General features: G+C 71.6%; 43 protein-coding genes, 1 tRNA gene and 3 pseudogenes. 24 read left to right on the plus strand and 23 right to left on the minus strand.

Features of this window, described 5'->3' with window-relative positions; translation table 11 throughout:
- Positions 1-15 precede the first annotated feature (15 nt).
- Positions 16-92: transfer RNA gene (locus BM430_RS29365), tRNA-Met, on the plus strand.
- Between the two features lie 49 nt (positions 93-141).
- Here the strand turns inward: BM430_RS29365 and BM430_RS29370 are convergent.
- From BM430_RS29370 to BM430_RS29380, 3 genes are all read right to left on the minus strand, one after another.
- Positions 142-372, minus strand: coding sequence for a tautomerase family protein (locus BM430_RS29370; protein ID WP_093570764.1), 231 nt, complete (start codon positions 370-372; stop codon positions 142-144).
- 14 nt (positions 373-386) lie between these two features.
- Complete coding sequence (locus BM430_RS29375) at positions 387-785, minus strand: (R)-mandelonitrile lyase (RefSeq protein WP_093570765.1); 399 nt, start codon at positions 783-785, stop codon at positions 387-389.
- Between the two features lie 87 nt (positions 786-872).
- Entirely contained in the window at positions 873-2,315 is a 1,443-nt protein-coding gene (locus tag BM430_RS29380; RefSeq protein WP_244539708.1) for an amino acid permease, read from the minus strand.
- Positions 2,316-2,533: 218 nt separating this feature from the next.
- On the opposite strand from BM430_RS29380, the gene BM430_RS29385 reads away from it, so the two are divergent.
- Positions 2,534-2,824: a ribbon-helix-helix domain-containing protein gene (locus BM430_RS29385; RefSeq protein ID WP_093570767.1), complete on the plus strand. Its 291-nt coding sequence runs from the start codon at positions 2,534-2,536 to the stop codon at positions 2,822-2,824.
- Between the two features lie 15 nt (positions 2,825-2,839).
- On the opposite strand, the gene BM430_RS29390 is transcribed toward BM430_RS29385, so the two are convergent.
- On the minus strand, positions 2,840-4,477 hold the full coding sequence (locus BM430_RS29390) for a GMC family oxidoreductase (RefSeq protein WP_093570768.1): 1,638 nt from the start codon (positions 4,475-4,477) through the stop codon (positions 2,840-2,842).
- A gap of 104 nt (positions 4,478-4,581) precedes the next feature.
- Between BM430_RS29390 and BM430_RS29395 the strand changes: the two genes are divergently transcribed.
- From BM430_RS29395 to BM430_RS29405, 3 genes are all read left to right on the plus strand, one after another.
- The gene (locus BM430_RS29395; protein ID WP_093570769.1) at positions 4,582-6,147 is read left to right on the plus strand and encodes a tannase/feruloyl esterase family alpha/beta hydrolase; all 1,566 of its coding nucleotides are present in this window, start codon (positions 4,582-4,584) and stop codon (positions 6,145-6,147) included.
- Positions 6,148-6,296: 149 nt separating this feature from the next.
- Positions 6,297-6,536 (plus strand): hypothetical protein, encoded by a 240-nt coding sequence (locus BM430_RS29400; RefSeq protein WP_093570770.1) that lies wholly within the window; start codon positions 6,297-6,299, stop codon positions 6,534-6,536.
- A 163-nt stretch (positions 6,537-6,699) separates the two neighbouring features.
- Entirely contained in the window at positions 6,700-8,418 is a 1,719-nt protein-coding gene (locus BM430_RS29405) for a sensor domain-containing diguanylate cyclase (RefSeq protein ID WP_143132160.1), read from the plus strand.
- A 7-nt stretch (positions 8,419-8,425) separates the two neighbouring features.
- Here the strand turns inward: BM430_RS29405 and BM430_RS29410 are convergent, their stop codons facing one another.
- The 5 genes from BM430_RS29410 to BM430_RS29430 all read right to left on the minus strand — a co-directional run bounded on the left by BM430_RS29410 (position 8,426) and on the right by BM430_RS29430 (position 15,405).
- On the minus strand, positions 8,426-9,106 hold the full coding sequence (locus BM430_RS29410; protein ID WP_143132161.1) for a hypothetical protein: 681 nt from the start codon (positions 9,104-9,106) through the stop codon (positions 8,426-8,428).
- A 317-nt stretch (positions 9,107-9,423) separates the two neighbouring features.
- Complete coding sequence (locus BM430_RS29415) at positions 9,424-9,681, minus strand: hypothetical protein (RefSeq protein ID WP_093570773.1); 258 nt, start codon at positions 9,679-9,681, stop codon at positions 9,424-9,426.
- A gap of 359 nt (positions 9,682-10,040) precedes the next feature.
- Complete coding sequence (locus BM430_RS29420) at positions 10,041-10,814, minus strand: Crp/Fnr family transcriptional regulator (RefSeq protein ID WP_093570774.1); 774 nt, start codon at positions 10,812-10,814, stop codon at positions 10,041-10,043.
- Positions 10,804-14,391: a CheR family methyltransferase gene (locus BM430_RS29425; protein WP_244539709.1), complete on the minus strand. Its 3,588-nt coding sequence runs from the start codon at positions 14,389-14,391 to the stop codon at positions 10,804-10,806. Before BM430_RS29425 ends, BM430_RS29420 begins: the two co-directional genes overlap by 11 nt.
- 204 nt (positions 14,392-14,595) lie before the next feature.
- Positions 14,596-15,405, minus strand: coding sequence for a glycosyltransferase family 2 protein (locus tag BM430_RS29430; RefSeq protein WP_093570776.1), 810 nt, complete (start codon positions 15,403-15,405; stop codon positions 14,596-14,598).
- Positions 15,406-15,725: 320 nt separating this feature from the next.
- On the opposite strand from BM430_RS29430, the gene BM430_RS29435 reads away from it, so the two are divergent.
- Entirely contained in the window at positions 15,726-16,976 is a 1,251-nt protein-coding gene (locus tag BM430_RS29435) for an alpha/beta hydrolase (RefSeq protein WP_348273099.1), read from the plus strand.
- Positions 16,977-17,097: 121 nt separating this feature from the next.
- Positions 17,098-18,108, plus strand: a complete 1,011-nt coding sequence (locus BM430_RS29440) for a TRAP transporter substrate-binding protein (protein ID WP_093570778.1) — start codon at positions 17,098-17,100, stop codon at positions 18,106-18,108.
- Positions 18,109-18,370: 262 nt separating this feature from the next.
- Here the strand turns inward: BM430_RS29440 and BM430_RS29445 are convergent, their stop codons facing one another.
- Both BM430_RS29445 and BM430_RS29450 read right to left on the minus strand, forming a co-directional pair.
- Entirely contained in the window at positions 18,371-19,540 is a 1,170-nt protein-coding gene (locus tag BM430_RS29445) for a mandelate racemase/muconate lactonizing enzyme family protein (RefSeq protein WP_093570779.1), read from the minus strand.
- Positions 19,541-19,655: 115 nt separating this feature from the next.
- Positions 19,656-19,967 (minus strand): hypothetical protein, encoded by a 312-nt coding sequence (locus BM430_RS29450; protein WP_244539710.1) that lies wholly within the window; start codon positions 19,965-19,967, stop codon positions 19,656-19,658.
- 512 nt (positions 19,968-20,479) lie between these two features.
- Between BM430_RS29450 and BM430_RS29455 the strand changes: the two genes are divergently transcribed.
- On the plus strand, positions 20,480-20,755 hold the full coding sequence (locus tag BM430_RS29455) for a hypothetical protein (RefSeq protein WP_244539711.1): 276 nt from the start codon (positions 20,480-20,482) through the stop codon (positions 20,753-20,755).
- 21 nt (positions 20,756-20,776) lie between these two features.
- Here the strand turns inward: BM430_RS29455 and BM430_RS29460 are convergent, their stop codons facing one another.
- Both BM430_RS29460 and BM430_RS29465 read right to left on the minus strand, forming a co-directional pair.
- A complete protein-coding gene (locus BM430_RS29460) occupies positions 20,777-21,442 on the minus strand; it encodes a sigma-70 family RNA polymerase sigma factor (RefSeq protein ID WP_093570780.1) in 666 nt (221 codons plus the stop codon).
- A 113-nt stretch (positions 21,443-21,555) separates the two neighbouring features.
- On the minus strand, positions 21,556-22,731 hold the full coding sequence (locus tag BM430_RS29465) for an MFS transporter (protein ID WP_177303204.1): 1,176 nt from the start codon (positions 22,729-22,731) through the stop codon (positions 21,556-21,558).
- 430 nt (positions 22,732-23,161) lie between these two features.
- Between BM430_RS29465 and BM430_RS29470 the strand changes: the two genes are divergently transcribed.
- From BM430_RS29470 to BM430_RS29485, 4 genes are all read left to right on the plus strand, one after another.
- Positions 23,162-24,187 carry an aldo/keto reductase gene (locus BM430_RS29470; RefSeq protein WP_093570781.1) on the plus strand — a complete coding sequence of 342 codons (1,026 nt, stop codon included), beginning with the start codon at positions 23,162-23,164 and terminating at the stop codon, positions 24,185-24,187.
- 209 nt (positions 24,188-24,396) lie between these two features.
- Positions 24,397-24,810, plus strand: a complete 414-nt coding sequence (locus tag BM430_RS29475) for an SWIB/MDM2 domain-containing protein (protein WP_093570782.1) — start codon at positions 24,397-24,399, stop codon at positions 24,808-24,810.
- A gap of 163 nt (positions 24,811-24,973) precedes the next feature.
- Positions 24,974-25,168: a hypothetical protein gene (locus BM430_RS29480; RefSeq protein WP_093570783.1), complete on the plus strand. Its 195-nt coding sequence runs from the start codon at positions 24,974-24,976 to the stop codon at positions 25,166-25,168.
- 160 nt (positions 25,169-25,328) lie between these two features.
- Positions 25,329-26,306, plus strand: coding sequence for an ABC transporter substrate-binding protein (locus BM430_RS29485; protein WP_093570784.1), 978 nt, complete (start codon positions 25,329-25,331; stop codon positions 26,304-26,306).
- Between the two features lie 72 nt (positions 26,307-26,378).
- Here the strand turns inward: BM430_RS29485 and BM430_RS29490 are convergent.
- The 3 genes and pseudogenes from BM430_RS29490 to BM430_RS29500 form a co-directional block, all read right to left on the minus strand.
- A pseudogene (locus tag BM430_RS29490) lies at positions 26,379-28,082 on the minus strand (adenylate/guanylate cyclase domain-containing protein); the annotation flags it as partial.
- A gap of 201 nt (positions 28,083-28,283) precedes the next feature.
- Positions 28,284-28,790, minus strand: a complete 507-nt coding sequence (locus tag BM430_RS29495; RefSeq protein ID WP_244539712.1) for an SCO family protein — start codon at positions 28,788-28,790, stop codon at positions 28,284-28,286.
- A gap of 5 nt (positions 28,791-28,795) precedes the next feature.
- On the minus strand, positions 28,796-30,115 hold the full coding sequence (locus BM430_RS29500; RefSeq protein ID WP_093570785.1) for a methanethiol oxidase: 1,320 nt from the start codon (positions 30,113-30,115) through the stop codon (positions 28,796-28,798).
- Between the two features lie 332 nt (positions 30,116-30,447).
- On the opposite strand from BM430_RS29500, the pseudogene BM430_RS29505 reads away from it, so the two are divergent.
- A pseudogene (locus tag BM430_RS29505) lies at positions 30,448-30,878 on the plus strand (group III truncated hemoglobin).
- A gap of 207 nt (positions 30,879-31,085) precedes the next feature.
- Here BM430_RS29505 and BM430_RS29510 read toward each other — a convergent pair.
- On the minus strand, positions 31,086-31,787 hold the full coding sequence (locus tag BM430_RS29510) for a response regulator transcription factor CtrA (RefSeq protein ID WP_093570786.1): 702 nt from the start codon (positions 31,785-31,787) through the stop codon (positions 31,086-31,088).
- A gap of 444 nt (positions 31,788-32,231) precedes the next feature.
- Between BM430_RS29510 and fliI the strand changes: the two genes are divergently transcribed.
- Complete coding sequence (gene fliI, locus BM430_RS29515) at positions 32,232-33,584, plus strand: flagellar protein export ATPase FliI (protein ID WP_093570787.1); 1,353 nt, start codon at positions 32,232-32,234, stop codon at positions 33,582-33,584.
- 92 nt (positions 33,585-33,676) lie between these two features.
- Positions 33,677-34,084, plus strand: coding sequence for a flagellar export protein FliJ (gene fliJ, locus BM430_RS29520; protein ID WP_093570788.1), 408 nt, complete (start codon positions 33,677-33,679; stop codon positions 34,082-34,084).
- Positions 34,085-34,088: 4 nt separating this feature from the next.
- On the opposite strand, the gene BM430_RS29525 is transcribed toward fliJ, so the two are convergent.
- A complete protein-coding gene (locus BM430_RS29525; RefSeq protein WP_244539714.1) occupies positions 34,089-34,703 on the minus strand; it encodes a GNAT family N-acetyltransferase in 615 nt (204 codons plus the stop codon).
- Positions 34,704-34,886: 183 nt separating this feature from the next.
- Between BM430_RS29525 and BM430_RS29530 the strand changes: the two genes are divergently transcribed.
- The 4 genes from BM430_RS29530 (at position 34,887) to BM430_RS29545 (ending at position 38,315) form a co-directional block, all read left to right on the plus strand.
- On the plus strand, positions 34,887-35,774 hold the full coding sequence (locus BM430_RS29530) for an alpha/beta fold hydrolase (protein WP_093570789.1): 888 nt from the start codon (positions 34,887-34,889) through the stop codon (positions 35,772-35,774).
- A gap of 194 nt (positions 35,775-35,968) precedes the next feature.
- On the plus strand, positions 35,969-37,018 hold the full coding sequence (locus tag BM430_RS29535) for a lysylphosphatidylglycerol synthase domain-containing protein (RefSeq protein ID WP_093570790.1): 1,050 nt from the start codon (positions 35,969-35,971) through the stop codon (positions 37,016-37,018).
- Positions 37,015-37,860, plus strand: coding sequence for a class I SAM-dependent methyltransferase (locus tag BM430_RS29540; RefSeq protein WP_093570791.1), 846 nt, complete (start codon positions 37,015-37,017; stop codon positions 37,858-37,860). The genes BM430_RS29535 and BM430_RS29540 overlap by 4 nt, the downstream gene beginning before the upstream one ends.
- Before the next feature lie 119 nt (positions 37,861-37,979).
- The gene (locus BM430_RS29545; RefSeq protein WP_093570792.1) at positions 37,980-38,315 is read left to right on the plus strand and encodes a hypothetical protein; all 336 of its coding nucleotides are present in this window, start codon (positions 37,980-37,982) and stop codon (positions 38,313-38,315) included.
- A gap of 40 nt (positions 38,316-38,355) precedes the next feature.
- On the opposite strand, the gene BM430_RS29550 is transcribed toward BM430_RS29545, so the two are convergent.
- The 3 genes from BM430_RS29550 to BM430_RS29560 all read right to left on the minus strand — a co-directional run bounded on the left by BM430_RS29550 (position 38,356) and on the right by BM430_RS29560 (position 40,341).
- Entirely contained in the window at positions 38,356-38,622 is a 267-nt protein-coding gene (locus tag BM430_RS29550; RefSeq protein ID WP_093570793.1) for a hypothetical protein, read from the minus strand.
- 74 nt (positions 38,623-38,696) lie between these two features.
- Complete coding sequence (locus BM430_RS29555; RefSeq protein ID WP_093570794.1) at positions 38,697-39,533, minus strand: phasin family protein; 837 nt, start codon at positions 39,531-39,533, stop codon at positions 38,697-38,699.
- Positions 39,534-39,954: 421 nt separating this feature from the next.
- A complete protein-coding gene (locus BM430_RS29560; RefSeq protein ID WP_093570795.1) occupies positions 39,955-40,341 on the minus strand; it encodes a phasin in 387 nt (128 codons plus the stop codon).
- A 472-nt stretch (positions 40,342-40,813) separates the two neighbouring features.
- Here BM430_RS29560 and BM430_RS29565 point away from each other — a divergent pair, with 472 nt between their 5' ends.
- Positions 40,814-41,221 carry a hypothetical protein gene (locus tag BM430_RS29565; protein WP_093570796.1) on the plus strand — a complete coding sequence of 136 codons (408 nt, stop codon included), beginning with the start codon at positions 40,814-40,816 and terminating at the stop codon, positions 41,219-41,221.
- Here the strand turns inward: BM430_RS29565 and BM430_RS29570 are convergent.
- Together BM430_RS29570 and BM430_RS35610 are read right to left on the minus strand one after the other, a co-directional pair.
- On the minus strand, positions 41,178-41,720 hold the full coding sequence (locus BM430_RS29570) for a hypothetical protein (RefSeq protein WP_143132162.1): 543 nt from the start codon (positions 41,718-41,720) through the stop codon (positions 41,178-41,180). The two genes, BM430_RS29565 and BM430_RS29570, sit on opposite strands and share 44 nt — an antisense overlap.
- A 401-nt stretch (positions 41,721-42,121) precedes the next feature.
- Positions 42,122-42,256, minus strand: coding sequence for a hypothetical protein (locus tag BM430_RS35610; protein ID WP_280142293.1), 135 nt, complete (start codon positions 42,254-42,256; stop codon positions 42,122-42,124).
- A gap of 219 nt (positions 42,257-42,475) precedes the next feature.
- Between BM430_RS35610 and BM430_RS29575 the strand changes: the two genes are divergently transcribed.
- The 4 genes and pseudogenes from BM430_RS29575 to BM430_RS29590 all read left to right on the plus strand — a co-directional run.
- Positions 42,476-43,051, plus strand: a complete 576-nt coding sequence (locus BM430_RS29575) for a hypothetical protein (protein ID WP_143132163.1) — start codon at positions 42,476-42,478, stop codon at positions 43,049-43,051.
- 197 nt (positions 43,052-43,248) lie between these two features.
- Positions 43,249-44,445 (plus strand): MFS transporter, encoded by a 1,197-nt coding sequence (locus BM430_RS29580; protein WP_093570799.1) that lies wholly within the window; start codon positions 43,249-43,251, stop codon positions 44,443-44,445.
- A 143-nt stretch (positions 44,446-44,588) separates the two neighbouring features.
- Positions 44,589-45,548 (plus strand): MBL fold metallo-hydrolase, encoded by a 960-nt coding sequence (locus BM430_RS29585; RefSeq protein ID WP_093570800.1) that lies wholly within the window; start codon positions 44,589-44,591, stop codon positions 45,546-45,548.
- A gap of 167 nt (positions 45,549-45,715) precedes the next feature.
- Positions 45,716-45,943 (plus strand): annotated as a pseudogene (locus BM430_RS29590) (IS110 family transposase); the annotation flags it as partial.

The raw sequence follows: 45,943 nt of genomic DNA on the forward strand, positions 1-45,943 counted from the left end.
GCGAACACACCCTGGCGCGGGGTGGAGCAGCCCGGTAGCTCGTCAGGCTCATAACCTGAAGGTCACAGGTTCAAATCCTGTCCCCGCAACCAAACAAACAAAGACCCCCGCGAGGCGCGAGCCTCGCGGGGGTCTTTGCGTTCAGGCCGGCGCGTAGCCCGGCTTCTTGAAGATCGTCTCGGCCTTGGCGGTGATGTCGGGCTCGTAGACCGTGGCGGTCCAGGCACTCGGCTCGACATCCTCGATGCCGACCGAGACCGAGCCCTCGGAGCAGCCCGCGGCGGCGATCAGGGCCTTGGTGACCTCGTCGGCGATGCGCTGCTTCTGCGCGTCGCTGCGGCCGGCATAGAGTTTCACGATGACGTGCGGCATGGGACGTCCTCTCCTCAGCGGGCGCCGTACTCGGCGTCGCTGACTTGTTCGAGCCAGGTCACGGCGCTGCCGTCCTGCTTCTCCTGGATGGCGATGTGGCTCATGCCGGTGGTCGCGGTCGCCCCGTGCCAGTGCCGCAGGCCGGGCGGAAACCACACCACGTCGCCGGGCCGGATCTCCTCGATCGGTCCGCCCTCACGTTGCGCCCAGCCGAGGCCCGCGGTGACGATCAGGGTCTGGCCGAGGGGATGGGTGTGCCAGGCCGTCCGCGCCCCCGGCTCGAAGGTGACGAGGGCGCCGGCGACCCGGGCCGGGTCCGGCGGGCTGAGGAGCGGGTCGATCCGCACCCGGCCGGTAAAGTACTCCGCGGAGCCCGTCTGCGACGGACGGGACCCGCTCCTGTGGATCTCCATGGCGCTTGCCTCCTGGCGCGCATCCGCGCGCGACCGGGCTGCCATAGCCCAGTCGCCGACGGTCCCGCCAGGGGAGGGGCCTGTCCCTCAGCGCGCCGCGTCGCGGCCGACCCGGCTGTGGCGCCGGCCGTAGCCGAAATAGATCGCCAGCCCGATCCCGAGCCAGACCACCAGCCGGAGCCAGGTCTCGCCGTCGAGCGACAGCATCATCGCGAGGCAGACGAGAATCCCGGCCGCCGGTACGAGTGGGACCAGCGGCACGCGATAGCCTCGCGCCTCGTTCGGGTGGGTGCGCCGCATGATGACGACGCCGGCGCAGACGATGATGAAGGCAAGCAAGGTGCCGATGCTGGTCATGTGGCCGAGCGTGCTGATCGGGGTGAGACCGCCGAGCAGGGCCGCGAACACCATGAAGAACAGGTTGGAGCGGTACGGCGTGCGCCAGGTCGGGTGAATCGCGGCGAAGAATTTTGGCAGCAGCCGGTCGTTCGCCATGGCGAAGAAGACCCGCGACTGGCCGTAGAGCAGCACCAGCATCACGGTGGTGAAACCCGCGATGACGCCGAGCGTCACCAGGGTCTGGAGCCAGGGAAACGGCGTCTGCTTGATGGCGGTGGCGACGGGTGCGGCGTCGCCCTTCATCGAGGCGTAGGGCACGAGGCCGGTCAGCACCGCCGCGAAGGCGATGTAGAGCACGGTGCAGACCGCGAGCGAGCCGAGGATGCCGATCATCATCGTGCGCTGCGGGTTCTTCACCTCCTGCGCCGCCGTCGAGACCGCGTCGAAGCCGATATAGGCGAAGAACACCACGCCGGCCGCCCGCATGATGCCGCTCCAGCCGTACTCGCCGAAGGTGCCGGTGTTGTCCGGAATGAACGGGACGTAGTTCTGCGCCTTGACGTAGAACAGGCCGACCCCGACCACGATCAGCACCACCGCGACCTTGACCACCACGATCACGCTGTTGACCCGGGTCGATTCGCGCACGCCGCGCATCAAGAGCAGCGAGATCAGGCATAGGATCAGCACGGCCGGCAGGTTGACGATCCCGTGCACGGTCGAGCCGTCGGCGAGCTGCACCGTCTCGAACGGCGAGTGCAGCAGGCGTGGCGGCAAGATGATACCCCAGTCCTGGAGCAGGGTGGCGACGTATTTCGACCAGCTCACCGAGACGGTGGCGGCGCCGACCGCGTATTCGAGCACCAAATCCCAGCCGATGATCCAGGCGACGAACTCGCCCATCGTGGCGTAGGCGTAGGTGTAGGCGCTGCCCGAGACCGGGATCATGCTGGCGAGTTCGCTGTAGCACATGCCGGCCAGCGCGCAGCCGATCGCCGCGATGGCGAACGAGATCACCACCGCCGGCCCGGCATGCTCCGCGGCGGCGATGCCGGTGAGCGAGAACAGCCCGGCGCCGATGATCGCCCCGATACCGAGCCCGACGAGGCTCACGGGGCCGAGGGTGCGCTCGAGGCCGTGGCCGCCGCCCTCCGCGTCCTGGCGCAGGCGGTCGATTGGCTTCGTCCGCATCAGCCCCTCCGCTACGCTCTCCTGTGCCATCGCGCGTCCTCCAAGGATTGTTGGAGACATCAACGCAGCGTCACCGCCAAAGCTGCACCGTGATCATCCCGAGATATCGCGCGGAAAAATTGCTGCACCGCAATCGTCTTGCCCGCGACGCATCGGCCGCTTGCCGATCCATGCTCCGTTTCAATATGATTTCCGCAACAATGACAGGAGGAGCCCCCATGTGCCGGATCTTCGCCGAGCAGACGCCGGAGCGCTACGCCTACGAGACGCGCTCGCTGCGGATCGGCGGGCACTGCACCTCCCTGCGCCTCGAGACCGCGTTCTGGACCATCCTGGAGGACATCGCCCGCCAGGAGGGCCTCAGCGTCGCGAAATTCGCCACCAAGCTCCACGACGAGGTGCTGGAGCGGCACGGCGAGGTGCGCAACTTCGCCTCGCTCCTGCGCTGCTCCTGCCTGATCTACCTCTCCGCGGGAAACCGCGCGCCGGTGCTGATGGCGGCGGAGTAGCCCGCAGCCGCACCCTCAGCGCGAATCCTCCAGGATCATCGCCGCGCCCTTCTCGGCCAGCATGATCGTCGGCGAGTTGGTGTTGCCCGAGGTGATGCGCGGCATCGCCGAGGCGTCGGCGACGCGCAGGCCCCGCACGCCGCGCACCCGCAGGCGCGCGTCGAGCACTGCTCCGGCATCGTGGTCGGCGCCCATGCGGGCGGTGCCGACGGGGTGGAAGATCGTGGTGCCGAGGTCGCCCGCGGCCTTGAGCAGGTCGGCGTCGCTGGCGATGCCGGGCCCCGGCAGGTACTCCTCCGGCCGGTAGCGGGCGAGCGGCGCCTGGGCGACGATGCGGCGGGTGAGCTTGAGCGAATCCACCGCCACCCGGCGGTCCTCTTCGGTCGAGAGGTAGTTCGGCCGGATCTCCGGGGGCGCCAGGGGATCGGGGCTCCCCGCATGCACGCTGCCGCGGCTCGACGGGCGCAGGTTGCAGACGCTGGCCGTGAAGGCGCCGAACCGGTGCAGGCCGTCGCCCCACTTGTCGAGGGAGAGCGGCTGGAAGTGGTATTCGAGGTTGGCGGTGGCGTACTCGGGCGAGGAGCGGGTGAACACCCCGACCTGGCTCGGCGCCATGGTGAGCGGCCCGGTGCGGAACAGCGCGTATTCCACCCCCATCCAGCCGCGCTTGATCAGGTTGGCGTAGGAGAGGTTGAGGGTCGGCACGCCGGTGACTTTGTAGACCGGCCGGATCTGCAGGTGGTCCTGCAGGTTCTCGCCGACGCCGGGCGCGTGATGCGCGACCGCGACCCCGAGGGACTGGAGCCGCGCCCCGTCGCCGATGCCGGAGAGTTCGAGGAGCTTCGGGGTCGCGACGGCCCCGGCCGAGAGCACCACCTCGCCGTTCGCGCGCGCGATGTAGCGCTGCCCGCCGCGGCCGAACACCACCCCGGCGGCGCGGCCGTCCTCGATCAGCACCCGCTCGACGTGGATCCCGGTCTCGAGACGGAGGTTGGGGCGGCTCAGCGCCGGCTTGAGGAAGCCGCGGGCCGCGCTCCAGCGCCGGCCCCGGCGCTGGTTGACCTGGAAGTAGGACGAGCCCTCGTTGTCGCCGGTGTTGAAATCCGGGATCTTCGGGATCCCTGCGGCCTCCGCGGCATCGCGGATCGCGTCGAGGATCGCCCAGCGGATCCGCGGCGGCTCGACCCGCCACTCGCCGCCCGAGCGGTGGAACGCGTTCGGCGGCGCGATGTGGTCCTCGTGCTTGAGGAAATAGGGCAGCACGTCGTCCCAGCCCCAGCCTTCGAGGCCGAGCTGGCGCCAGCCGTCGTAATCGGCGGCCTGGCCGCGCATGTAGATCATCGCGTTGATGGCCGAGGAGCCGCCGATGACCTTGCCGCGCGGATAGGCGAGCTGGCGCCCGTTCAGGCCGGCCTCGGCTTGCGTGGTGAACAGCCAGTCCGCCCGCTTGTTGCCGATGGCGAAGAGGTAGCCGGCCGGGATGTGGAACCAGATCCAGTTGTCGCGCCCGCCCGCCTCCAGCACCAGCACCTGCCTTCGGGAATCGGCCGAGAGGCGGTTGGCGAGCACGCAGCCCGCCGAGCCCGCCCCGACCACGATGTCGTCGTAGGTGCCGAATTCCTCGAGAGCCCCGCCGGCTTCGCTGCCTGCCATCGCGTTTCCCAACCCTGATCTGTCGTTCCGGCGGGTTTAGCGCATTCCGCTGGCGACGGCGCAAGGGGTTGCGGCTAAGCTCCCCCGAAACAGGGGGGAGAGGCATGGGGCGGACAATCGGACTCGCGGCGGGCCTCGCGGCCGGCCTCTTGGCAGGCCTCTCGGCTGGCCCGGCGCTCGCCGGGGAATGCGGGGCGCTCGCCAACCTCAGGATCGAGGCGGTGAACCTCCATTCCGCCGCCGAGGTGCCGGCCGCCGGCGACCTGCCGGCCTATTGCCGGGTGCTCGGCACGGTGCGGCCGGCGACCAGCTTCGAGGTGCGGCTGCCGCTGCAGAACTGGAACGGCAAGTATTACGGCACCGGCTGCGGCGGCTTCTGCGGCAACGTCCTGTCGGATGCGCCCGGCTTCACGAACGCGATGAATTACGGCCTGCGCCGGGGCTACGCCGCCTCGACGATGGATGGCGGCCACTGGGGCACCGGCTCGGCCGACGGGCGCTGGGCCGTCGGCGACCTCGTCGCTCGGATGGATTGGGGCCAGCGCGCGGTGACCGAGACCGCCCGGGTCAGCAAGGTGCTGGTGCGGGCCTTCTACGACCGGCCGCAACAGAAATCCTACTTCGCCGGCTGCTCCACCGGCGGCCGCATGGCGGCGATGGAGGCGCTGAAATACCCGAAGGACTTCGACGGGATCATCAGCGGCGCGCCCGCCCTCGACTATACCGGCCTCGTCGCCACGACCTTCGCCTGGGTGACGAAGGCGAATACCGGTGCGGACGGCAAGCCGATCCTGACCACGCCCCGGGCCAGGCTCGTGACGGAGGCGGTGGCGGCGGCCTGCGGGACGAAGGACCAGTCCGGCCTCGTCGCCGACCCCCGGCAATGCGGCTTCAAGCCCTCGTCCCTGCGCTGCACCGGCGACACGTCGGACACGTGCCTGAGCGAGGCCGAGATCGGGGTACTGGAGAAGTGGTATGCCGGGCCGACCGATGCCACGGGCCGCGCGCTCTATCCCGGCGGCATCCCCCTCGGCTCCGAGGCGCACTGGCCGCGCTGGCTCACGGGCCTCGGCAACGCGCCGGCCATCCTGCCGCTCTTTTCCGCCGACTTCCTGCGCTACATGGCGTTCTGGCCGTCGCCCGGTCCGTCCTACCGCGTCACCGATTTCGACTTTTCCGTCGATCCGGCCCGGATGGGGCCGCAGGCCCAGGTCTACAACGCCGCCACCTACGACCCGGCCGCCGGCTCCGTGCGGCCGGTCGCCGACCTCTCGGCCTTCCGCGACGCCGGCGGCAAGCTCCTGATCTATCACGGCTGGGGCGATCCGCTGGTCACGCCGTTCATGAGCGTCGCCTTCTACGAGGCGCTGGCCAAAGGAACCGATGGCAAGGGGGCGGGCGGCCTCGACACCCTGGCGAAGACCGCGCGCCTGTTCATGGTACCGGGCATGGACCATTGCGGCATCGGCACCGAGGGGCCGGGGATCAGCGATACCGGCATCGATCCGCTGACGGCCCTGGAGCGCTGGGTCGAGGCCGGCGAGGCGCCGCGCGAGCTCGTCATGACGAAGCGCGACGCCGGCGGGGCGGCGCAATGGTCGCGGCCGGTCTGCGCCTACCCGCAGGTTCCCCGGCCGGAGGGTGCCGGCCTCACCTGCGCGGCGCCGTGACGGCTGCCGACCGGCCTCGGCCGGTCGGCCTATGGCGCGGGAAAATCTCCCCCCGTCTCTCCACGGTTGGCGGGATTTTCCTATAATGTAACGCGTTAGCAATTGTTCAGGGCCGCTTTCGTGGCATCTGTGCCGCAGGAGTGGCAGGCATGAGCGACGACGTACGACCGCGGGTTCTCTCGATCACCAGCATCACCGCCGTCAGCACGATCGACGGCGGCGATACGCTGGCGGCCGAGGTGAGCGGACCCGACGGCGGCACGGTCTTCCTGCTGATTCCCCTCGGCGCAGCCGGCGCGCTGATCACCCAGCTCACCGACGCCGCCGAGCGCGGGGCGCAGGAGCGGCGCCTGCACAGCCAGGGACGGCGTCCGGCCCAGGAAGCCTGAGGCTCAGGAATCCCGAGGCCCAGAAGTTCTGAGACCCGGGTGGGCGGCCGGGCCTTCCTCCCGGTTCCCCTAGGGGACGCGTGTCTGCTCAAATGCCGCCGATCGGCTGAACCGGCTGGTGAGGAGGATGGGCCAGAACGGCCTCCGGTCGCGGAGGTGCGTCGTGTCGTTCAGGAATCGACTGCGGTTCGAGCACCAGCTCGCCGCGCTGGTCGGCTTGCTCTGCCTCGCCATGGTCGGGGCGACGGTCGGCGGCGCCGTCTGGCTCGAGCGCAGGAGCGCCGTCCGGCTCGCCGAGGCGGGCCTCGCGCGCCTCGCCGCCGGCATGGCCGAGACGCTCGACGTCACCCTGCGCGAGCGCTTCCGCGAGATCCAGGTCGTCGCCGGCCTCGCACCGCTGCGCGAGCGCTGGACGGGCGACGCCACGATGGTCCGCGGCGTCCTCTCCGCCATGCGGACGACGGCGCCGGACTACGCCTGGCTCGGCTTCGTGGCCGTCGACGGCCGCGTCCGGGCGGGCACGGAGGGCATGCTCGAGGGCTTGGCGGTGACGGGCAAGGCCTGGTTCGAGAGCGGGTTGTCCCGGCCCAATGTCGGCGACGTGCACGAGGCGGTGCTGCTGAGCCGCCTTCTCGTCCGCTCCGAGCCCGAGCCCCTGCGCCTCGTCGATCTCGCGGCACCGGTGCGCGATGCCGCGGGGCAGGTCGTCGGGGTGCTCGGCGGCCATCTGAGCTGGGACTGGGCGATCCGGGCCCGGCGCCGCCTCCTCGACGAGGGCCTGCCCGGCACCGACCTGTGGGTGCTCGACCGGCGCGGCCGCGTGATCCTCGGCCCGCAACTCGGCACGTCGCCGTTCGGCCCCGCCCGGATCGGCGCCATGGTCGAGGAGGGCAGCGGCCGCTTCGCCGCCGCGCTCGGATCCGACACGCTGCTGGCCGGCTTCGCCACGGCGGCGAAGGGCGAGCGCACCGAGATCGCGGGCGGCGATCCCGGCCTCGGCTGGATCGTGGTGGCGACGAGGCCGGAGGCGCAGGCCCTCGCGCCGGTGCGGCGCTCGATCCAGGCGCTGCTCGCCCTCGGCGCGGCGACGGCCGCGACCGGCATCGCGCTGGCCTGGTATCTCGGCCGCCGCGCGGCGGCCCCCTTGCGTCGGATGACCGCCGCGGCGGACCGGATCGGCCGCGAGGCCGAGGCGACGACGCTGCCCCGCCTCGACGGTGCCCGGGAATTCGTGGCGCTCTCGGCCTCCTTGCGCTCGCTGTTGCGGCGCATCGGCACCGCCGAGCGCGAGCTCAGCGACGCCACGATCCGCCAGACCCGCGTCGCCGCCTTCTACCGGCGCCAGATCGAGGACCTGCGCCAGGTCGCCGGCACCGACCTGCTGACCGGGCTTCTCAACCGGCGCGGCTTCGCCCGTCCGGCGGAGGGGGCCTTCGTTCAGGCGAGGGGCGGCCGCGGCGTGGCCGTGCTGGTCGCCGACATCGACCACTTCAAGCGCGTCAACGACCAGCACGGCCACGATGCCGGCGACGCGGCGATCCGCCATGTCGGCGCCCTGCTGGCGGAGGCGGTGCGCGGTTCCGACACGGTGGCCCGCTTCGGCGGCGAGGAATTCGTGGTCCTGCTCGTCGGCCCCGGCGGGACTGAGGCTTTGCTCACCGCCGAGCGGCTCTGCGCCGCCGTCCGGGCGGCGGAGATCGCGCATGGCGGCCGCGCGATTCCCGTCACGATCAGCATCGGGGTCGCGACCGTGTCGGCCCGCGATGCCGACATCCAGGCGACGATCGCCCGTGCCGACGCGGCCCTCTACGAGGCCAAGGCGCGGGGCCGCGACCGGGTCAGCGCCGCGGCGGAGATCGGGGAGGTCGAGCGGGCGGCGTGAGCGGCGCTCATCCCCGTTCGAGGCCCACGGAGCGTCGCACGAAGCCGAAGGCGGAGGTCAGGCTGCTGCCGGCCGCTCCGGCGGCGGCCTGAACCGCGTCGCTCGCGGCCTGCAGCGTTCCGGCCGATGCCGTCTCGGGAGCGAGTGGGACCGCAAGGCGGCTCGCCGCCCGGGCCAGACCGACCCGCAGCACCTCGCGGTCATGCGCCACCAGGGCGGCCAGCCGCGCATCCGCCAGGGCGACGACGAGCCCATCATCCGCGAAGGCGATCTCCACCAGGGCCTTCGGTCGGCTCTCGTCGGCTTCGACGGCGGCCAGGGCCGAGACGGCCAAGCCGGCGGCCCCGGTCAGGTCGAGTTGAGAGGCCAGGCCGAGGCCGCCCTTGATCCCGGTCAGCACCTGCTCGCCCCAGCCGCGCTCTCCGGCCACGCCGCCATGCGACTCGATGGCGACGACCGTGTCGACGCCGCGCTCGACGCCGTCCGGCGTCGTGAACACTCCCGCCTCGTACTGGCCGCGTCCCTTGCCGCAATTGCCCGCGACGACCTTGATCTCGGCCATGAACGGCGCCCCGCCCGCCAGCATTGCCCGGTCGCTGTCCTGTGCCAGCGTGCTCGGCGTTCCGGCGAGCTTACCGGTGGGATCGGCGCCATGTCGAGGGGATCGCATCGCCCGCGAGGCCGACATCCTGCGGCTTGTCCCGTCGCCCCCGGACGCGTCCGTGTTCCGGCGGAACCGGATCGCGCCAAGCTCCGTTACTACTCCATAAGAGTATTCATGGAGTCATGGAGGCGACGATGATGAAAGGCGGGCTGCTCTGGTTGATCGGCATACCGATTCCGATCATCCTGATCCTGTTCTTCCTCGGCTACCTGCATTGAGGGTTTGCCTGAGCACGCTCCAGGAATAATATCCTCCTCGCCGGTCCGGGCTCCGGTGCGCGGCCCCGGACTGACGAGGAGTGTGACAAATCCGTCGGGATGGTCGCACGTTCCGAAGACGTGTCAGCGCCGCGAGGCGAGTTCGCCCATCCGGGCGGCGCGGCCCTGCTCGACGTGCCAGCGCGCATCGGCGACCTGCCGGCGCAGGCTGTTGCGGCGCCAGAGATGGTAGAGGCGGAAAGGGTGCGGGACGGTGCCGGCCCGGGCCTCGTGATGCTTCAGGCGGCGCAGCAGGCCGGGCAGGCAGGCGCCCGCGGCCTCGCCGGTGGCGATGTCGCCGAGACGGACCTGGCGCAGCAATTCGGCCCGGTAATCCTCCACGCCCGATCCCTCTCGTCCCTCTTCGGAAGAAGACGCATCCCTCGAAGGGAGATGCCGTCCGTCGTGCCGGTGCGGGAAGGATGGGAAGATCATGCGACGGTGGCAACGCGGCATCGTCGCCCGCCCCCGAAAGGCGTAGGCCCTCACGCAAAAAGAGGCCCTGCCGGCGGGAGCGAGCAGGGCGGTGAAGTCGACTTGGGGGCCTCAGCAACATCCCTGATGGTCGTCCACCCGGTCGAGACCGGGCCAGCAGGGACGGTCGGGCAAGAATTGCCGCAACACTTGTGATGTTGCTGCTCTTTTTCGGGCCTTTCCATCACTTATGTGAAGATTCACAGGCGGGGGATTGTCGCCGGCGGTCAGGCCCGGGGGATGCCGGTGTCGCCGGTGCCGGTATAGTCCGCGATCGAGACCAGGGCCGGGACGTCGCGGAGCGTGATGGCGGTGGCGCGCTGCTCGACCAGGCCGTCCCGGCGCAGCTGCTGCATCGTGCGGTTCATGTGCACCACGCTGAGGCCCAGCGCATCGGCCAGGACTTCCTGGGTGATCGGGAACGAGAACCGGTTCTCCTGGACCCGGTCCACCGCCGCCAGCCGCTCGCGCAGCTCCAGCAGGAAATGGGCGACGCGCTCGTAGGCGGTCTGGCGCCCGAGGCGCACCACCTGGTTGACGAGCCAGATCTCCTCCATCTCCCGCGCCTGCCGGAGCGCCGCCGCCAAGCCCGTCTCCTTGCCGGCCGCCTTGCCGCAGGTCCGGCCGCCATCCGCGGCGTCGCGCAAGGCCCCCGCCTCGCAGATCTGGGCCGGCGTCAGGGTGGCGACGGAGCCGAAGGGCAGCGGCCGCCGGCGCTGGTCGAGGCCGATCAGGTCGCCGGGCAGGAGCACGACGACGATCTGGCGCCGTCCGTCGGCGAGGAGGCGCTGGCGGCAGGCCCAGCCCTCCAGGAGCACCTGCGGCCGCGGCGCCGCCTCGCCGTCGCGCACGAGTTCGGTGCGAGCCGGCACCGGGACCGGGCGGGCGGTGACCTGGCGCAGCAACGCCGCCTCGTCGGCGGCCAGCGGGGCGTAGCCCGAGAGGCGGCGCAGGACCGCGTCCGTGGCGGCGGGGGTGTGGGCGAGGGGCTCACCCGGCATCGTCGGCCTCCGCGCCCGGATCCTCGGCCGCGGCCGGAGCGGTCGGGCCCGTCGAGCCGCGGCCCGGCGCCCGGATCGGCATCTCGATGACGCAGCGCACGCCGCCCGGGCGGTAATCCAGGGCGGTCGTGGCGCCGAACTCGTAGACCAGGCCCTGCTCGATCAATTCGCGCCCGAAGCCCCGGCGGGCCGGCGCGGTCGGGAGCAGGGTGACGCCGCTCTCCTGCCATTCGAGCCGCAGGCGGCTTTCCGGCTCGGGGCCGTAGACGTGCCAGGAGATGGCGATCCGCCCCTCCGGCCGGGCGAGCGCCCCGTACTTGATCGCGTTGGTGGCGAGCTCGTGCAGCGCCAGGCCGAGGGTCTCGGCGGTCCGCTGCGGCAGGCGCAGCTCGGGGCCGTCGAGGGTCACCTGGCCGCCGTCCCGCACCGCGTGGGACAGGACCTCCTCGCCGATCAGCTCGGCGAGGTCGGTGGCGGCGTCGGGGCTGCGGGTGAGGATGTTCTGAACGCGGGCGAGCGCCCCGAGCCGGCCGTCGAAATGCATCGTGAAGTCGGCGAGCGAGGTCTGGCCCTCGGCGGTGCGGTTGGCCACCGAGCGCACCACCGCCAGGATGTTCTTCACCCGGTGCTGCAGCTCGATGAGCAGCAGGCGCTGGCGGTCCTCGGCCATCCGCCGCTCGTGGCTGTCGGTGCAGGAGCCGAACCAGGTGACGGCGTCGCCCTCCGGATCGGCCATCGGCTCGGCCCGGGCGGTGAACCACCGATAGGTGCCGGCGGCGGCCCGGATGCGGAACTCGTGCTCGAAGGTCTCGCGGGTCGCCGCCGCCCGCTGCCAGCGGCGCTGGTTCTCCTCGACGTCCTCCGGGTGCATCACCGTGAGCCAGCCGAGGCCGAGCGCCCGGCCGTCCTCCAGGCCGGTATATTCGTGGAAGCGCGGATTGACGTAGGTCCAGTTCAGGTCGGCATCGGCGGTGAACAGGAAGGCCGGGACGATCCGCTCCATCCGCCGGAAGCGCTCCTGGCTGGCGCGCAGGGCCCGCTCGGCCCGGGCGGTGGCGGTGATGTCCAGGAAGGTGATGACGACGCCGGCGATGAAGTTGTCGATCGAGCGGTAGGGCAGCACCCGGGCGAGGTAGCGCGCGCCGCTCTCCGGGCTGCCGACCTCGCGCTCGATGGTGCCGAGCGTGCGCAGCACCTTGCGCACGTCCTCGGGCAGTTCGGGGTAGTGGATGCGCGCCGCGATGTGGGTGATCGGCCGGCCGAGGTCGGACTCGATCAGGTGGAAGATGTCGGTCACCGCCGGGGTGAAGTTCTTCACCCGGAACTCGTTGTCGAGGAACACCGTGGCGATCTGGGTGCTCTCGAGCAGGTTCTTCAGGTCGCTGTTGGCTCTGCCCAAGTCGTTGACCCGGTGCCCGAGCTCGCCGTTGACGGTCTGCAATTCCTCGTTGACCGATTGCAGCTCCTCCTTCGAGGTTTCGAGCTCCTCGTTGGCGGATTGCAGCTCCTCGTTGATCGACTGATACTCCTCGTTGGAGGATTTCAGCTCCTCGTTGGTGCTCTCCAGCTCCTCGATCGTCGCCTGGAGCCGCTCGCGGGTCAGGCGCAGCTCGCTCTCCAGGCGCTGGACGTGCTCGTCGCGCAGGAAGGAGGGGGTCGGCTCCTCGGTGCCGTCGCCCTCCAGGGTCTCGCCCTCCTGGAACAGGATGACGAAGCTCGGCGGGCCGTCGCCCCCGGGCACCGGCTCGACCACCAGGGTGACGAGGCGGCGCTCGCCGTTGGTGCCCATGGCGGTGCGCTCGGCCTTGACGGTCCGGTTCTCGGCGCCCGCCTTGAGCAGGGCGGCGCGCAGGTCGAAGCGCAGGTCGCGGTGGACGAGGTTGAGCAGGTTGAGGCTCGCCGCGCCCGTCGCCGGGTCGATGTAGCGCCCGGTGCGGCCGGAGAAGTGCAGCACGTCGTAGGCTTCGTCGACCACCACGTAGGCCGGCGCGTAGCGCTCGGCCACCCGCTCGGCCCGGCGCGCGAGGCCGCCCTCGATGGTCCGCGGCCGCAAGACGCCGCCATTCTCCGCCTGGCGCCGGTCCGCGACCACGGTGAGGGGGAATTCCGGCAGCACCCGGGTGGCGCTCTCGAGGCGGCGGAAGATGCGGTAGCGCCGGTCTATCGGAGCGAACAGCTTGGCGTGCCGTGTGACGTTCTCGGAATTGCCGAGGAACAGGAACCCGCCCGGCCGCAGGGCGAAGTGGAACAGCGGGATCACCCGGTTCTGCAACTCGCCATTGAGGTAGATCAGCAGGTTGCGGCACGACACGAGGTCGAGGCGCGAGAACGGGGCGTCCTTGATCACGTTGTGCTGCGAGAAGATGCACATCTCCCGCAGCTCCTTGACGACGCTGTAGGTCGCGCCCTCCTTGACGAACCAGCGGGCGAGGCGGTCGGCCCGGACCTGGCGGGCCACCGCCTCGGTGTAGCGTCCGACCCGGGCGCTCGCGAGCGCCCGCCCGTCGATGTCGGTGGCGAAGATCTGCACCTGCGGCACCGCGTCGAGCTTGGCCATGTGCTCGCGCAGGAGGATGCCGATCGAGTAGGCCTCTTCCCCGGTGGCGCAGCCGAGCACCCAGACCCGGACCTGGTCGCCCGAGCCCTTGCCGGAGAACAGCCGCGGGACCACTTCGGCTTCGAGCAGCTCGAACTCGCGGTGGTCGCGGAAGAACTGCGTCACCCCGATCAGCAGGTCGTTGAACAGGTTCTGCACCTCGTCCGGATCGGCGCGCAGATGCTCGACGTAGGATTCGATCGTCTCGACCTGCACCACCTGCATCCGGCGGTGGACGCGGCGCAGGAAGGTGTTCTGCTTGTAGCCGTGGAAGTCGTGCCCGGTCTTGTTGCGCAGGATGGTGGCGATGCGGACCAGGGAATCGGCCGCGGCCTCTTCCCCCGCCGGCCGGGCCTCCGCGCTGCGGCGCAGGTAGCGGGTGTAGGACAGGATCCGGTCGGCCATCAGTTCCGGCAGCACGACGTGGTCGGCGAGCGAGGCGGCGGTGCTGCCGGACAACGCCTCCTCCCCGTGCGGCTCGGCCAGGGTCAGGCCGCCCGCCGCCTTGACGGCGGTGACGCCAAGGGTCCCGTCGCTGCCGGTGCCGGCGAGCACCACCGCCACCGCCTGCGCGCCCCGGTCCTCGCCCAAGGCGACCAGGAAGGTATCGAGGCCGCCCCGCCCCCCCGGCTCGTCCGTCTCCGCCGCGAGGCGGAACCGCCCCTGCGCCAGGGTCACGGTGGCGTCCGCGGGGAGGACGTAGAGATGCCCGGCCTCGATCGCGCCGCCCTCGGTGACCGGTCCCCGCGGCAAGGCGGCCGCCCGCGCCAGCACGGTGCGCCAGCGCGCCTCGTCGATCGCCTCGCGCTGCTGGAGCGCCACCACGACGGCGACGTCCGGCATGTCCGGCGCGTGGGCGAGGAAGCGCTCCAGGGAATCGATCGCGAGGCCCGACGCACCGACGCCGACGACCACCGGCCGGTCCGGCGATCGGTCGCCCGCGTCGTCGATGCCCGGCTCCGCGCGGATCTTCCTGGCCAAGGGTCGTCGCCTCCGGTGTGCGTCGGGTGAGAGAGGTCCGGATCCGCCATCGGCGACCATACGCGTCCGGCCATGCGCTGTCAGGCCGAACGGCCGGCGATCCCGGGCCAATCTCGCGGGTTTCGGGACCGTCGAGCCTCGCATCGGTTTGTAAGGCCCTGCTTCAACACAGGTTAAGCGGCCGGGCGGATGGCAGCCCCCACGTCAGCGGCCGGGCGATCCGGGTCCGGACTTGCCGTCGATCCGGCCGGCGATCCGGCGCTCGTAATGCTTGGCGACCCGCAGGTGGCGCGAGATCGCGTAGTTCATCGCCGTGAGGAAGCCGTAGGCGCCGCGTACGCAGTGGCGCCGGCCGAGATAGGCCTTGAGGAAGTTGCCCGGCAGCTCGACGAACAGGCGCCAGGTCGGGATCCGGACGCCCCGCGCCTCGAGGTCGTCGGCCTGCTGGTCGGAGTAGCGGTTGAGCTTGTCGAGCTGGTCGCCGAGCGAGCGGACCGAGAAGTGGTGGATCACCCCCCGCAGGCGCCCGGTCGTGGCGCCCGGTTCGAGGTCGACCCGGTCGTGCACCGGCGAGGGCGAGTAGCGGCCGCGGTCGCGCCGGTAGAGCCGCACCGGCCACAGCGTGTAGGCGAGGCGGTGCGGGCGCGCCTCGCCCGGGAACACCTCGGCGATGCCGAGCTCGTAGGCCGGGTGCGGCGGCTCGCCCGCCGCGAACAGCCGGCGGATCTCGTTCGAGAGCTCCGCCGGCACCACCTCGTCGGCATCGAGGTTCAGCATCCAGACGTGGCGGCACTGCTCTTCGGCGAAGCGCTTCTGCGGCCCGTAGCCGGGCCAGTCCCGCTCGATCACCCGGGCGCCGAGGGACGCGGCGAGCTCCCGCGTGCCGTCGGTGGAGCCGGAATCGACCACGATCAGGTCGTCGGTCAGGTCGCGCACGGCCGCCAGCGTGGCGCCGATCCGGTCGGCCTCGTTGCGGGCGATGAGGAAGATCGAGAGGGGGAGCGGGGCGACCATGGGACGTGACGGGCGAAAAGAGGAGCCGGGCCGCTCGCGCGGGCGCCGGGGCGGATCGGGCAGCCTCTAGCGCATATTTCGGCCTCCCGGTAACCGGCGCGGGCGACAGGCATCCGGGAGCGTGCCCTCCCGGCCACGGCCGCCCGCAGAAATGCGCCCCGGCCCCGCCGCCGCATTGGCGCCGCATCGATTTGGCTCATCCTTAAGAAGTGCGCCGGAGAATCGGGCGCGAGGAATCGCCGGCTGCCGCAGGGTTGTCCGGGGCGGCGAGCGGGGAGCGGATTGTCGTCGTGATGGGGATTCTCGTGCGGAGCCGGACCTTGGGGATCCTCCTCGTCGCGGCCGGGCTCGGCGCCTGCGCGGGCGCGCCGAAGGGCGTGCTGGCGCCGGTGGCCGCGACGGTGCCGGGGGCCTCGAAGGTCGACATGCTGGTGGCGACCACGCGCAAGACCGCCGCCAATCCGGGCGAGATGTATTCGGGCGATCGCGGGCCGGCCCTGTCCTACGCCGACATCACGGTCTCGATCCCGCCGGACGCGGTGCGCCAGCCCGGCACGGTGCAGTGGCCCAATGAACTGCCCGGCAACCCCGCCACCGACTTCGTCACCCTCAAGGCCGAGACCCTGGACCGGCCGGAGGCGGCCGCGCGCCTGCGCCACACGGCGCGGGCGGGCAAGCGCCACGTGCTGGTCTTCGTCCACGGCTTCAACAACCGCTTCGAGGACGCGGTCTACCGCTTCGCCCAGATCGTGCACGACACCAAGGCCGAGGTGGTGCCGGTTTTGTTCACCTGGCCGTCGCGCGGCAGCGTGCTCGCCTACGGCTACGACCGCGAGAGCACCAACTACTCGCGCAACGCGCTGGAAGGCGTGCTGCGCCGCCTCGCCCAGAATCCGGAAGTGGCCGAGATCACCGTGCTCGCCCACTCGATGGGCAACTGGCTGGTGCTCGAATCCCTGCGCCAGATGGCGATCCGCGACGGGCGCGTGGCGCAAAAGATCCGCGACGTGGTGCTGGCCGCCCCCGACGTCGACGTCGACCTCGCCCGCGAGGCGTTTCGCGACATGGGCCCGACCCGGCCCCGCTTGAGCCTGTTCGTGTCCCAGGACGACAACGCGCTCGCGGTCTCGCGCCTGGTCTGGGGCAGTTCCGGCGCGCGGCTCGGGGCCATCGACCCCTCGACCGAGCCCTATCGCAGCGAGCTCGCCCGCGAGAACATCGCGGTCCTCAACCTCACCGCCCTGAAGGGCAGCGACGCCCTCAACCACGGCAAGTTCGCCGGCAGCCCGCAGCTCGTGGCGCTTCTCGGCAACCGGCTGGCTCAAGGGCAGACCATCACCGATTCCCGCGTCGGCCTCTCCGACCGGATCGTCCAGATGACCGCGGGCGCCGCCGCCACCGTCGGCACCGCCGCCGGCCTCGCGGTCTCGGCCCCGGTCGCCGTGATCGACGCCCAGAGCCGCGAGACCTACGGCGAGCACCTGCGCAATCTCGGCCGGGGCATCGGCGACACGGCGGAGGGGGCGGTGGACCTGGCGACCGCCCCGGCGCGGGCGCTCGGGGGGCGGTGAGGGCGGCTTCTCGCAGCCTTCCCGCCGTGGCGCAGCGCCGCGACTCGGCTTAAGGCGTCGTCCGAGACGAGATCCCGCGTCGGACCGACGGCGACGGGACGTCCGGGGAGGCCCTGAGACCATGCACACCATCACGCGCCGCGGCCTGCTCGCCGCCGGGTCCGCCGCCGCGCTCATTCCCGCCCCGTGGGTCCGGGCGCAGGCGGGGCCGCTCCGGCTGAAATGCGGGGTCGTCACGCCCGACACCCATCCGGCGACGATCCGCCTGCGCGAGGCGGCCGAGAAGGTCGCCAAGGAGACGAACGGCGCGGTCGAGGTCGCGATCTTCCCCAACGGCCAGCTCGGCTCGGACACCGACATGCTGAGCCAGCTGCGCTCGGGCGCGCTCGAGATGTTCGCCCAATCCTCCTCCAACCTCGCGACGCTGGTGCCGCGGGCCTCGCTCATCAACATCGCCTTCGCGTGGAGCGGCTACGACAAGGTCTGGCCGGCGGTCGACGGCGAGCTCGGCGCCTTCATCCGATCGGAGATCACGAGGGCCGGCCTCGTGCCGTTCGAGCGGATGTGGGACAACGGCTTCCGCCAGACCACCACCAGCGTCCGGCCGATCACCGGCCCGGCCGATTTCGAGGGCCTCAAGCTCCGGGTGCCGAACAGCGCGCTGTTCACCTCCGCCTTCCGGGCGCTCGGCGCGGCGCCGGTCGCGCTCAACTTCTCCGAGGCCTACTCGGCCCTGCAGACGAAGGTGGTGGACGGCCAGGAGAACCCGCTCGCCATCATCACGAGCTTCAAGCTCGCCGAGGTGCAGAAGTACCTCTCCTTCACCAACCACATCTGGGACGGATTCTGGCTGATGTCCGGCAACCGGACCTGGTCGCGCCTGCCCGAGGACGCGAAGGCGGTGCTGACCCGCCACTTCAACCAGGCGGGCCTCGACCAGCGCCAGGACATCGCGAGCCAGGGCGTGGCGATGCGCGAGGCGCTGGGCAAGGCCGGCTTCGCGATCAACGACGCGCCCGCCGCGCCCTTCCAGGAGAAGTTGCGCAAGGCGGGCTTCTACACCGAGTGGAAGGGCAAGTACGGGGCCGAGGCCTGGGGCCACCTGGAGAAGTTCGCCGGGGCGGTGTCGTAGATCTGTCAGCTCGTTTGCTTGCCCCGTCGAGTGAAAGGTAAGTCGCGGGATCCCCTCTCCCGAGTGGGAGAGGGGTAGGGGTGAGGGTGACACGGTGCCGGGTTAAACTCTAACCGTCGAGCTGCCAGCACGACGCTCAGCGTTTCACACTGAAGCGTGTCACCCTCACCCCCGGCCCCTCTCCCACTCGGGAGAGGGGAGATGTGCCATTATTTGGAATGTCGGTGAGGCCCGGAATGTGCGGCTCATCGCGCCGACCGCCTCACTCCCGCTCCAGCGGCCGCATCACCGCGTAGAGCGCGTTCTTCGCCTCGAAGCCGATGCCCGGCACGTCCGGCATCGCCACCCGGCTGTCCTGCACCGGCACCGCGTCGGCGAAGCCGCCGAAGGGGGCGAAGACGTCCGGGTAGCTCTCGTTGCCGCCCAGCCCGAGACCCACCGCGATGTTGAGGGCGAATTGATGCCCGCCATGGGGCACGCAGCGGCGCGGCGACCAGCCATTGGCGCGCAGCACGTCGAGGGTGCGCAGGTACTCGACCAGCCCGTAGGACAGGGCGGGGTCGAATTGCAGGATGTCCCGGTCCGGCCTCAAGCCGCCGTGGCGGATCAGGTTGCGGGCGTCCTGGTGCGAAAACAGGTTCTCGCCGGTGGCGAGCGCGCCGTCATAGGTCGTGGCAAGCGCCGCATGCGCCAGGAAGTCGAGGGGGTCGACCGGCTCCTCGTACCAGCGCAGGCCGTAGGGCGCGACCGCCCGGCCGAAGCGGATCGCCTCCTCCAGCGTGAAGCGGCCGTTGACGTCGACGCAGAGCCGCGATCCGTCGCCGCCGAGGATGCCGAGCACCGCCTCGATCCGGGCGACGTCCTCCTGCAGCGGCACCAGACCGACCTTCATCTTCACCGTGCTGTAGCCGCGGTCGAGATAGGAGCGCATCTCGTCCTTGAGGGCGTCGAGCCCCTTGCCCGGATAATAGTAGCCGCCGGCGGCGTAGACCCAGGCCCTGGCGTCGGCCTCACCGCCACGGTAGCGGTCGGCCAGCAGCCGCCACAGCGGCACGCCCTTCGCCTTGGCCAGCGCGTCCCACAACGCCATGTCGAGCACGCCGACCGCCACCGAGCGCTCGCCGTGGCCGCCGGGCTTCTCGTTCTTCATCATTACCCCCCAGGCCCGGTGCGGGTCGAGGAGCCCGTCCTCGCCCTGGAGATCCTCGGGCGCGGCGGCCAGCAGGCGCGGGATGAAGCGCTCGCGCAGCAATCCTTGCGGTGCGTAGCGGCCGTTCGAGTTGAAGCCGAAGCCGACGACCGGACGGCCGTCGACCCTCACGTCGGTCTCCACCGCGACCACGCTCGCCGTCATGGTCGAGAAGTCGATCCAGGCGTTGGCGATGTCCGACTTGATCGGCGCGACGATGTCGCGGATGGCGGTGATGCGCATGACGGATCCCCCCTCGAGTTTCTGAGGCGCGAGTTTCTCAGACAATGCTCGTAGGGGGCAGCGCCCGCGCTGACAAATGCGCGGGACGCAAGGCGTCGGCCGGGCCCGCGGGACCCTATTTCGGCGTGCCGTTCTTCTGCGCGCCGGGGCCGGTGCCGGGCGCGCCGCTGCCCGTCGGGCCGTCGCGCTGCACGGTCGGGCCCGGGCCCATATTGCCGCCGCTCGATCCTTGCGAGCCGGTCGAACCCATGCTGCCCGGGTTGTTGCCGCCGATGCCGTTGCCCGGCGGCTGGCTCGACATCCCGGAGCCCGTGTTGCCGCTCGACGGCGGGGCGACGCCGCTGCCGTTGTTGATGCCCTGGGCGCCGGCGGTGCCGGCCATCAGCGTGCCGGCGAGAAGGGCGATGGAGAGGGTGCGCATCGGCATGGGGGTCTGTCCGCGGTTCGGGGTGCGATCGGACCGGGGCAACGGCAGGAGCGCGCCACCGTTCCCGGCCCCCGCACCGATCGGTCGGGGGCGCCGGCGGGCGGCTCGCCCGTCGAGGGCGGCCTCCCGGCTTTGCATCCCGGCCGTTCTGCATGCAGAGTAGGCGGTCTGTCGTCCTGCCGTCATGGGGCGGCGGCTATCGCCACCCGGCAGAAGGTGGCGCGGATCTTGATAGGGAGTGCGCGGGGTCCGGTCGCGGCCCGTCCCGTGCGAAGGAGTTATGATGCAGGTGTTCCTGATCGCCCTGGGGCTCGTTGCCGTCCTGGTCGCCGTCGGCGTGTTCGGTCATCACCCTGACACAAGCGAGGATCCGATCTCCCGGCGGCGCTCCTGAGGGGAGGGCGCGAGCGGACGGGACGCGGCGCAACGGCGGCTTTCCTGGTGCGTTAGGCTCTGCGGGCGGCCGTGCGGCGGCCCCATGGAGTCAGGTCCTCCTGCGACAGGAGCCCATCATGCCCGCATCGCGTTCGTTCCCCCGCGCGCTCGTCGTCTTTGCGCTCGTGTCCGCCGGCTCCGTCGCGCAGGCGCAAGGCCTCCCCGACCAGACCGGCACCGGGGGCGGGCCGCGCTCGACCATCACGGCGCCGAATACGAGTTCGGTCGGCCAGACCGTGCCGCGTCCCGGCGCGGGCGATCACCGCCTGGAGCGCCGGATCGACGACCGCACCCGCGAGGAGCGCGCCGACGACCGGATCGACACCGGCATCTGCGTCGGCTGCAACCGGTAGGGCGGCTCGGCCGAGGGCCGGTCAGCCCAGCAGTTCGGCGAGCCGCGCCCGGGCGCGGTTGATCCGGCTCTTCACGGTGCCGACCCGGCACTCCATCGCCGTCGCGATGTCCTCGTAGGAGAGGTCGTGCACGGCCGAGAGCAGCAGCGCCTCGCGCTGGTCCGGCACCAGGCGGTCGAGGGCGGCCTGCAGGTCGTGCAGGTCGAGGGTGCCCTGCTGCGCCGGCAGGGAGACCAGGCTCGCGGCGAACAGCCCGTCGGGATCGCCGACCTCGCGCGCCCGCTTCTGGTGCTCGGAATAGAAGCTGTTGCGCAGGATGGTGTAGAGCCAGGCCGAGAGGTGGGTGCCGGGGACGAACCGGTCTTGTGCCGCCCATGCCTTGAGCAGGGTCTCCTGCACCAGGTCGTCGGCGCGGGTGCGGTCGTTGCACAGCGTCACGGCCCGGCGGCGCAGGCGCGGCACCTCCCCGACGAGGTCGCGGCGGAAGGCCTCCGCGGCGCCGGTGTCGAGCCCGGCCAGGGCCTCGGCGAGGCGCGCGACCAGCGCCTGCAGCTCCGGGCCGAGCGGGAGCGCGGCATCGTCGTAGGCGGCCCGCAGGGCCGCCCCGAGATGGGCCTGGATGCCGGCCGGCAGCGACGGCGAGTGCGTGGGGTCGGTCCGGTCCGGGTCGGTGTGGGGCGGCGCCATCGTGCGGTCTCCGGTGACCGACGCTTAAGGCACGCTCCGTCGTACCATTACAATGATCCGGCCATACTAGTCCGCCGAGTATGGCCGGCAGTCCGCGCGGGCATGCGCCGCCGCTATCGCTCCTCCCCGCGCCCCGGCTCCGGGCCGCTGGCGGTCGATGCGGCCAGGCCCGGCACCAGGGGCAGGGCCGCCGCGCACGAGGCCGCCATGACCCAGAACGCTCCCGCCCCGAGGGCGCCGTAGAGCGGGCCGGCCGCCAGCGTCGCAAGCGTCGTGGCGAGGCCGAGGCCGAGGGTGCCGTAGAGGGTCTGGGCCGTCGCCGCGAGGGCGGACGGCACGGTCTGCCCGAGGATCCGCATCGCCGCGAGGTGGAGGAGCGCGAAGGTCAGCCCGTGCAGGGCCTGGATGCCGGCAAGCGCCGGCAGCGCGACGGTGAGCGCCGCCACCGACCAGCGCAGGATTCCGGCGCCCGCGGCGAGGGCGAGGGCGCCGGCGGGGCCGAGGCGTGCGAGGAGCGGCGGGCCGAGGACGAGGAAGACCAGGACCTCCGCCGCCACCGCCTCGGCCCAGAGCAGGCTCGCGGTGCCTGCGCTCAGGCCCGCCTCGCGCCAGCGGATCACCGCGAAGGCGTCGTGCACGGCGTGGCTGCCGACCACCAGGGCCGCCACCGCGACGAGGCGGCGAAAGCCGGGCGCGCGCAGGAGCAGGCCGGCCCCCGCGGTGACGGGCGCCCCGGCGGGGGCCGCCGCGCCCGGCAGGCGCAACGTCGCGCCGGCGAGCGCCGCGAAGGCCAGGGCGCCGGCGACCGGCAGGGCCGCGAGGCCGAGCCATCCGGTGACCTGGCCGGCGACGAGGGTGCCGGCGATGAAGGCGGCCGAGCCCGCGCCCCGCACGGTGCCGTAGGCGAAGCGGGCGGCCCCGGCGGCGGGCAGCGCCAGGGCGTCGGCGAGCGGGGCGAGCGGCGCGGTCGCGGCGGCGTGGACGAGGCCGGCGAGCAGGAGACCGGCGAAGCCGTGCCCGGCGAGATAGAGGAGGGCACTCGCCCCCGAGAGGGCGGCGCAGGCCGCGAGCACGGCCCGGCCGGCGGCGAGCCGGTCGGCGAGGCGGCCCGCGAGGGGACCGGCGGCGAGCCGGATGCCGGTGCCGGCGGCCAGCACCAGCCCGACCTCCGTCGGCGAGAGCCCGCGCTGGCTGAGGAGCGCGGGCAGGAACGGCGTGGTGAGACCGTAACCGGCATAGAGCGCGGCGTAGACGACGAGGAAGCGCGGCAGCACGGCTCCGACTTGCATGGTGCAAGTCTACATCGATGTCGGGACTGTCGCGCGGCCGGTCAGAGCAGGCCGGCGCCGTGCGGGTGGTCCCGCGGCGGCTCGACCGTGACGATGGCCCCGAGGCCGAGGATGAGGGCGCCGGCGGCGCAGAAGGCGAGGGAGAGGGCGGCGATGATCATGGGCGCGAGCTTCGCGATTCCGTGCTTAACGCGAGCTTGCCGAACAGGGTGAAGAGAGGGAAAACCCCGGCATCCACAATGCGCTTGCGGGCGGGTGCGGCGTTGCCGCCACGGCCACGCAAACGCCATCATCGCCGCAACGGCCCACGGCCAAGCAGAGCTGCACAGGGCAACTCTGCTTAGATCCTTGTTTTTGCATCATTTTTGCCGCCGAACCGGTGACGACTTCGGCGAAGGATGCTCAGAGACCGTCAACGGGAGGACGCCCCATGGAGTACCGCACGCTCGGCCGGTCCGGCCTGAAGGTCTCGCCGCTCTGCCTCGGCACGATGATGTTCGGCGGGCCGACCCCGGACGGGGAGGCCGAGCGCATCGTCGCGGATGCGCGCGAGCAGGGGATCAACTTCATCGACACGGCGAACGCCTATACCGAGGGGCGTTCGGAGGAGGTGGTGGGCCGGGCCATCGCCCGCGACCGCGACGCCTGGGTGCTCGCCACCAAGGTGGCGAACGCGATGGGGACGGGGCCGAACGACCGCGGCCTGTCGCGCGCCCACATCGTGCAGGCCTGCGAGGCGAGCCTCCGGCGGCTGAACACCGACCGGATCGACCTCTACTACCTTCACAAGGAGGACCACGAGACCCCGCTCGCCGAGACCGTGCGGGCGATGGCCGACCTGATCCGGGCCGGCAAGGTGCGGTATTTCGGGGTCTCCAACCATCGCGCCTGGCGGGTGGCGGAGATCTGCCGCCTGTGCGACGAGCACGGCATCGATCGGCCGGCGGCGAGCCAGCCCTACTACAACGCACTCAACCGGATGCCGGAGGTCGAGCACCTGCCGGCCTGCGCCCATTACGGGTTGGGCGTCGTGCCCTACTCGCCGCTCGCCCGCGGCGTGCTGACGGCGAAGTACCGCCCCGGCGAGACCCCGCCCGAGGGCACCCGCGCCGGGCGCGGCGACACCCGGATGATGCAGACCGAGTGGCGGCCCGAGAGCCTGCGCATCGCCGAGGAACTGAAGGCCCACGCGGAGGCGAAGGGCGCCTCGGTGATCGATTTCGCGGTGGCCTGGGTGCTCAACAACCGCGCCGTCACCGCGGTGATCGCCGGACCCCGCACCTTCGACCAGTGGCGCTCCTATGCGGGCGCGCTCGCCTATCGCTTCGCGCCGGAGGACGAGGCCCTGGTCGACCGCCTGGTGCCGGCGGGCCATCCCTCGACCCCCGGCTACACCGATCCGGCCTATCCGCTCGAGGGCAGGACCACTTGGACGACCACTGGGACGCCTACCTAGACGACCACTTGGAGGACGACCTGGACGGCGGCCCGGGACTGGGCCACGCTCGTCGTCGTCAGGCTAACGGCGCATCCGATGTGGATGACGTCGGTCCGACGGCGATTTCCTCTTGGAACGCGCCGCGCACGGCTTAGTTGTTGACGCTATGTGCCCAGGCATGTCCACTGTTCGACCCTGGGAGACGGGTTGCAGACCGGAGGAGACCGATGGCGATCAAGACCACCAAGAAGGCCGAGACGAAGGCCGAGCCCGAAGCCGCCGCCCCGAAGGCCAAGGCCGCCCCGAAGGCGGCGGCCAAGGAGGCCAAGGATGAGGCCAAGGACGAGGGCAAGGACGCCGCCAAGGGCAAGAAGGTCGCCGCTCCGAAATCCGGCGACAAGCCGAACGCCCTGCAGAAGCCGCTGCAGCCGACGCCCGAGCTCGCCGCCATCGTCGGCGACAGCCCGATCCCGCGCGGCGAGGTGGTGAGCAAGGTGTGGGATTACATCCGCAAGCACTCGCTCCAGAACCCCGAGAACAAGCGTGAGATCCTCGCCGACGACAAGCTGAAGAAGGTCTTCGGCAAGGACAAGGCGACGATGTTCGAGATGAACAAGTACCTCGCCCAGCACCTGAAGTAGGGCGATCGGCCTCCTCCCGTCCGGATGGTCGCGCGACGCGGCCATCCGTCCCCTCGGCGCGGAGCGGGAGAGGCGGGGGCCGCGAGACCGATGGCGGGCGCGCCGCCGTCCCCCACCCTTGACGAGATCCCGGGGCCTTCGCGGCCGGCCGGATGCCCGACGAATGCCTCCATCCCGGAACCCCGACCGCGATCCCGGCGAAGCCGGCCGGCATCGAGCGCTCGCCGCCATGGTGTTCCTGATCGTCCTGGTCGTCGGCGGCGTATGGCTCGCCGGTGCGCTGCGGCGCGAATCGGCCCGCGAGGATTGCCTGGCGAGCGGCCGGCGGGACTGCGCGGTGCTACGGTCCGATCCGTGATCGACAGGTCGACGCGATACGTCGCGCCGGTCGAGGCTCGCAAGGACGACTTCAGCGCCGACCGTATTGTTCCTATCATGCCGGCATCCCGATGCGTCTCGGATGGCCTGGGATGACGACGTCGCACCGACACCCTGCGGAGCCCCGCTTCGCCTCGCCGATGATCCGGCGCACCGTCCTGGCCGGCCTCGGGGGCGTGCTCGCTTGCCAGCGCGCGGCGCGGGCGCAGGCCGATCCGGCGCTGCCGGTCGTCGGCTATCTCGGCCCCGAATCCCCCGGGCCCTTCGCCAGCCGGCTCGCCGCCTTCCGCGAGGGGCTCGCCGAGGCGGGGTTCGTCGAAGGACGCGACGTCAGGATCGACTTCCGCTGGGCCGAGGGGCGCTACGAGCGGCTGCCGGACCTCGCGCGGGAGCTGGTCGCGCGCCGGGTCGCGGTGCTGGCGGCGCCCGGCGGCGCGCCCGTCGCGCTCGCCGCCAAGGCCGCCACCGCGACGATCCCGATCGTGTTCGAGATGGGCGGCGATCCGGTCGCGCTCGGGGTCGTGCAGGATTTGGCGCGTCCGCGCGGCAACCTCACCGGCGTGTCGAGCCTGAGCGTCGAGGTCTCGGGCAAGCGTCTGGAATACCTGCTCGAGGCCGTGCCGGGCGCCCAGTCCTTCGCGGTGGCGTTCAACCCGACGAGCCCGACGGCGCCCTCGCAGCTGCGCGCCCTGCACGAGGCCGCCGGGACGCTCGGCGTGCCATTGCGGGTCTCCCCGGTGCGAGACGAGGCGGATTTCGCGCCGATCTTCGCCGGGGCGCTACGGCCCGGAGGGCTCGTCTTCACCTCCGACCCCTACTTTGCCGGGCGCAGCCGGCTGCTCGCCGATCTCGCGCGTCGCCACGCCCTGCCGGCGGTGACGCAGTCGAGGGATTTTCCGCTGGCCGGCGGCCTGATGAGCTATGGCGGCGACTTCACCCAGTCGCATCGGCTCGCCGGCCTCTATACCGGCCGGGTCCTCAAGGGCGAGCGGCCCGCCGACCTGCCGGTGCAGCTTGTCACGAAGGTCGAGCTGTTCGTGAACCTCGGGGCCGCCTCCGCCCTCGGGCTGACCGTTCCGACCTCGCTCCTCGTCGGCGCCGACACGGTCATCGAGTGAGCGAGGTCGTAACCCGTCGTCCGGGCGCGGCCGGCAGCGCGGCTCGATACCGAAGACCGGCACCTCCCGCGTCCAGCCTTTCAGCGGCAGCGTGCCGAGGGGCGTGACGGCGCAGATCCCGGGTGCCGCCTCGGCTAGGGGCGCGTCGACGAGGACCTGCGCATCCGCCGCCGCGGCACAGAGGCGGGCGGCGAGGTTCACCACCGGGCCGATCGCCGTGTAGTCGGAGCGGCCCTCGCAGCCGATCCGCCCGACGGTGGCCGGTCCCATCGCAGCGCCGACGCCGAAGCCGAGGCGAAAGCCCCGCGCGTCCCACGCCGCCGCGAGGGGCCGGACCGCCGCCTGCATTTCGATGGCGAGCCGGATGGCCGTCGGTCCCGGGTCGGCGACCTGCACCGGCGCGTTGACGAGCGCCATCAGGCCGTCGCCGGTGAAGGTCACGAGGGTCGCGCCATGCGCCGTGATCGCTCCCCCCAGTGCCGCGAAATACTCGCCCAGAACCTCGATCACCGTCTCGGGCGCGGAGGCGGCCGAGAAGGCGGTGAAGCCGCGCAGGTCGCCGAACACCACCGCCACCTCGACCCGGCGCCCGTCGAGCACGCCGTCGTCGCCGCAGCGGTCGACGAGTTCGGCGACCTGCGGGGCGAGGAAGCGCCTCAAGCGCCCGATGCGCTCCTGGCGCTCTTGCGACAAGGCCAGATCGCGCGCCATCCCGTTGAACCGGGCGGCGAGGCGGCCGAACTCGTCCGCCGAGGCGACGGCGATGCGGTGCCCGAAATCCCCGGCACCGATCCGCTGCGTGCCCTCCTCGAGCAGGCGGATCGGGCCGGTCATACGCCGCGCCAGCCCGTAGGCGAGGGCGGCGGCGAACAGGAGGCCGAGCAGGATCAGCGCGACGGTGCGCAGGAGCGCCCGCACGATCGGTGCGGCCGCCTCCGCGAGGGGCTGCATCACCACCACCGTCCAGTCGACGCCGGGGACCGTCGCGGTCGCGGCGATCACGCGCCGGCCGAGGCTGTCGCGGCCCGTGGCGGTGCCGCCGGCCGCCCGCGCCTCGGCCCGCAAGGCCGCGAGCGCGCGCGCCGCCGGGTCGTCGGCGCCGCGCAGCACGAGGCTGAGATCCGGGTGGGCGACGAGCCGGCCCGGACCATCGAGCACGAAGGCCTGGCCCGTCTCGCCGATGCGGATGCCCGAGATCACCTCCCGGATCAGCTTGAGGTTGATCTCCGCCACTGCCACCCCGACCGAGGCGCTGGTGCCCGTCACCGCCACGGTCATGAACGGCTCGGAGCCGCGGTGATAGGTGACCGGCCCGTACCAGGCCCGGGCGCCGCCGGCCGGAGCTTTCCTGGCACCCAGCACCGCCGGATCGCCCGAGCGGTCGGCGCCGCTCCCAGCGCGGTTCAGGTTGACGCGTGAGACCTGCAGCCGCTCGCGGCCCTCGCCGTCGACGAGGGTGAGCTGTGCGATCGCCGGCACCTGCCGCAGCAGGCGCAGGGCGTCGAGGCGCTGGGATTCCTCCGCAGTCGAGGTCCAGGGCAGCTGCACCATCCAGCCGAGCTGGCCGCGGAGCGTGTCGATGAAGCCCTGGATGCGGAAGGCGGCGTCGCGCGCCTCCAGGCCGAGGAGCGCGTCGAGCTGGGCGCGCCGGTCGCGGGTGCCGAACCACGCCTCCAGGCCGCCATTGGCGAAGAGCGGCAGCGCCACCGCGGAGAACAGCACGACGCAGTACTTCGCGAAGAGCGACCGGCGCGGATCGAGCGCGGCCCTGACCATCGTTCACGCCTCCCGCCCCGTTCAGCGACCCTGCGCACCTCCGGGGCCGGTTTCCTCGAGGAGCAGCGTGCGGATGTCGGTGAGGACGAGTGCCGGCTCGAAGAAGTCGAGGCTGTAGATGTTGCGGACCGAGCCTCCGCGATCGATCAGGAAGGCGCGGAAGACGTGGTTCAGCCCGCCGTCGGCCTTCGCATCGACGCGCTACCCGTAGGCCGTGAGGATCGGCGCGAGCGCGGCCCGGTCTGGCGCCGTCAGGAACGCCCAGGCGGGCGCGGCCGGATCGGCGGAGCGCCACGCGGCGGCGAAGCTGCGCATCACCTCCGGCGTGTCGTGCTCGGGGTCGAAGCTCAGGGTGACGAGGCGCATCCGGCGCGCGAGACCGGCATCCTTCGCGGCGAGATCCTGCAGCCGGGCCATGTCGGCGCTGGCGAGCGGGCAGATGTCGCCGCAGCGCGTGTAGATCAGCGCCAGGACGGTGATGCCGCGGGGCTCGCCCAGGAGGTCCCGGCGCGCCCCGGCCTCGTCGACGACGGTGCCGCCGGATGCGGGCTTGATCGGCGGCAGGCGGTAGCTCCCCGGCGCCGGGATCGGAAACGTGGAGGCCGCGGCGGGCCGCGGCGCATGGCCCTCATGCGCGAGAGCGCCGTGACGAAGGGCGAAGGCGGCGAGGAGGAAAGCCGCGAGGCAGGGGAGCGGGGGGCGTCGCATCGCCGTCAGGGCCCGTAGAGCGAGGTGGCGCCGAACGCCATCATGTGCGGCCGCCCGAGCCGCTCGGCCGTGAAGTCGATCGCGAAACGCGCCGCCAATTCCCTCCCGTTCCAGGTGTAGGCCTTGAGGAATTGCTCGTTCTCCGCCCCGGTCTTGTCCCAGTTCGCCAGCAGCGAGCTCGTGTAGTAGATCCGTTTACCGTCCCAGCTCTGCGAGACCATGTTGAGCTGCGCGCCGATCTTCTTCTCGTAGATCTGCCGCGGCCGGTCGGGATCGGAGACGTCGAAGACGCGGGTGGTGCCGTCCATGAAGGTGTCGACGAAGAGCGTGCGGTCATCGGCCGAGAGGCTGATGTCGACGGGCACCGGAAGCTTCGCGGGGTCGCCGATCTCGGCCACCGGCTTGGCGCTCCAGGCACCCCGCTCGTCCTCGCGCACCAGCCAGAGCTTCGAGGTCAGCGCCGTCGAGGTGAAGGCGTAGGTGTGCTGCGGCCCCCAGGCCCAGCGGATCTCCAGCGGCACCCCGGGCACGTTGAGCACGGTACGGGGCTTCCTGGCGTGGAAGTCCCACACGACCATCGTCCGGCCGAAGCGCTTCATCGCCTCGGCATCCTTCATCAGGTCGCCGAGGGGACGCATGTAGTTGTCGAGACCGGTGAAGGACGAGGTCAGCATCACGTTGCGGCGCGGCAGCACGCGGGCGTCGTAGCCGTAGCCGTCCGCCGCACCCTCGATCCGGGCGCCGTTCGGCTCCGCATCGGTCGGCAGCCAGTGCGTCGCGACGTACTCGCCCTCGTTCGAATACTCGACCAAGGCCGCCCGGCCGGTGCCGTCGCGGTTCGAGAGGCTCGGGATCAGCATGCGGCCGGGCAGCGCGTAGGCGCCGTGCGGGCCGGCCGCGCCGCCGCTCTTCTCGACGAAGTCGTCGATCACCTTGACGAGGCGGGGCCTGGCCGGATCGCTCGCGACGTCGAAGATGAAGATCCGGCTGTCCGACAGGCCGGCGGCCCAGAACTGGCGCCGGTCATCGGTGAAGCCGCCGTGATGCGCCTCGTGCCGGCCGCCGACCGGTGCGGCGTGGATCGGCTTGCCGAAGGTGCGGGAGGCTTCGCGGGCATCGACCGTGACGAGCTTGTCCGAGCCGTCGCCCAGCCCCTCGACTCCGAGGGTCCAGACATAGACGAAATCCTCGATGCCGGTGATCTTCGCCATGTAGGGCGACTGGCAGGTCTCGTCGGCGCGCGCTTGCGCCGCGACCAGCAGGGGCGAAGCGGCACACAGCAGCGCGGCGATCCCGCGGCGTGAGATTGCACGACGTCTCCGCATAGTTTCCTCCCCTCGCGCGCGCAAGCGATGTCACCGCGTATCCGCCGGGTATGTTTTACTGTTATAAGCGCTCCGGTGCAGGGCGTGACGCCGCCAAGATAGCGACCGAGCCTATGTTTTGCCGGTGATGCCTGGCTGTCAATCGATTGTATCAGTATAGCCGACCGCGCCCCAGCAGAACGATATTTTTTTCGATCGACGCGTCGCAGCCAAGCTTTTACCGGACACTCGGCGATCGTGCCGACGTGCCGGAACCGATAAGGTCGTGCCGACCCCCCACCGTCCGGGCTGCGGCCCTTGCGGCCGCGCTCGCCGGTGGGCATCTGACGGGCATGACCCGGACGGCCTTGACCGACGAAAGCCTCGCCCCCTTCCTGGCGGCCTTCTACGGGCGCGTCCGCGGCGACCCGCTCTCGGCCCGGTCTTCGCGGCGGCGATTCCCGACGCCGACTGGCCGCGCCACATGGCGACGATCGAGGCGTTCTGGTCGTCGGTGCTGTTCCGGACGGGCCGCTACAAGGGCAATCCGTTCGGCCGGCACCAGGCCCTCGGCGTCCTGCGCCCGGAGCATTTCGCGCGCTGGCTCGCCCTGTTCCGGGAGATCGCGGCGGCGCATTTCACCCCCGAGGGCGCCGCCGCCTTGCAGGACCGGGCGGAGCGGATCGGCGCCAGCCTCGAGGCCGGACTGTTCTTCCGTCCCGAGACTGCGGGAGCGCCCGCTTCCGGAGCCGGACCGTCTGCCACCGGTACACCTGCCAGGTGAGCATCATGCTCGCCGCCATGAGGGCGGCGTGCAGGAGGTGACGGGCCAGGGGCGAGTCGGGCATCCGCTTAATCACCTGGCTGAGATCCAGCAGGCCTGCAACCCGGCGCCTCGCCTGCCAATCCCGGTTTCGGCGGCCCTCCACCACCAACGAAAAAACCCCGCCGGAGCGGGGTTCTTTCGTCCGTCCGGCCCGAGGGCCGGTCGTCAGACCGCGATGCGACTCTCGTCCTCGGTCGGCTCGCGCAGCACGTAGCCGCGGCCCCAGACCGTCTCGATGTAGTTCTTGCCCTGGCTGGCATTGGCCAGCTTCTTGCGCAGCTTGCAGATGAACACGTCGATGATCTTCAGCTCGGGCTCGTCCATGCCGCCGTAAAGATGGTTCAGGAACATCTCCTTGGTGAGCGTGGTGCCCTTGCGCAGGCTGAGGAGCTCCAGCATCTGGTACTCCTTGCCGGTGAGGTGCACCCGGGCGCCGGACACCTCGACGGTCTTCTGGTCGAGGTTCACGATCAGGTCGCCGGTGGTGATCACCGATTGCGCGTGGCCCTTCGACCGCCGCACGATCGCGTGGATTCTCGCGACCAGTTCATCTTTGTGGAAAGGTTTGGTGAGGTAATCATCGGCGCCGAAGCCGAGGCCCTTCACCTTGTCCTCGATCCCGGCCATGCCGGAGAGGATCAGGATCGGGGTCTTGACCTTCGCCACCCGCAGCGAGCGCAGAACCTCGTAGCCCGACATGTCGGGCAGGTTCAGGTCGAGCAGAATGATGTCGTAGTCGTACAGCTTGCCGAGATCGACACCCTCCTCGCCGAGGTCGGTCGTATAGGTGTTGAAGTTCTCGGACTTGAGCATCAACTCGATGCTCTGCGCCGTCGCGCTGTCGTCCTCGATCAGAAGTACCCGCATCTCAGGTCCCCAAGCCCTGGCCCTCAAGGGTTAAGGCAAGCCCCCGCCGCCCGTCTCCCACCGGCCCGTGGGGGACGCCCGTTATCTTCCGAACCGCGACGCTATGCCCGAACGGTTAACAAACCCTGTTCCTGTCCCGCAAGCGGTTAGGAAACCGCCGACGGGCCGGACGCTTGCGGGTTGGCGTTCCGTGCCGGCCGAATCGCGGTAGCATACCTGCATCCCGCTCCTGCCGGGCCGCCTAAATGACTCGCATCATTGAGGCCCACCCCTGATGTTGCGCCCGCGCCACGCCCCCGGAGAACATCCGGGCACCCGAGGCGGATCCCATCTGCCTCAGTGTTAAGGAGAGGGGTAAATGGATCGTTGATGGAATCCGGCAATGGCAGCGTCACGGTTCGGGAAACGGCCTCGTATCAACAGGATGGTGCCGGGAGAGGGTTTATGAGCGGGTCCGCGGCCGGGGGAGGGCGCTTCGAGGTCGCCCGCGCGGCGCTCGCCGGCATCGAGGAGGTCGAGACCTTCGGCCGGGTGGTGGCGTTGCGCGGCCTCCTCATCGAGGTCGCCGGCCCGGTGGCGGCGATGCGGCTCGGCGGCCGGCTCGACGTCGTGGTGAACGAGGCCGCCGGCACCGCCGTGCCCTGCGAGATCATCGGCTTCTCCGGGCCCCACGCCCTGGCGATGCCGTTCGGCTCGCTCCAGGGGGTGCGTCGCGGCTGCCCGGCCCGGGTGCGGGCGGAGGGCGCGGGCGCGATCCGGCCGAGCCGCGCCTGGCTCGGCCGCGTCGTCGACGCCCTGGGCCGTCCGATCGACGGCAAGGGGCCGCTGCCGCCGGGCCCCGCGGCTTACGGCCTCCAGGCCGATCCGCCGCCCGCCCATGCGCGGCGCCGGGTCGGGCCGCCCCTGGACCTCGGGATCCGCTGCATCAACACCTTCCTGACGATGTGCGCCGGCCAGCGCATGGGCATCTTCGCCGGTTCCGGCGTCGGCAAGTCGGTGCTGCTCTCGATGCTGGCGCGCTACACCGCCGCCGACGTCGCGGTGATCGGCCTCGTCGGCGAGCGCGGCCGCGAGGTGCAGGAATTCCTCCAGGACGACCTCGGGGAGGAGGGCCTCGCCCGCTCGGTGGTGGTGGTCGCCACCTCCGACGAGCCGGCCCTGATGCGCCGCAACGCCGCCTACGTCACCTTCGCGCTGGCCGAGTATTTTCGCGATGGCGGCGCGCAGGTCCTGTGCATGGTCGATTCGATCACCCGCTTCGCCATGGCCCAGCGCGACATCGGGCTCGCCGCCGGCGAGCCGCCGACCGCCAAGGGCTACACGCCGACGGTCTTCTCCGAATTGCCGCGCCTGCTCGAGCGGGCGGGGCCCGGGACCGGCGAGGGGGCGATCACCGGCCTGTTCACGGTGCTGGTCGAGGGCGACGACCACAACGAGCCGGTGGCCGACGCGGTGCGGGGCATCCTGGACGGCCACATCGTGATGGAGCGGGCCATCGCCGAGCGCGGGCGCTACCCGGCGATCAACGTGCTGCGCTCGGTCTCCCGCACCATGCCGCGGGCCTGCGACCCGGATTTCCTCCCCGTGGTGCGCCGGGCCCGGAGAGTGCTCTCGACCTATGCCGACATGGAGGAGCTGATTCGCCTGGGGGCCTACCGCCCCGGCAGCTCGCCGGAAGTCGACGAAGCGATCGGTTTGATGCCGGATCTGGAGGCTTTTCTGGGGCAGGGTAAGGAAGAAGCAACCTCCATCCGCGAGGGTTACGAACGCCTCGCCGCGATCGTCGGCGGGCCGTGAGGGCCGGTCGCGCGGTCCGCCGACGCGGCCGCGTGACGGCGCGTGGCGGACTCACAGCTCGGCCGCAAGCCGCTGGCGGGAGTAGAGTATCGATGAAGTCGCGGGACACGCTCATCCGGCTGCGCCGCTTCCAGGCCGACGAGAAGCGCCGCAAAGTCGCGCAAATCGAGGCGATGATCGCCGATTTCGCCCGTATGGCCGCCGATCTCGACCGCGAGATCGGCCAGGAGGAGCAGCGGGCCGGGATCTCCGATCCGGCTCACTTCGCCTACCCGACCTATGCCCGTGCGGCCGCGCAGCGCCGCGACAACATCCGCCGCTCGGCCGAGGATCTCGACGCCCAGCTCGCCGCCGCCAAGGCGGCTCTGGCCGAGGCCTTCGAGGAACTGAAGAAAGTCGAGATCCTCGACGACCGCGAGCGCTCGGGCGAGCGCGCCGCCGAGAATGCCCGCGACCAGGCCAGCATGGACGCGATCGGGCTCGGCCGCGCCCGGGCCTGACGGATCACCCCGCCAGCAACGGGACCTGCCCGGCAGCATTGCGGGGCAGGGCGCCGGTGAGCCGCGGATCCGGCGCGACCTCGATCGCCCGGGCATAGGGTACGAAGCCGGAGCGGCGGTAGAAATCGACCGCGCCCGGATGGTCGAGGGTGCAGGTATGCACCCAGAACCGGTCGATCGGCCGCGAGAACGCCCGGCTGACGGCCTCGTCCATCAGCCGCCGTCCGAGGCCGCGGCCGACCGCTCCCGGCACGAGGCCGAAATAGGCGAGCTGCACTTCTCCCGGCCGGCGCCGGTCGAGCTCCATGAGGCCGATGTCGCCGTCCTCCCCGACGAGGGCCAGGGCCTCGAACTCCGGATCACCCAGGATTGCCGACAGCGCCTCGTCGCTCATCCGGGCCCGGCCGAACCACAGCCAGGGCGTCCCGATCGCCGCGTAGAGCGCGCGGTAGCGGGGCAGATCCGCGCCGATCGCTGCGAGCCGCACGGGCACACGCTCCCGCCGGGGAGGGGGCTCGCGCATCTCCAGATAGGTCACCACGGCGGCGACGTGGGTCGGCGGCACCGAGGTATAGCCGTCGAGGTTCAGGCGCGGTCCGTCGGTCGGGTGGTCGCTCACGGCGCGGCTGTCTCCTGTGGGAAGAGCGGGGCCCGAGGGGGCCGGGCCGTTTCCCTTGTGTCAAGCTTTCCCGTGCCACGCTGTCGCGATGCGGGCTCCGCGCCGTCCGGACGACTGGGCGAACGGGGCTTGGCCATTAGATGACGAATCGGGCCGGCCGCCGGACCGCTGAGAGGCACGACCATGCACGACGCCCACGCGCGGGACCGCCGCCGCTTCACGGTCGTCACCGAACCGCGCGCGCAGGTGACGCGCCGCATGATCGAGCGCCGCGACGGCCCCGCCCTCGAATGGATCGAGGCCGAGCCCGCCGGCGAGCCCCGCGGCGCGCCGCTCCTGTTCGTGCACGGCGCCTTCGGGGGCGCCTGGATGTTCGAGGAGATCTTCCTGCCCCACCTCGCCCGGCGCGGCCGCCGCGCGGCGGCCATCAGCCTGCGCGGCCACGGCCGCAGCGGGGGCGGGCGCGACCTGCGCACCGCCTCGCTCACCGATTACCTCGCCGACCTGAAGCTCGCCCTCGCGCAATGGGGCGAGCCGCCGGTGCTGGTCGGGCACTCGCTCGGCGGATTGCTGGCCCAGCGCGTCCTCGGCCACGTGCGCTTACGCGGCCTCGTCCTGATGGCGTCCCTGCCGCCGGAGGGCCTCGGCCTCGTCGGCTCGCGCATCGCGATGACCGATGCGGGCTTCTGGGTCGAGGCGCTGGCGGGCTCGCTCCTGCCCGGCCGCGAGCCGGCGGTGGCGCTCGCCCGGCACTGGCTGTTCTCGGAAGGCCTGCCGCTGGAGCGGGCGCAGAACTACGCCGCCCGGATGTCGGCCGAGAGCCCGGTGGCGCTCGCAGAAGCGCACGTGCCGGTCCTGCCGCTCTCGGCGGCCTTCGCGGGCGTGCCGGCCCTGGTCCTCGGCGGTGCCGACGACCGCATGATCTGGCCGGCGACGACGTGGCGCACCGCGCTCTATCACGGCGCCCAGCACCGCACCGTGCCGGGCATCGCCCATTTCCTGCAGCTCGATCTCGGCTCGGAGGGCGTCGCCCGCCTGCTCCTCGACTGGCTCGACGCAAGAGGCGCCTGAACGAGGGGAGCCTGAGCCGGGAAGGCCCGGACGGCGCGCGCGGCGGGGAGCCCCCCGGGCCGGCGGCATCGCGGAAGCGGCACGAAACCGTCACGATCCCATGAAAGGAGGGGCCCGCCGCGACGGGCCGTCCTTGCGGTCGCCCGCAGGGTCGGGCAGAAGCGCGCGCGAGAATTGGGGACGCGACGACCGCGATGAAGAAGATCAAGGATTTCATCTGGCCGGTCATCGGCCTCGGGGCCGTCGTGGTCTCGGTCTACCTGCTGTGGCACCTGCTGAAGGGCCTGTCCTTCGCCGACGTGAAGGCGAGCCTGGCGGCGATCCCAGCCCACCGCTACGCCCTGGCGGTCCTCTCGACCCTGGTCGCCTATGGCGCGCTCGCCTGGTACGACCGGATCGCGCTCCTGCATCTCGGCGTGAAGGGCATCTCCTGGCTCTTCGTCTCCGTCTGCTCCTTCACCACCTATGCGCTGTCGCACAATATCGGCGCCTCGGTGTTCTCCGGCGCCGTGGTGCGCTACCGCGCCTACACGTCGAAGGGCCTCTCGCCCGCGCAGGTGGCGGTGCTGGTGGCGCTCTGCTCCTTCACCTTCGGCCTCGGCACGGCATTCCTCGGCGGCCTGGTGCTGGTCCTGGAGCCCGAGCTGCTGCAGCGCGTCGCGAGCCTGCTGCCGCCGGTGCTGGCGAGCCCGACCACGGCCCGCCTCGTCGGCTTCGGCCTGCTCGGCTTCGTCGCCCTCTACGTCATCGGCTCGATCCTGCACTTCCGGCCGCTGCACATCCGCTCGTTCAAGATCGAGTATCCGCGCCCCAACATCATGGGCCGCCAGCTGATCGCCGCGCCGCTCGAGCTCCTGGGCGCCGCCGGCATCATCTACTTCGCCCTGCCCGAGGCCGGAAATCCGGGCTTCCTCGTGGTGCTCGCGGTGTTCCTCGCCTCGTTCTCGGTGGCTCTGGTCTCCAACGCGCCGGGCGGCATCGGGGTGTTCGAGCTCGTCTTCATCACGGCGATGCCGGACCTGCCGAAGACCGACGTGCTCGCCGCCGTCCTGATCTTCCGCCTGTTCTACCTGCTCGTGCCCTTCGCCCTGGCGATCGGCGTGGTGCTGCTGTTCGAGCGCGGCCGCCTCGCCGACGCCCTGCGCAACAAGGCGAAGTCCCCGGCCACCGTGCCGCCGCCGCCGGTCGACGGCCCCGGCATCACCCCGGACCTGCGCGACGTTCCGGTGCGCAAGGCGGTATGAGCCGAACCCGCCTGCGCCGCGCCGGGCTCGGTCTCCGCGCCCTGCTCGGCCTGCCGGCGGGCGGCTTCCTGATCCCGTACCGGCATGCCGGTACGGCGCGGGCGGAGGGCTACCCGGCCCTCCGCCCGATCTTTTTCAGGGCCGAGCCCGCCTTCCGGGCGGTCCTGGCGGCGATCGAAGCGTACGCCCCCGATCTCGACCGCATCGCCGCCGGCGGTCCGGGCCTCGTCGGCGAGCGGCCGGCGCGCTTCACCCAGGACTGGTTCCCGCGCCTGGATGCCGCCGCAGCCTACGCCCTGGTGCGGCGCGAGCGGCCCCGCCGCATCGTCGAGGTCGGCTCGGGTCACTCGACCCGCTTCCTCGCGCAGGCCGTCCGCGACGGCAATCTCTCAACGGCGATCACCTGCATCGATCCGGAGCCCCGCGCGCCGCTGGCCGGCCTCGGCCTGCGCCACGAGGCACGCCTGTTCGGGCCGGCGGATGCGGAGGCCGCGGCGTCGCTCGAACCCGGCGACGTGCTGTTCATCGATTCGAGCCACGTCGCGATGCCGGGGACCGACGTCGACCGTCTCCTCCTCGACGTACTGCCGCGTCTCGCCTCCGGCGTCCTCGTGCACCTGCACGACATCTTCCTGCCGGACGCCTACCCCGAGGCGTGGGCCTGGCGCGGCTACAACGAGCAAGTGCCGGTCGGCACGCTGCTCCAGGGCGGCGCCTACATTCCGCTCTTCGCCAGCAGCTACGTGGCGGTCCGGGCCGGCTGGCCCCTCGACGGCGTCCTCGCGCGGCTGCCCCTGCCGCCGGGCGCCTTCGAGACCAGCCTGTGGCTGCGCAAGGCGTGAGATTTCCGCGGCGATCCCTCGAATGCCACCGATCGGGTGCGATGCCGGATTAACGCCGGACGCCCATCGTGATCTCCGCATCCGGCCGGAACGCGCGGCCGCGACGAGGGGATACGGTCATGCGTGCGGGTCTGATGGTCGGGCTGGTCGCCCTCGGGAGTCTGGCGGCCGCGGCGCCCGCGGAGGCGAGGGGCCGGCGCGGCGGTGCCGTGTTCTTCTTCTCGAGCCGGAGCCATGCCGCCCCGGCGGAGAGGGTGACCGGCCAGGCCCCGGTACAGGAGCCACGGACGCGCACGGCGGCGGCCGAGGCCGGCGGGCCGGAGCCGATCACCACCGGAACCACCCTGCCGGTCGTACCGCGCGAGGCCGCTCCCGCACCCGTTCCCGCCCCGGCGCGGCCCTGGTGCACCGGTCGGGTGTTCGGGTCCGGCGAGGGCTTCTGCGCCATCAATTAGCGCGAGGCGAGCCGGTCGCGCGGGAGAGACCGGCGGCGTCTCAGTGACCGCTGGTGCGGGCCGGCGCGGAGAGGCGCTCGACGTTGTTGCGCACGTGCTCGCGGTAGCGGTCGATCACCGCTTCCGGCGTGCCGCCGCCGAGCAGGGTGCCGGTCGCCTCGAGGGCCGCGCCGATCTTCTCGCTCACCATCCGCTGCGCCTCGACCTGGCCGGCCACGCCGCCCCAGGCGAGCTTGACCATGCGGAGCTCGATCACCCGTTGGGATTCCATGGCGAGCATCGCCGTCGCGTACCAAGCGTCCAACATCCCGATTTCCTTCGCGTTTTGCAAATCGCAGGCGGCCCGGACCGGCCCCGTGGCGGGGCCGGCCCGGGAATGGATCAGGCGGCGCGGGGGCGGGGCGCCTTGAACGCCGGGAGTCGCTCCATCCGGCGGGCGAGGTCCTGCCAGCAGGCGAGCGCCGCATCCACGGCCCGGGTCATCTCGGCGGCCTGGAGCTGCGCGAGGTCGCCCGGGGTGCGGACCGCCAGCGCGGCCTTCCAGAAGGCGAGGGCCGCCTGGCTCTCGCCCTGGAGGAAGGCCGCGAGCCGGCCGTTGATCTCGATGAAGCCCTGCATGGCGGCGAGCGGGACCTCGTCCCGACCCTTCGCGCCGGGCTGCTCCGGGGCCGCTTCCGGCGCGTCGGTAGTTGCGGCGGGCGCCTCGTCCGCGACCGGCTCGGCGACGGGCGCCTCGGCGGTCGCCGGAGCGGCGTCCTGGCCGTCCGGATCCTGCGCCGGGGCCGGCTCAGGCTCTGGGGCGACGGCTTCGGCCAGCTCAGCCGCGGGCTCTTTGGCGACGGGCGCCTCGATCGGCGATTCCGGCGCCGCTTCGTCGACCTTGGACTCGTCGGTCGCCTCGGCAACGGGCGCCTCGACGGCGGCATCGGCCGCCTGTTCCGGCTCGGCGGCCTCCGACAGGTCCTCCGCCTCGGCGGTCGGAGCGGCGTCGGGCTGCTCCGTCTCGGCGGAGGTCTCGATCTCGGCGGTCTCGTTCAACATCGCCTCGTCGGACGTCGGCTCGCTGGCAGTGATCTCGCTCGCGACCGGTTCGTCCGTGGTCAGTTCGCTCGTGGTCAGTTCGCTCGACTTGGCAGGATCGTCCGTCCGCGCCGCCGTCCGGACGGGGGGGCGGCGGGGGGGCTTGCGGGTTCTGTCGCTGCGGCGCGTCGTGGTCATGGCTCGGCCTCCTCGGAGTAGCGGGCGCCGCGTCCCTGGCGCGTCGCCCGGCGGGCGGCCGCCCTCACCCGATGCGGGGGCGGACGCGCGGAGCCGGCGCGCCGGCAGGCTCGTCCGGGGCACCGGCAGGTCGGCGCGGATCGAATTCGCGCGGCCGATCGGCGGCGCGACAGGATGCGCCGCCGGTCACATCCCCTGGGCCGCGGGTCCTCGGCGGATCGCGACGGCCGGATCGGGAATGACGTTCGGCCCGGCCTTGGCGGCGAGGCGGAGCCTCGTTCTGGACAGGCCCGGGCCTCGGCCGGGCTGTCCTGGCGCATCGTCGACGAAGCGGATCCCGGTTCGTCGACGGTACGCGGCAAGACCAGTGATCCGGAGCCTCCGCCGATCGCGCTGCGATCGGCGGAGGCTCCAGGCGTGATTACGCCTTGGCCTGGGCCTTGTTCAGGTCAGCCTTGATCGCCTCCGACAGGGTGGCGAACTCCTTCGCCTGGCCCTGAAGCGCGCTCATCTGGTTGCGCATGTACTCGCCCTGGAGCTCGAGCGCCTCCTTGACGTCGCGGCTGCGCACCAGCTTCTCGGCGAGATCGAAGGTCGCCGTGGCGTGCTGCTCGGTATAGTCGAAGCCGCGGGTCACGGCGGCGCCCATGCCGGTCTGCGAGGTCTGGGTCGAGGACTGCACGGTCTCGGCGAGCTTGCGGGCGGAGCCCAGGAAGGTGCCGAACGCCGTGCGGGCGTTCTGGACGCCCTTCTCGGCGAAGTCGCGCATCTCGGACGGGATCTCGAAGGGCTTCTGGGTGCTGCTCATGGGCGTTGCCTCTGGCTGTCGCTACGCGCGCCGCCCGTGAGGATTTGTGCGACGCAGCAATTACGATGCTGCAACGCAGCGCGAGAGTCAACGGGTCGTGGTCGGGGGAGGGCTTGCAGCGGCGCGAAACAGCTCTAGGGCGCCGGCACCGCTCCCCGGCTCCGCTCGGGAAGACGACGGATGATCAGCTGCGCCCGGATCGGACGAAGGATCTCCCCTCGCGAGCCGAATCCGTCGATCAGTCTCCACTTTGCTCTAACAATCCGGCGCCGATGCGGCAGCGGACGGGTCCGATACCCGGATCCCGGTCCCCGAGCCTCCATACATCACGTTCCGTTAAGGTTTTCGGCGCCGAATCGCGGCAAGCTGGCGTTAACGAAACCGCGTCATACTCAGGGACAATCGTGATCCCGGGTTCGGGACATCCTCAGCTGCCGCCGGCAGTGCTACGAGTACCTGACGAGGACTGCCGATGCGTGCCCTGCGGTTCCGCCCCCATCCCGCCATCCTCGCGGCCGGCATCCTCGGCCTCGGCACCCTGTCGGGCTGGGGCGCCTACGCCGTCTCCTCCTCGGGCAAGAGTGCGCTGCGCGCCCAGCTGGCGGAAACCGAGGGTCAGCGCGACGCGCTCGCCGCGCGCTTCAAGCAGTTCCAGGACGTCGAGGCCGAGCTGCGCGACCGCCAGGCCAAGATCGCCGCGACGCGGGACGAGATCGCCCAGCTCGGCGCGACCCGCGACAAGGCCAAGGCGCAGCTCACCGCCACCCAGCGCGACCTCGCCTCGCTGACCAAGCGCCTCGACCAGGCGAAGGACAAGGTGACCCAGACCGGCAGCATCACGCCGCCGGCCGCAGACGCGGCCAAGAAGCCGGCGCGGTGAATAGCGGCCTGATCATAGAAAATATGTGGGATTGCCCCAAGGTTCCCGACTGACGCGACTGCCACTGCGTATCCTGCGGGCTCGGCCCAAGCAGCGTCACGGCGTGAGCGCGTGTCCTGGCCAGCAACAGGTCGGCATCGACGTAGCCGGCATCGACCAAGTGCGTATCGGGGAAGAGATCGTGGGCTGCCAGGTCGGCATGGATCGACTCGAGTGCGTCGCGGTCGGCGATCGGGGCCAGCGTGGTCGCCACGTGAGTGATCAGGCGGGGGCGATCCGGGTCGCAGGTCACGGTGAGGTGGACCGTGTAGCCGATCCACGTCGTCGAGCGTTTCCGAGAGAGGGTGTAGGCAGCGACGGAGACGAACAGGCAATCCGCGAAGATCTCGACGGGCGCGCCCGAGGATGCAACGCCCGAGTCGCAGGAGTGGAGTGGGAGCCGGCAGGCGCCTGCATAGACCGAGGCCGCCATCGTGTGCCCGATGAAGGCCGCCGGCACCACGACGATGATCCGCTCGCGGGGCGGGACCGGCAGCCCGGCGAAAGGCTCCGGGCGAACCGGCTCTTGCCTCGTGGCCGAGCCGAGGACGCGATGACCTGCGTCGCCTCGCGGAGGCATCGACCCGATACGGGACGGCCATGTTCGGCCTCCAGGCGATCGTGAGCGCTACGCGGCGCCCACGATGAGCCTGCTGGCTCGTCTATGCTCCGCACCCCGACAGCGGACCGGCGGAAAGCCATTCGCCTCCGCGGCGGTGGACAGGCCGGGAACGGACGACTCAGGCGGCGACGACGGGTCGAGCGCCCGGTCCGCCGCCTGCCCGGAGGAACGATCAGCTCGCAACCGTTGCCGGCATGACGACGCCCGCGCTCGTCCGGTGGACCCTGCCGGCAGCGAATTCAGCCGAGGCGGGCGCCCTCGTGCATCAAGTGGGCGATGGCTTGGCCGTGGGTGAGCCCCGAGGCGATCACCTCGCGGCCGCGATAGATCGTGTAGGTGCCGTCCTCGGTCCCGACGATGCGGATCTCTGGCATGGAGCGCTCCCCTGAGAAGCGGCTGCACGGACGCGACTGGACGCACTCTACTCCGATCGGAGCGAAAGCGCGAGATGCGTACCGCGGGTGGGGCGCGTGTGGTGCGGCGCGGTCCGGCGGCAATGGCCCATCCCGGCCCCGTCCATGCCTTGGCGGATGGGGCGATCGGCGCTGGGGTCGCTACCGCGCTCGGCCGCAACGCGGGATAATCCGGCAGGGGTGCTCGAATGCCTTGCCGGCACAGGAAGCAACGCGATGAAATTGCCTCAGCGGGCCTCCGATACGAGGCCGATCAGCCTCGATCGCCGCGAAACGGATGGAGCCAAGGGAGCAGACCGGCGACCTGCCGAGGCCGATATCGCCGCGGGCTTCCTCGTCGAAGTCATGGGAGAGGACGTGGCCGCCGCGTTCTTCGCGCGGTTCGGCGCGGTCATGGCGGATGCCTGCCGCAGAGCGGAGAACCTGGCCCACGTGCTTCGCGCGGAGGACGAAGCCGAAACCGAGCTGCCCGTGAGCCAGGTGCGGCGCGTCGGAGCCGTTCCGGATTCCGTGCCGCCGGAGGACGAGCCGCGCGTTCACGCGCTGGCGGCGACGATCGAGCGGGGGGAGGAGCTCGCGCCGATCGTCGTGATGATGCGGCCGAAGGCGTGCTCCGCCCGGCCCTACGACGTGATCTCGGGGTGGGACGAGTTCAGGGCCCTGGTCGACGTCCTCGGCCGGACCACGGTGCCGGTCCGCATCGTCCCCCCGGTCCCTCCCGAAACCCTGACCTTGTTCGACGGTGCGGATGCCTGACGCTGGCGGGCAGGGTGGCGCCCTGCCGCCGGTCCCGTGAGGATGAAACGAATCGCGCCCCGGGCGCGACAGGCAAGGCCGTTCGCACCCCGGCGCGGTCGCGACCGGGCCGCGCCGGATCGACCGGCATTCCCCGCGCGCCAGCGTTGCGGCATCGTCGATTGACGGGACGCGCACCGGCTCCATAGGCTGCCCCAATGACCGCCGCCTCCCTCGTCCAGTCCGCAGCCCGTCCGGCCATGCCGGTCCTGGCGGCACTCAGCGTCGCGCATCTGCTGAACGACACGTTGCAGTCGATGATTCCGGCGATCTACCCGCTGGTCAAGGACACCTACGGCCTCGACTTCGCGCAGATCGGCCTCATCACCCTGGCCTTCCAGGTCACGTCCTCGCTGCTGCAGCCGCTGCTCGGCTACGTGACCGACCGGCGGCCGTGGCCGCACGCGATGGTCGCCGGGATGGGGGCGACGTTGGCCGGGATCCTCGGCCTGTCCTTCGCGTCGAGCTACACGATGGTGCTGGCCTCGGCCGCCCTCGTCGGGACGGGGTCCGCGGTGTTCCACCCGGAGGCCACCCGGATGGCGCGGCACGCCGCGGCGGGCCGGCAGGGCCTGGCGCAGGGCGTCTTCCAGATCGGCGGCCATGTCGGCTACGCGATCGGGCCGCTGCTGGCCGCGGCCGTCGTCGTCCCGCACGGGCAGGCGAGCCTGTCGTGGTTCTCCGGCATCGCGATCGTCGCGATGCTGCTGATGTCCTGGACCGTGTCGCTCCACATGAACGACCGCCGCCGGCAGGCCGCCGCGGGCGCGAAGCCGGTGGAGGCGAAGGCGCCGGGATTGCCGGCGGGCCGCGTCGCCTTCGCGATGACGCTGCTGATCCTGCTGCTGATGTCGAAGAACGCCTATCAGGCGAGCTTCACCTCCTACTACACGTTCTACCTGATCGAGCGGTTCGGGGTCAGCGTGCAGGCCTCGCAGCTCATGCTGTTCGGCTTCCTGGTCGTCGGGGCGGCCGGCGTCATCCTGGGCGGCATGCTGGGCGACCGGATCGGTCGCGACCGCGTGATCTGGATCTCGATCCTCGGCCCGCTGCCGCTCGCGCTCCTCCTGCCGCACGCGGACCTGTTCTGGACCGGCGTGCTGAGCATCGTCACCAGCTTCGTCATGGCGAGCGCCTTCTCGTCGATCCTGATCTACGCGATCGACCTCGTGCCGCACCGGGTCGGCCTGGTCGGCGGCCTGTTCTACGGCCTCTCCTTCGGGCTCGGCGGCCTCGCGGCGGGCGGGCTCGGCCTGCTGGCCGACCGGCTCGGCATCGTCGAGGTGTTCCGCCTCTGCGCCTACCTGCCGGCAATCGGGCTGCTGGCCTTCCTGCTGCCGCGGCGCGCGGGGTAGGATCCTCGCCCGCCGCCTCCGGAGATGGCGGCGACGCGGGGCGCGCGGCCTAGGCGCCTGGGCCCGGCCCGCATCTTGACGGCACCGGCGCGTTCCTGGACGAGCGGATGGCCGGCGCAAGCATGCCATCTTGGGACGAGACGATGCCCGAAGACGATCCTCACCCGACGCGCCGTACGGTCCTCGGCGGCACCGCGGCCCTGGCCGCCCTCCTCTCGGCGGGAACCGCCGCGGCGCAGATGCCGGCGCCCGCCGCGCGGCGCTCGCGGCTGATCCTGCTCGGGACCGCCGGCGGCCCGACGCCGAAGCCGAACCGGGCCGCGCCGGCGCAGGCCATCGTGGTCGACGGGCACACCTACCTGGTGGATGCCGGCAACGGGACGGGCCGGCAGATGGTGCTGGCGAAGCTGAAGCTCGGCTCGCTCGACTCGGTGTTCCTCACCCACCAGCATTCGGACCACAACGCCGATTACGGCAACGTGCTGCTGCTCGCCTGGGCGACCGACCTCGCCCACCGCGTCGACACCTACGGGCCGCCGCCGCTCGCCCGGATGACGCGCCAGTTCCTCGACCTCAACGACTACGACATCAAGACCCGGATGGCCGACGAGGGCCGGCCGCCGCTGGCCGACCTGATCGTGCCGCACGAGATCACCGGGCCCGGCCCCGTGATGCGCGACGAGCGCGTCGCCGTGACGGCGGCCCTGGTCCAGCACCCGCCGGTCGAGCCGGCCTTCGCCTACCGCTTCGACTGCCCCGACCGGTCGATCGTGATCTCGGGCGACACCCGCTACTCGCCGAACCTGATCGCGCTGGCCAAGGGCGCCGACGTCCTCGTCCACGAGGTCATGTACCTGCCCGAGCTCGAGAAGCTGATCGCCACCGAGCCCAACGCCACGACGCTGCGCGAGCACCTGATCGCCAGCCACACCACCACCGAGGAGGTCGGACGCGTCGCGACCGAGGCCGGCGTCAAGACGCTGGTCCTGTCGCATTTCGTGCCGGGCGGCTACCCGTTCATCAAGGACGAGGTGTGGCTCGACGCGGTGCGGCCTCACTTCAAGGGCGAGATCGTCGTCGGGCGCGATCTGATGGAGTTGTGAGAATCTGTTCCAGGAGTTGCGCTGGGATATCCGGTACGGACACAGACGACACTTACCGTCATCCCGGGTTCCGCTTTCGCGGCCCCGGGATGTTGGGGTGGACGGCCCCCGCCGGCATCATAAGTGCCAGGTTGAGGTCGTCTGACACCCAACCGAGGAGACCGTCCGTGACGCAGATTAGCATCATCGGCCTGGACATCGCCAAGTCCGTCTTCCAGTTCGAGGCCCAGGACGCGCAGGGCGCCGTGGTGAGCACCGAGCGCGTCTCGCGCGACAAGCTGCTGCCGGCGCTCAAGAAGATCCCCGCCACCATCGTGGCGATGGAGGCCTGCGCCACCGCCCATCACTGGGCGCGCCAGATCCGGGCTCTGGGCCACGAGGTGCGCCTGCTGCCG

The sequence above is a fragment of the Methylobacterium sp. 174MFSha1.1 genome, from assembly GCF_900116815.1.
Classification (GTDB): domain Bacteria; phylum Pseudomonadota; class Alphaproteobacteria; order Rhizobiales; family Beijerinckiaceae; genus Methylobacterium.

What these genes read in the sequence shown, in the direction of transcription:
- BM430_RS29445 (WP_093570779.1), bottom strand. Translation starts at nt 19,540, where the DNA reads ATGCGCATCACCGCCATCCGCGACATCGTCGCGCCGATCAAGTCGGAC.
- BM430_RS29395 (WP_093570769.1), top strand. Translation starts at nt 4,582, where the DNA reads ATGGGGCGGACAATCGGACTCGCGGCGGGCCTCGCGGCCGGCCTCTTG.
- BM430_RS29400 (WP_093570770.1), top strand. Translation starts at nt 6,297, where the DNA reads ATGAGCGACGACGTACGACCGCGGGTTCTCTCGATCACCAGCATCACC.
- BM430_RS29410 (WP_143132161.1), bottom strand. Translation starts at nt 9,106, where the DNA reads ATGTCGGCCTCGCGGGCGATGCGATCCCCTCGACATGGCGCCGATCCC.
- fliJ (WP_093570788.1), top strand. Translation starts at nt 33,677, where the DNA reads ATGAAGTCGCGGGACACGCTCATCCGGCTGCGCCGCTTCCAGGCCGAC.
- BM430_RS29465 (WP_177303204.1), bottom strand. Translation starts at nt 22,731, where the DNA reads ATGCAAGTCGGAGCCGTGCTGCCGCGCTTCCTCGTCGTCTACGCCGCG.
- BM430_RS29510 (WP_093570786.1), bottom strand. Translation starts at nt 31,787, where the DNA reads ATGCGGGTACTTCTGATCGAGGACGACAGCGCGACGGCGCAGAGCATC.
- BM430_RS29550 (WP_093570793.1), bottom strand. Translation starts at nt 38,622, where the DNA reads ATGTTGGACGCTTGGTACGCGACGGCGATGCTCGCCATGGAATCCCAA.
- BM430_RS29495 (WP_244539712.1), bottom strand. Translation starts at nt 28,790, where the DNA reads ATGCGACGCCCCCCGCTCCCCTGCCTCGCGGCTTTCCTCCTCGCCGCC.
- BM430_RS29535 (WP_093570790.1), top strand. Translation starts at nt 35,969, where the DNA reads ATGAAGAAGATCAAGGATTTCATCTGGCCGGTCATCGGCCTCGGGGCC.
- BM430_RS29375 (WP_093570765.1), bottom strand. Translation starts at nt 785, where the DNA reads ATGGAGATCCACAGGAGCGGGTCCCGTCCGTCGCAGACGGGCTCCGCG.
- BM430_RS29450 (WP_244539710.1), bottom strand. Translation starts at nt 19,967, where the DNA reads ATGCCGATGCGCACCCTCTCCATCGCCCTTCTCGCCGGCACGCTGATG.
- BM430_RS29440 (WP_093570778.1), top strand. Translation starts at nt 17,098, where the DNA reads ATGCACACCATCACGCGCCGCGGCCTGCTCGCCGCCGGGTCCGCCGCC.
- BM430_RS29460 (WP_093570780.1), bottom strand. Translation starts at nt 21,442, where the DNA reads ATGGCGCCGCCCCACACCGACCCGGACCGGACCGACCCCACGCACTCG.
- BM430_RS29390 (WP_093570768.1), bottom strand. Translation starts at nt 4,477, where the DNA reads ATGGCAGGCAGCGAAGCCGGCGGGGCTCTCGAGGAATTCGGCACCTAC.
- BM430_RS29480 (WP_093570783.1), top strand. Translation starts at nt 24,974, where the DNA reads ATGCCTCCATCCCGGAACCCCGACCGCGATCCCGGCGAAGCCGGCCGG.
- BM430_RS29380 (WP_244539708.1), bottom strand. Translation starts at nt 2,315, where the DNA reads ATGCGGACGAAGCCAATCGACCGCCTGCGCCAGGACGCGGAGGGCGGC.
- BM430_RS29455 (WP_244539711.1), top strand. Translation starts at nt 20,480, where the DNA reads ATGCCCGCATCGCGTTCGTTCCCCCGCGCGCTCGTCGTCTTTGCGCTC.
- BM430_RS29540 (WP_093570791.1), top strand. Translation starts at nt 37,015, where the DNA reads ATGAGCCGAACCCGCCTGCGCCGCGCCGGGCTCGGTCTCCGCGCCCTG.
- BM430_RS29500 (WP_093570785.1), bottom strand. Translation starts at nt 30,115, where the DNA reads ATGCGGAGACGTCGTGCAATCTCACGCCGCGGGATCGCCGCGCTGCTG.
- BM430_RS35610 (WP_280142293.1), bottom strand. Translation starts at nt 42,256, where the DNA reads ATGCCAGAGATCCGCATCGTCGGGACCGAGGACGGCACCTACACGATC.
- BM430_RS29565 (WP_093570796.1), top strand. Translation starts at nt 40,814, where the DNA reads ATGCGTGCCCTGCGGTTCCGCCCCCATCCCGCCATCCTCGCGGCCGGC.
- BM430_RS29485 (WP_093570784.1), top strand. Translation starts at nt 25,329, where the DNA reads ATGATCCGGCGCACCGTCCTGGCCGGCCTCGGGGGCGTGCTCGCTTGC.
- BM430_RS29470 (WP_093570781.1), top strand. Translation starts at nt 23,162, where the DNA reads ATGGAGTACCGCACGCTCGGCCGGTCCGGCCTGAAGGTCTCGCCGCTC.
- BM430_RS29580 (WP_093570799.1), top strand. Translation starts at nt 43,249, where the DNA reads ATGACCGCCGCCTCCCTCGTCCAGTCCGCAGCCCGTCCGGCCATGCCG.
- BM430_RS29370 (WP_093570764.1), bottom strand. Translation starts at nt 372, where the DNA reads ATGCCGCACGTCATCGTGAAACTCTATGCCGGCCGCAGCGACGCGCAG.
- BM430_RS29530 (WP_093570789.1), top strand. Translation starts at nt 34,887, where the DNA reads ATGCACGACGCCCACGCGCGGGACCGCCGCCGCTTCACGGTCGTCACC.
- BM430_RS29560 (WP_093570795.1), bottom strand. Translation starts at nt 40,341, where the DNA reads ATGAGCAGCACCCAGAAGCCCTTCGAGATCCCGTCCGAGATGCGCGAC.
- BM430_RS29545 (WP_093570792.1), top strand. Translation starts at nt 37,980, where the DNA reads ATGCGTGCGGGTCTGATGGTCGGGCTGGTCGCCCTCGGGAGTCTGGCG.
- fliI (WP_093570787.1), top strand. Translation starts at nt 32,232, where the DNA reads ATGAGCGGGTCCGCGGCCGGGGGAGGGCGCTTCGAGGTCGCCCGCGCG.
- BM430_RS29420 (WP_093570774.1), bottom strand. Translation starts at nt 10,814, where the DNA reads ATGCCGGGTGAGCCCCTCGCCCACACCCCCGCCGCCACGGACGCGGTC.
- BM430_RS29430 (WP_093570776.1), bottom strand. Translation starts at nt 15,405, where the DNA reads ATGGTCGCCCCGCTCCCCCTCTCGATCTTCCTCATCGCCCGCAACGAG.
- BM430_RS29555 (WP_093570794.1), bottom strand. Translation starts at nt 39,533, where the DNA reads ATGACCACGACGCGCCGCAGCGACAGAACCCGCAAGCCCCCCCGCCGC.
- BM430_RS29385 (WP_093570767.1), top strand. Translation starts at nt 2,534, where the DNA reads ATGTGCCGGATCTTCGCCGAGCAGACGCCGGAGCGCTACGCCTACGAG.
- BM430_RS29585 (WP_093570800.1), top strand. Translation starts at nt 44,589, where the DNA reads ATGCCCGAAGACGATCCTCACCCGACGCGCCGTACGGTCCTCGGCGGC.
- BM430_RS29475 (WP_093570782.1), top strand. Translation starts at nt 24,397, where the DNA reads ATGGCGATCAAGACCACCAAGAAGGCCGAGACGAAGGCCGAGCCCGAA.